This is a genomic window from Streptomyces sp. NPDC054883, assembly GCF_053610645.1.
Genome location: NZ_JBSGYT010000037.1, coordinates 1 through 56,272 on the forward strand (window position 1 = coordinate 1; position 56,272 = coordinate 56,272).

57 protein-coding genes are annotated in these 56,272 nt (G+C 68.3%); 50 read left to right on the forward strand and 7 right to left on the reverse strand.

Annotated features, from left to right (window positions below; genetic code table 11):
* Positions 1–105: 105 nt before the first annotated feature.
* From ACWGH1_RS24505 to ACWGH1_RS24525, 5 genes are all read left to right on the forward strand, one after another.
* The gene (locus ACWGH1_RS24505; RefSeq protein ID WP_453357868.1) at positions 106–987 is read left to right on the forward strand and encodes an LppX_LprAFG lipoprotein; all 882 of its coding nucleotides are present in this window, start codon (positions 106–108) and stop codon (positions 985–987) included.
* Positions 988–1,260: 273 nt separating this feature from the next.
* Entirely contained in the window at positions 1,261–1,791 is a 531-nt protein-coding gene (gene rplJ, locus ACWGH1_RS24510) for a 50S ribosomal protein L10 (protein WP_030710304.1), read from the forward strand.
* Between the two features lie 110 nt (positions 1,792–1,901).
* Complete coding sequence (rplL, locus tag ACWGH1_RS24515; protein ID WP_453355804.1) at positions 1,902–2,285, forward strand: 50S ribosomal protein L7/L12; 384 nt, start codon at positions 1,902–1,904, stop codon at positions 2,283–2,285.
* 608 nt (positions 2,286–2,893) lie between these two features.
* Positions 2,894–6,376 carry a DNA-directed RNA polymerase subunit beta gene (gene rpoB, locus ACWGH1_RS24520; protein WP_453355803.1) on the forward strand — a complete coding sequence of 1,161 codons (3,483 nt, stop codon included), beginning with the start codon at positions 2,894–2,896 and terminating at the stop codon, positions 6,374–6,376.
* A gap of 97 nt (positions 6,377–6,473) precedes the next feature.
* The gene (locus ACWGH1_RS24525) at positions 6,474–10,373 is read left to right on the forward strand and encodes a DNA-directed RNA polymerase subunit beta' (RefSeq protein WP_453408998.1); all 3,900 of its coding nucleotides are present in this window, start codon (positions 6,474–6,476) and stop codon (positions 10,371–10,373) included.
* A gap of 101 nt (positions 10,374–10,474) precedes the next feature.
* Here the strand turns inward: ACWGH1_RS24525 and ACWGH1_RS24530 are convergent, their stop codons facing one another.
* Positions 10,475–12,928, reverse strand: a complete 2,454-nt coding sequence (locus ACWGH1_RS24530; protein WP_453354964.1) for a YfhO family protein — start codon at positions 12,926–12,928, stop codon at positions 10,475–10,477.
* A 445-nt stretch (positions 12,929–13,373) separates the two neighbouring features.
* Between ACWGH1_RS24530 and rpsL the strand changes: the two genes are divergently transcribed.
* The 4 genes from rpsL to tuf all read left to right on the forward strand — a co-directional run bounded on the left by rpsL (position 13,374) and on the right by tuf (position 17,727).
* Positions 13,374–13,745, forward strand: a complete 372-nt coding sequence (gene rpsL / locus ACWGH1_RS24535; protein WP_007265893.1) for a 30S ribosomal protein S12 — start codon at positions 13,374–13,376, stop codon at positions 13,743–13,745.
* A 2-nt stretch (positions 13,746–13,747) separates the two neighbouring features.
* Positions 13,748–14,218: a 30S ribosomal protein S7 gene (gene rpsG / locus ACWGH1_RS24540; RefSeq protein ID WP_326588520.1), complete on the forward strand. Its 471-nt coding sequence runs from the start codon at positions 13,748–13,750 to the stop codon at positions 14,216–14,218.
* 39 nt (positions 14,219–14,257) lie between these two features.
* The gene (gene fusA, locus ACWGH1_RS24545) at positions 14,258–16,384 is read left to right on the forward strand and encodes an elongation factor G (protein ID WP_453354962.1); all 2,127 of its coding nucleotides are present in this window, start codon (positions 14,258–14,260) and stop codon (positions 16,382–16,384) included.
* Positions 16,385–16,533: 149 nt separating this feature from the next.
* Complete coding sequence (tuf, locus tag ACWGH1_RS24550) at positions 16,534–17,727, forward strand: elongation factor Tu (protein ID WP_453354963.1); 1,194 nt, start codon at positions 16,534–16,536, stop codon at positions 17,725–17,727.
* 114 nt (positions 17,728–17,841) lie between these two features.
* On the opposite strand, the gene ACWGH1_RS24555 is transcribed toward tuf, so the two are convergent.
* From ACWGH1_RS24555 to ACWGH1_RS24570, 4 genes are all read right to left on the reverse strand, one after another.
* Positions 17,842–18,711, reverse strand: coding sequence for a helix-turn-helix domain-containing protein (locus ACWGH1_RS24555; protein ID WP_453354886.1), 870 nt, complete (start codon positions 18,709–18,711; stop codon positions 17,842–17,844).
* 542 nt (positions 18,712–19,253) lie between these two features.
* Positions 19,254–19,565, reverse strand: a complete 312-nt coding sequence (locus ACWGH1_RS24560; RefSeq protein ID WP_453354885.1) for a hypothetical protein — start codon at positions 19,563–19,565, stop codon at positions 19,254–19,256.
* Positions 19,562–24,130: a putative T7SS-secreted protein gene (locus ACWGH1_RS24565; RefSeq protein WP_453354884.1), complete on the reverse strand. Its 4,569-nt coding sequence runs from the start codon at positions 24,128–24,130 to the stop codon at positions 19,562–19,564. Before ACWGH1_RS24565 ends, ACWGH1_RS24560 begins: the two co-directional genes overlap by 4 nt.
* Positions 24,130–24,753, reverse strand: coding sequence for a hypothetical protein (locus ACWGH1_RS24570; RefSeq protein WP_453354883.1), 624 nt, complete (start codon positions 24,751–24,753; stop codon positions 24,130–24,132). Before ACWGH1_RS24570 ends, ACWGH1_RS24565 begins: the two co-directional genes overlap by 1 nt.
* 149 nt (positions 24,754–24,902) lie before the next feature.
* Between ACWGH1_RS24570 and ACWGH1_RS24575 the strand changes: the two genes are divergently transcribed.
* The 37 genes from ACWGH1_RS24575 (at position 24,903) to glmM (ending at position 49,361) form a co-directional block, all read left to right on the forward strand.
* A complete protein-coding gene (locus tag ACWGH1_RS24575) occupies positions 24,903–26,102 on the forward strand; it encodes a hypothetical protein (RefSeq protein WP_453408999.1) in 1,200 nt (399 codons plus the stop codon).
* Between the two features lie 456 nt (positions 26,103–26,558).
* Positions 26,559–26,867, forward strand: coding sequence for a 30S ribosomal protein S10 (gene rpsJ / locus ACWGH1_RS24580; protein WP_003948644.1), 309 nt, complete (start codon positions 26,559–26,561; stop codon positions 26,865–26,867).
* Positions 26,868–26,881: 14 nt separating this feature from the next.
* Positions 26,882–27,526 carry a 50S ribosomal protein L3 gene (gene rplC, locus ACWGH1_RS24585; protein ID WP_215015311.1) on the forward strand — a complete coding sequence of 215 codons (645 nt, stop codon included), beginning with the start codon at positions 26,882–26,884 and terminating at the stop codon, positions 27,524–27,526.
* A 4-nt stretch (positions 27,527–27,530) separates the two neighbouring features.
* Complete coding sequence (gene rplD, locus ACWGH1_RS24590) at positions 27,531–28,181, forward strand: 50S ribosomal protein L4 (RefSeq protein ID WP_453353060.1); 651 nt, start codon at positions 27,531–27,533, stop codon at positions 28,179–28,181.
* Positions 28,181–28,504: a 50S ribosomal protein L23 gene (gene rplW / locus ACWGH1_RS24595; RefSeq protein WP_037792012.1), complete on the forward strand. Its 324-nt coding sequence runs from the start codon at positions 28,181–28,183 to the stop codon at positions 28,502–28,504. The genes rplD and rplW overlap by 1 nt, the downstream gene beginning before the upstream one ends.
* 39 nt (positions 28,505–28,543) lie before the next feature.
* Positions 28,544–29,380 carry a 50S ribosomal protein L2 gene (gene rplB, locus ACWGH1_RS24600; protein WP_008739715.1) on the forward strand — a complete coding sequence of 279 codons (837 nt, stop codon included), beginning with the start codon at positions 28,544–28,546 and terminating at the stop codon, positions 29,378–29,380.
* Between the two features lie 12 nt (positions 29,381–29,392).
* Positions 29,393–29,674 carry a 30S ribosomal protein S19 gene (gene rpsS / locus ACWGH1_RS24605; RefSeq protein WP_008739713.1) on the forward strand — a complete coding sequence of 94 codons (282 nt, stop codon included), beginning with the start codon at positions 29,393–29,395 and terminating at the stop codon, positions 29,672–29,674.
* 43 nt (positions 29,675–29,717) lie between these two features.
* Positions 29,718–30,065, forward strand: coding sequence for a 50S ribosomal protein L22 (rplV, locus tag ACWGH1_RS24610; RefSeq protein ID WP_037792011.1), 348 nt, complete (start codon positions 29,718–29,720; stop codon positions 30,063–30,065).
* Positions 30,065–30,907: a 30S ribosomal protein S3 gene (rpsC, locus tag ACWGH1_RS24615; protein WP_008739710.1), complete on the forward strand. Its 843-nt coding sequence runs from the start codon at positions 30,065–30,067 to the stop codon at positions 30,905–30,907. The genes rplV and rpsC overlap by 1 nt, the downstream gene beginning before the upstream one ends.
* Before the next feature lie 5 nt (positions 30,908–30,912).
* On the forward strand, positions 30,913–31,332 hold the full coding sequence (gene rplP, locus ACWGH1_RS24620; protein WP_030026326.1) for a 50S ribosomal protein L16: 420 nt from the start codon (positions 30,913–30,915) through the stop codon (positions 31,330–31,332).
* Positions 31,332–31,556 carry a 50S ribosomal protein L29 gene (gene rpmC / locus ACWGH1_RS24625; protein WP_008739703.1) on the forward strand — a complete coding sequence of 75 codons (225 nt, stop codon included), beginning with the start codon at positions 31,332–31,334 and terminating at the stop codon, positions 31,554–31,556. Before rplP ends, rpmC begins: the two co-directional genes overlap by 1 nt.
* Complete coding sequence (gene rpsQ, locus ACWGH1_RS24630; RefSeq protein ID WP_030026328.1) at positions 31,556–31,837, forward strand: 30S ribosomal protein S17; 282 nt, start codon at positions 31,556–31,558, stop codon at positions 31,835–31,837. Before rpmC ends, rpsQ begins: the two co-directional genes overlap by 1 nt.
* 131 nt (positions 31,838–31,968) lie before the next feature.
* Positions 31,969–32,337, forward strand: a complete 369-nt coding sequence (gene rplN / locus ACWGH1_RS24635; RefSeq protein ID WP_008739701.1) for a 50S ribosomal protein L14 — start codon at positions 31,969–31,971, stop codon at positions 32,335–32,337.
* Between the two features lie 2 nt (positions 32,338–32,339).
* Positions 32,340–32,663: a 50S ribosomal protein L24 gene (gene rplX, locus ACWGH1_RS24640; protein WP_266626434.1), complete on the forward strand. Its 324-nt coding sequence runs from the start codon at positions 32,340–32,342 to the stop codon at positions 32,661–32,663.
* Positions 32,663–33,214, forward strand: a complete 552-nt coding sequence (gene rplE, locus ACWGH1_RS24645) for a 50S ribosomal protein L5 (RefSeq protein ID WP_030154702.1) — start codon at positions 32,663–32,665, stop codon at positions 33,212–33,214. Before rplX ends, rplE begins: the two co-directional genes overlap by 1 nt.
* A 5-nt stretch (positions 33,215–33,219) precedes the next feature.
* Positions 33,220–33,405: a type Z 30S ribosomal protein S14 gene (locus ACWGH1_RS24650; RefSeq protein ID WP_003956452.1), complete on the forward strand. Its 186-nt coding sequence runs from the start codon at positions 33,220–33,222 to the stop codon at positions 33,403–33,405.
* Between the two features lie 222 nt (positions 33,406–33,627).
* Entirely contained in the window at positions 33,628–34,026 is a 399-nt protein-coding gene (gene rpsH, locus ACWGH1_RS24655) for a 30S ribosomal protein S8 (protein WP_007265911.1), read from the forward strand.
* Between the two features lie 20 nt (positions 34,027–34,046).
* Positions 34,047–34,586 (forward strand): 50S ribosomal protein L6, encoded by a 540-nt coding sequence (gene rplF, locus ACWGH1_RS24660; RefSeq protein WP_453353059.1) that lies wholly within the window; start codon positions 34,047–34,049, stop codon positions 34,584–34,586.
* Positions 34,587–34,588: 2 nt separating this feature from the next.
* Positions 34,589–34,972, forward strand: coding sequence for a 50S ribosomal protein L18 (rplR, locus tag ACWGH1_RS24665; RefSeq protein WP_030026334.1), 384 nt, complete (start codon positions 34,589–34,591; stop codon positions 34,970–34,972).
* Between the two features lie 45 nt (positions 34,973–35,017).
* A complete protein-coding gene (rpsE, locus tag ACWGH1_RS24670; RefSeq protein ID WP_267033226.1) occupies positions 35,018–35,620 on the forward strand; it encodes a 30S ribosomal protein S5 in 603 nt (200 codons plus the stop codon).
* Positions 35,620–35,802, forward strand: coding sequence for a 50S ribosomal protein L30 (rpmD, locus tag ACWGH1_RS24675; RefSeq protein ID WP_053682614.1), 183 nt, complete (start codon positions 35,620–35,622; stop codon positions 35,800–35,802). The genes rpsE and rpmD overlap by 1 nt, the downstream gene beginning before the upstream one ends.
* Before the next feature lie 2 nt (positions 35,803–35,804).
* Entirely contained in the window at positions 35,805–36,260 is a 456-nt protein-coding gene (gene rplO, locus ACWGH1_RS24680; RefSeq protein WP_030154704.1) for a 50S ribosomal protein L15, read from the forward strand.
* Between the two features lie 186 nt (positions 36,261–36,446).
* Positions 36,447–37,760, forward strand: a complete 1,314-nt coding sequence (gene secY, locus ACWGH1_RS24685) for a preprotein translocase subunit SecY (protein ID WP_453353058.1) — start codon at positions 36,447–36,449, stop codon at positions 37,758–37,760.
* A complete protein-coding gene (locus tag ACWGH1_RS24690) occupies positions 37,760–38,407 on the forward strand; it encodes an adenylate kinase (protein WP_453353057.1) in 648 nt (215 codons plus the stop codon). Before secY ends, ACWGH1_RS24690 begins: the two co-directional genes overlap by 1 nt.
* A gap of 92 nt (positions 38,408–38,499) precedes the next feature.
* Positions 38,500–39,336 carry a type I methionyl aminopeptidase gene (gene map / locus ACWGH1_RS24695; RefSeq protein ID WP_453409000.1) on the forward strand — a complete coding sequence of 279 codons (837 nt, stop codon included), beginning with the start codon at positions 38,500–38,502 and terminating at the stop codon, positions 39,334–39,336.
* Between the two features lie 138 nt (positions 39,337–39,474).
* Complete coding sequence (gene infA / locus ACWGH1_RS24700) at positions 39,475–39,696, forward strand: translation initiation factor IF-1 (RefSeq protein ID WP_003956442.1); 222 nt, start codon at positions 39,475–39,477, stop codon at positions 39,694–39,696.
* Between the two features lie 73 nt (positions 39,697–39,769).
* Complete coding sequence (gene rpmJ, locus ACWGH1_RS24705; RefSeq protein ID WP_003956441.1) at positions 39,770–39,883, forward strand: 50S ribosomal protein L36; 114 nt, start codon at positions 39,770–39,772, stop codon at positions 39,881–39,883.
* A 197-nt stretch (positions 39,884–40,080) separates the two neighbouring features.
* The gene (rpsM, locus tag ACWGH1_RS24710; RefSeq protein ID WP_007265919.1) at positions 40,081–40,461 is read left to right on the forward strand and encodes a 30S ribosomal protein S13; all 381 of its coding nucleotides are present in this window, start codon (positions 40,081–40,083) and stop codon (positions 40,459–40,461) included.
* 54 nt (positions 40,462–40,515) lie between these two features.
* Entirely contained in the window at positions 40,516–40,920 is a 405-nt protein-coding gene (rpsK, locus tag ACWGH1_RS24715; protein ID WP_003956432.1) for a 30S ribosomal protein S11, read from the forward strand.
* Between the two features lie 130 nt (positions 40,921–41,050).
* Complete coding sequence (locus ACWGH1_RS24720; protein WP_008739666.1) at positions 41,051–42,073, forward strand: DNA-directed RNA polymerase subunit alpha; 1,023 nt, start codon at positions 41,051–41,053, stop codon at positions 42,071–42,073.
* Between the two features lie 89 nt (positions 42,074–42,162).
* Positions 42,163–42,636, forward strand: coding sequence for a 50S ribosomal protein L17 (gene rplQ, locus ACWGH1_RS24725; protein ID WP_453356544.1), 474 nt, complete (start codon positions 42,163–42,165; stop codon positions 42,634–42,636).
* Positions 42,637–42,749: 113 nt separating this feature from the next.
* Positions 42,750–43,601, forward strand: a complete 852-nt coding sequence (gene truA, locus ACWGH1_RS24730) for a tRNA pseudouridine(38-40) synthase TruA (RefSeq protein WP_453355838.1) — start codon at positions 42,750–42,752, stop codon at positions 43,599–43,601.
* A 67-nt stretch (positions 43,602–43,668) separates the two neighbouring features.
* A complete protein-coding gene (locus ACWGH1_RS24735) occupies positions 43,669–45,288 on the forward strand; it encodes an ABC-F family ATP-binding cassette domain-containing protein (protein WP_453355839.1) in 1,620 nt (539 codons plus the stop codon).
* A 57-nt stretch (positions 45,289–45,345) separates the two neighbouring features.
* Positions 45,346–46,623, forward strand: coding sequence for a glycosyltransferase family 87 protein (locus tag ACWGH1_RS24740; protein WP_453355840.1), 1,278 nt, complete (start codon positions 45,346–45,348; stop codon positions 46,621–46,623).
* Between the two features lie 235 nt (positions 46,624–46,858).
* Positions 46,859–47,302: a 50S ribosomal protein L13 gene (gene rplM / locus ACWGH1_RS24745; RefSeq protein WP_136213237.1), complete on the forward strand. Its 444-nt coding sequence runs from the start codon at positions 46,859–46,861 to the stop codon at positions 47,300–47,302.
* Positions 47,303–47,344: 42 nt separating this feature from the next.
* The gene (gene rpsI / locus ACWGH1_RS24750) at positions 47,345–47,866 is read left to right on the forward strand and encodes a 30S ribosomal protein S9 (protein WP_361312420.1); all 522 of its coding nucleotides are present in this window, start codon (positions 47,345–47,347) and stop codon (positions 47,864–47,866) included.
* Between the two features lie 136 nt (positions 47,867–48,002).
* Positions 48,003–49,361, forward strand: coding sequence for a phosphoglucosamine mutase (glmM, locus tag ACWGH1_RS24755; protein WP_453409001.1), 1,359 nt, complete (start codon positions 48,003–48,005; stop codon positions 49,359–49,361).
* Positions 49,362–49,410: 49 nt separating this feature from the next.
* On the opposite strand, the gene ACWGH1_RS24760 is transcribed toward glmM, so the two are convergent.
* Complete coding sequence (locus ACWGH1_RS24760; RefSeq protein ID WP_453409002.1) at positions 49,411–50,364, reverse strand: DUF389 domain-containing protein; 954 nt, start codon at positions 50,362–50,364, stop codon at positions 49,411–49,413.
* 16 nt (positions 50,365–50,380) lie between these two features.
* Positions 50,381–51,400, reverse strand: a complete 1,020-nt coding sequence (gene coaA, locus ACWGH1_RS24765; protein ID WP_453352454.1) for a type I pantothenate kinase — start codon at positions 51,398–51,400, stop codon at positions 50,381–50,383.
* A 272-nt stretch (positions 51,401–51,672) separates the two neighbouring features.
* On the opposite strand from coaA, the gene ACWGH1_RS24770 reads away from it, so the two are divergent.
* The 4 genes from ACWGH1_RS24770 (at position 51,673) to ACWGH1_RS24785 (ending at position 56,257) form a co-directional block, all read left to right on the forward strand.
* Positions 51,673–52,458 (forward strand): hypothetical protein, encoded by a 786-nt coding sequence (locus ACWGH1_RS24770; RefSeq protein WP_453352453.1) that lies wholly within the window; start codon positions 51,673–51,675, stop codon positions 52,456–52,458.
* Positions 52,459–52,574: 116 nt separating this feature from the next.
* Positions 52,575–54,425 (forward strand): glutamine--fructose-6-phosphate transaminase (isomerizing), encoded by a 1,851-nt coding sequence (gene glmS / locus ACWGH1_RS24775; RefSeq protein ID WP_453352452.1) that lies wholly within the window; start codon positions 52,575–52,577, stop codon positions 54,423–54,425.
* Between the two features lie 12 nt (positions 54,426–54,437).
* On the forward strand, positions 54,438–54,806 hold the full coding sequence (locus tag ACWGH1_RS24780) for a holo-ACP synthase (protein WP_453352451.1): 369 nt from the start codon (positions 54,438–54,440) through the stop codon (positions 54,804–54,806).
* 62 nt (positions 54,807–54,868) lie between these two features.
* On the forward strand, positions 54,869–56,257 hold the full coding sequence (locus ACWGH1_RS24785; protein WP_453352450.1) for an NAD(P)H-hydrate dehydratase: 1,389 nt from the start codon (positions 54,869–54,871) through the stop codon (positions 56,255–56,257).
* Positions 56,258–56,272: the final 15 nt, after the last annotated feature.

The window sequence follows — 56,272 nt, forward strand, 5'->3', positions numbered from 1 at the left end:
CCCTCCCGGGAGCGGGGGGCCCGTTTCCGTATATCCGTACGACTGACGTCGCTACCACCCAGTAAGGTCCCTACTGTTGAACAGTGAACAGGGGTGGGGATTTCCATGAACGCGAACCAGAAGAAGACCCTCGTCGCCGTCGCGGCGGCCGTACTGCTCGCCGGCGGGGCCACGGCGTGCGAGGGCGGTAAGAAGGACGGCGCCGCCGCTCCCGCGACGAGCGCGTCGAGCGCAGCGGGCGTACCCGGCGGCCAGAAGCCGGTGCAGGCGGAGCCGGCCGCCGCCTTCCTGGAGCAGGTGAAGAAGGGCGCCGAGGAGATCACCTCGCTGCGCTACACCATGTCCGGGAGCGTGGCCGGCCAGCAGGTTTCCGGCGACGTGGCCATGCGCCTCAAGCCCGAGGTGGCCATGTCGATGAAGATGGCCTCCCCGGCGGCGGAGGGCGGCACCGTCGACCTGCGCCTCATCGGCAACGTGATGTACATGGGCAGCGAGGGCAAGTACCTCAAGTTCGACCTCAAGAGCGCGAGCCCGGACGCGGCGGCCCAGCTGGACGCGCTCGGCAAGGCCGGCCAGAGCGGTGAGAACCCGGGCGACCGGGCGACCCAGCTGAGGGGGGCCAAGGACCTGAAGTCGCTCGGCGAGGAGACCATCGACGGGCAGAAGACCACGCACCTGACCGGCACGCTCAGCCTGGAGCAGCTGAAGGCCACCGCGGCCGCGGGTTCCCCGGAGGCCAAGGAGCGCCAGGAGAAGACCGTCAAGCAGCTCCAGGACCAGGGCGTCGAGAGCATGGTGATGGACATGTGGATCGATGCCGCGAACCACACCAAGCAGGTGCGCACCCAGGCTCGGACCGCCAAGGGCCCGATGGACGTCACGATCAAGTTCCTCGACTACAACCAGCCGGTCGAGATCGCGGCGCCCCCGGCCGACCAGGTCGTGGACCTCGCGCAGATGATGAAGGACGGCGGCGCCCAGGGCTGAGTCCCGCCCCTGCGGGGCCGGCCGGGGCGATTTGCCTCGGGTCGCGTGCTTCACGTACAGTTCCGGAGAAGCCAAAGACCGCTGGTCGTTGTCGTGCCCGTAAGGGTGCGGCGGCCGAAGGATCCGCTGGATGCGGACGACCCGCGTAGGTGACTGAGGAAAGTTCCCGAGTTTCACGATTCGGTTGAGCTACGCCCTGGCGCCTGCGCCGGGGCGTTTTGTATGTAGCCCCTTCTGAGCGGTCCTCATCACCCGGAAGGAGGCCGACGCTCTATGGCAAGGCCCGACAAGGCTGCCGCGGTAGCCGAGCTCACGGACCAGTTCCAGAGCTCGAACGCCGCCGTGCTGACCGAGTACCGGGGTCTCACCGTCGCGCAGCTCAAGACGCTGCGTCGTTCGCTCGGTGAGAACGCCCAGTACGCCGTGGTGAAGAACACGCTGACCAAGATTGCGGCCAACCAGGCCGGGATCACCGCGCTGGACGAGCACTTCGCTGGTCCGACCGCGGTCGCCTTCATCACCGGTGACCCGGTGGAGTCGGCGAAGAGCCTGCGTGACTTCGCCAAGGACAACCCGAACCTCATCATCAAGGCGGGTGTCCTTGATGGTAAGGCGCTCACCGCCGATGAGATCAAGAAGCTTGCGGACCTCGAGTCCCGCGAGGTTCTGCTCAGCAAGCTGGCCGGCGCGTTCAAGGGCAAGCAGTCTCAGGCTGCCTCGCTCTTCCAGGCGCTGCCGTCGAAGTTCGTCCGCACTGCGGAAGCGCTTCGCGTCAAGCTCGCCGAGCAGGGCGGTGCCGAGTAATTCGGCTCGCGCACTGATCCACGCCGCCTAGTGCGTGGGTCGTAGCGGGCCGTTACGCCCGCCTCTCAATACATCCGGCACCTGCCGAATTAGTGGAAGGATCGCCCATCATGGCGAAGCTCTCTCAGGACGACCTCCTCGCCCAGTTCGAGGAGATGACCCTCATCGAGCTCTCCGAGTTCGTGAAGGCCTTCGAGGAGAAGTTCGACGTCACCGCCGCCGCGGCCGTCGCCGTTGCCGGTCCCGCCGGCCCGGGTGCCCCGGCCGAGGCCGCCGAGGAGCAGGACGAGTTCGACGTCATCCTCACCGGCGCCGGTGACAAGAAGATCCAGGTCATCAAGGTCGTGCGCGAGCTGACCTCCCTGGGTCTGAAGGAGGCCAAGGACCTCGTGGACGGCGCTCCGAAGCCGGTCCTCGAGAAGGTCGCCAAGGAGGCCGCTGACAAGGCCGCCGAGTCCCTCAAGGCTGCCGGCGCGGCTGTCGAGGTCAAGTAACACCTCTGAGGCCCTTTGGGGCCTCTTCAAAGGGCGGTCACCCGTAAGGGTGGTCGCCCTTTGGCGTACCCGGAGTGCCTGATTTGCCCTGCTCTCGTTGGGGAGTAGGGTGATCTTCGTTGTCTCGGAGCGGGGTCGGGAGGTGATCCGCTCGGAGCAGGGGGCCTTGACGAACGGGCGGCGGCGCGCAATTCTCAGACCGTCGTGGGAGACCCGCCCGCACCGCTCCGAGCCCCGAGGGTACGGATCGGCGGTCCGAGGCATGGAACGACTACGAAGAGGGCAGTACTGATACGCGCTCTGTGTACGAGCGCGGCAGAGTTGGACGCAGTGTTGGTTGAACACGGTGTTGGTTGATCGAGTAGGGAAGGCCTGTTGCCGGTTTCCGGAAACGCGGTCTGGACATCAGTGAGCCAAGTGGCTACACTGACCCTTTGCGCTGCCTGTTAGCTGCCCCCTGCCCGTCGCCAGGGGCATGCCCACGCTCGAGCACACCTGACTGATCCGCCCTGACCTGGTCTTTCGCACCAGATTGAAAGCGTCTGTCGTCTGTGTCGGCTGGGACCGGTACGCGCGTAGTGAGTCCGAGCCCTCGGAAGGACCCCCTCTTGGCCGCCTCGCGCAACGCCTCGACCAATACGAACAACGGTGCCAGCACCGCCCCGCTGCGCATCTCCTTTGCAAAGATCAAGGAGCCCCTCGAGGTTCCGAACCTCCTGGCGCTGCAGACCGAGAGCTTTGACTGGCTGCTCGGCAATGCCGCCTGGAAGGCTCGCGTCGAGTCGGCTCTCGAGAGTGGACAGGACGTCCCCACCAAGTCCGGTCTTGAAGAGATCTTCGAGGAGATCTCGCCGATCGAGGACTTCTCCGGGTCGATGTCGCTGACTTTCCGCGACCACCGTTTCGAGCCGGCGAAGAACTCGGTCGACGAGTGCAAGGACCGCGACTTCACGTACGCGGCGCCGCTGTTCGTCACCGCCGAGTTCACGAACAACGAGACCGGAGAGATCAAGTCTCAGACGGTCTTCATGGGCGACTTCCCGCTCATGACCAACAAGGGCACCTTCGTGATCAACGGCACCGAGCGTGTCGTTGTATCGCAGCTGGTGCGCTCCCCCGGTGTCTACTTCGACTCCTCCATCGACAAGACGTCCGACAAGGACATCTTCTCCGCCAAGATCATCCCGTCCCGGGGTGCCTGGCTGGAGATGGAGATCGACAAGCGCGACATGGTCGGTGTCCGCATCGACCGCAAGCGCAAGCAGTCCGTCACCGTCCTCCTGAAGGCCCTCGGCTGGACCACCGAGCAGATCCTCGAGGAGTTCGGCGAGTACGAGTCCATGCGCGCCACCCTGGAGAAGGACCACACCCAGGGCCAGGACGACGCGCTGCTCGACATCTACCGCAAGCTGCGCCCGGGCGAACCGCCGACTCGCGAGGCTGCTCAGACGCTGCTCGAGAACCTCTACTTCAACCCGAAGCGCTACGACCTCGCCAAGGTCGGCCGCTACAAGGTGAACAAGAAGCTCGGCGCCGACGAGCCGCTGGACGCCGGTGTGCTCACCACCGACGACATCATCGCGACGATCAAGTACCTCGTGAAGCTCCACGCGGGCGAGACCGAGACCACCGGTGAGTCGGGCCGTTCGATCGTCGTCGAGACCGACGACATCGACCACTTCGGCAACCGTCGTCTGCGCAACGTCGGCGAGCTCATCCAGAACCAGGTCCGCACGGGTCTGGCGCGGATGGAGCGCGTCGTGCGCGAGCGGATGACGACCCAGGACGTCGAGGCGATCACGCCGCAGACCCTGATCAACATCCGGCCGGTCGTCGCCTCCATCAAGGAGTTCTTCGGCACCAGCCAGCTGTCGCAGTTCATGGACCAGAACAACCCGCTTTCGGGTCTCACCCACAAGCGCCGTCTGTCTGCGCTTGGCCCGGGTGGTCTGTCCCGCGAGCGGGCCGGCTTCGAGGTCCGTGACGTTCACCCGTCGCACTACGGCCGCATGTGCCCGATCGAGACCCCTGAAGGCCCGAACATCGGTCTGATCGGCTCGCTCGCCTCCTACGGCCGCGTCAACGCGTTCGGTTTCGTCGAGACCCCGTACCGCAAGGTCGTCGACGGCGTCGTCACCGACGAGGTCGACTACCTGACCGCGGACGAGGAAGACCGCTTCGTCATCGCCCAGGCCAACGCCGGCCTGAACGATGAGATGCGCTTCACCGAGAACCGCGTACTGGTTCGCCGTCGTGGTGGCGAGATCGACTACATCGCCGGCGACGACGTCGACTACATGGACGTCTCCCCGCGCCAGATGGTGTCCGTCGCGACCGCGATGATCCCCTTCCTGGAGCACGACGACGCCAACCGCGCCCTCATGGGCGCGAACATGATGCGCCAGGCCGTTCCGCTCATCAAGGCGGAGGCGCCGCTCGTCGGCACCGGCATGGAGTACCGCTGCGCCGTCGACGCCGGTGACTCGATCAAGGCGGAGAAGGACGGTGTCGTCCAGGAGGTCTCGGCCGACTACGTCACCGTCGCCAACGACGACGGCACGTACACCACGTACCGCGTCGCCAAGTTCTCCCGCTCGAACCAGGGCACCTCGGTCAACCAGAAGGTCATCGTCAACGAGGGCGACCGGATCGTCGAGGCCCAGGTCCTCGCCGACGGCCCGGCCACCGAAGAGGGCGAAATGGCCCTCGGCAAGAACCTGCTCGTCGCGTTCATGCCGTGGGAAGGCCACAACTACGAGGACGCGATCATCCTGTCGCAGCGCCTCGTGCAGGACGACGTCCTCTCCTCGATCCACATCGAGGAGCACGAGGTCGACGCCCGTGACACCAAGCTGGGCCCCGAGGAGATCACCCGGGACATCCCGAACGTCTCCGAAGAGGTCCTCGCCGACCTCGACGAGCGCGGCATCATCCGCATCGGTGCCGACGTGGTCGCCGGCGACATCCTGGTCGGCAAGGTCACGCCCAAGGGTGAGACCGAGCTGACCCCGGAGGAGCGCCTGCTCCGCGCGATCTTCGGTGAGAAGGCCCGCGAGGTGCGTGACACCTCGCTCAAGGTCCCGCACGGTGAGATCGGCAAGGTCATCGGTGTCCGCGTCTTCGACCGCGAGGAGGGGGACGAGCTTCCCCCGGGCGTGAACCAGCTGGTCCGCGTCTACGTCGCCCAGAAGCGCAAGATCACCGACGGTGACAAGCTCGCCGGCCGCCACGGCAACAAGGGTGTCATCTCCAAGATCCTTCCGATCGAGGACATGCCCTTCCTTGAGGACGGCACGCCGGTCGACATCATCCTGAACCCGCTGGGTGTCCCGTCCCGAATGAACCCGGGACAGGTCCTGGAGATCCACCTCGGCTGGCTCGCCAGCCGCGGCTGGGACGTCTCCGGGCTCGGCGAGGAATGGGCCGAGCGGCTGAAGGTCATCGGCGCCGACCGCGTCGAGCCCGGCACCAACGTCGCCACCCCGGTGTTCGACGGCGCCCGTGAGGATGAGCTCGCCGGCCTGTTCGAGCACACCATCCCGAACCGCGACGGCGACCGGCTGGTCCTCCCGTCCGGCAAGGCGCGTCTGTTCGACGGCCGCTCCGGTGAGCCGTTCCCGGACCCGATCTCGATCGGGTACATGTACATCCTCAAGCTCCACCACCTGGTCGACGACAAGCTCCACGCCCGGTCGACCGGTCCGTACTCGATGATCACGCAGCAGCCGCTGGGTGGTAAGGCGCAGTTCGGTGGCCAGCGCTTCGGTGAGATGGAGGTGTGGGCGCTCGAGGCTTATGGCGCCGCTTACGCCCTCCAGGAGCTGCTGACCATCAAGTCCGACGACGTCACCGGCCGCGTGAAGGTCTACGAGGCCATCGTCAAGGGCGAGAACATCCCCGAGCCGGGCATTCCCGAGTCCTTCAAGGTGCTCATCAAGGAAATGCAGTCGCTCTGCCTCAACGTGGAGGTGCTGTCCTCGGACGGCATGTCCATCGAGATGCGCGACACCGACGAGGACGTCTTCCGCGCGGCGGAGGAGCTCGGTATCGACCTGTCCCGGCGTGAGCCGAGCAGCGTCGAAGAGGTCTGACGGGCCTGACGGGGGGCTCGCTCAAGAGCCCCCCGTCATCCCCGGGACCGTTCAGACCATGATTGAGACTCGACCCCGAAAGAGGGATTGACGCACAGTGCTCGACGTCAACTTCTTCGACGAGCTGCGGATCGGCCTTGCCACCGCGGACGACATCCGAACCTGGTCCCACGGCGAGGTCAAGAAGCCGGAGACCATCAACTACCGCACCCTCAAGCCCGAGAAGGACGGACTCTTCTGCGAGAAGATCTTCGGTCCGACCCGGGACTGGGAGTGCTACTGCGGCAAGTACAAGCGTGTCCGTTTCAAGGGCATCATCTGTGAGCGCTGTGGCGTCGAGGTCACGCGCGCCAAGGTGCGTCGTGAGCGGATGGGCCACATCGAGCTTGCCGCTCCCGTCACCCACATCTGGTACTTCAAGGGCGTCCCGTCGCGCCTGGGCTACCTGCTGGACCTCGCGCCGAAGGACCTCGAGAAGGTCATCTACTTCGCCGCGTACATGATCACGTTCGTGGACGACGAGCGCCGCACCCGCGACCTCCCGTCGCTGGAGGCCCACGTCTCCGTCGAGCGCCAGCAGATCGAGAACCGCCGTGACGCGGACCTCGAAGGCCGTGCCAAGAAGCTCGAGACCGACCTGGCCGAGCTCGAGGCCGAGGGCGCGAAGGCCGACGTGCGCCGCAAGGTGCGCGAAGGTGCCGAGCGCGAGATGAAGCAGCTGCGCGACCGTGCGCAGCGCGAGATCGACCGTCTGGACGAGGTCTGGGCGCGCTTCAAGAACCTCAAGGTCCAGGACCTCGAGGGCGACGAGCTCCTCTACCGCGAGCTGCGTGACCGCTTCGGCACGTACTTCGACGGTTCGATGGGTGCCGCGGCGCTGCAGAAGCGCCTGGAGTCCTTCGACCTGGAGGAGGAGGCCGAGCGCCTCCGCGAGATCATCCGTACCGGCAAGGGCCAGAAGAAGACCCGTGCGCTCAAGCGCCTCAAGGTCGTCTCCGCGTTCCTGCAGACCAGCAACAGCCCCAAGGGCATGGTGCTCGACTGCGTGCCGGTCATCCCGCCGGACCTGCGTCCGATGGTGCAGCTGGACGGTGGCCGCTTCGCGACCTCCGACCTGAACGACCTGTACCGCCGCGTGATCAACCGCAACAACCGTCTGAAGCGTCTGCTCGACCTCGGTGCCCCCGAGATCATCGTGAACAACGAGAAGCGGATGCTCCAGGAGGCGGTCGACGCCCTCTTCGACAACGGCCGTCGCGGTCGCCCGGTCACGGGCCCCGGCAACCGTCCGCTGAAGTCCCTGAGCGACATGCTCAAGGGCAAGCAGGGCCGATTCCGTCAGAACCTCCTCGGCAAGCGCGTGGACTACTCCGCGCGTTCCGTGATCGTCGTCGGTCCGCAGCTGAAGCTGCACCAGTGCGGCCTGCCCAAGGCCATGGCGCTGGAGCTCTTCAAGCCGTTCGTGATGAAGCGCCTGGTGGACCTGAACCACGCGCAGAACATCAAGTCGGCGAAGCGCATGGTCGAACGCGGCCGCACGGTCGTCTACGACGTGCTCGAAGAGGTCATCGCCGAGCACCCGGTGCTGCTGAACCGTGCGCCCACGCTGCACCGTCTCGGCATCCAGGCCTTCGAGCCCCAGCTGGTCGAAGGCAAGGCCATCCAGATCCACCCGCTCGTCTGCACCGCGTTCAACGCGGACTTCGATGGTGACCAGATGGCCGTGCACCTGCCGCTCTCCGCGGAGGCGCAGGCCGAGGCCCGCATCCTGATGCTGTCCTCGAACAACATCCTCAAGCCGGCCGACGGCCGTCCGGTCACGATGCCGACCCAGGACATGGTCCTCGGTCTGTTCTTCCTGACCACCGACGGTGAGCTCCGTGACACCAAGGGCGAGGGCCGTGCGTTCGGCTCCACGGCCGAGGCGACCATGGCGTTCGACAACGGCGAGCTCGCGCTGCAGTCGCAGGTCGACATCCGCTTCCCGGTGGGCACCATCCCGCCGCGCGGCTGGGTGCCGCCGGTGGCCGAGGAGGGCGAGCAGGAGTTCCAGCCGGGCGACAGCTTCCGTCTGCGCACCACCCTGGGCCGCGCGCTCTTCAACGAGCTGCTGCCCGAGGACTACCCGTTCGTCGACTACTCGGTGGGCAAGAAGCAGCTCTCCGAGATCGTCAACGACCTGGCGGAGCGCTACCCCAAGGTCATCGTGGCGGCGACGCTCGACAACCTGAAGGCGGCCGGCTTCCACTGGGCGACCCGTTCGGGCGTCACCGTGGCCATCTCCGACGTCGTCGTGCCTGAGGCCAAGAAGGCCATCGTCAAGGGCTACGAGGAGCTGGACGAGAAGGTCCAGAAGCAGTACGAGCGCGGTCTGATCACCAAGGACGAGCGCACGCAGGAGCTCATCGCGATCTGGACCAAGGCGACCAACGAGGTTGCCGAGGCGATGAACGCGAACTTCCCCAAGACGAACCCCATCTTCATGATGGTTGACTCGGGTGCCCGAGGAAACATGATGCAGATGCGACAGATCGCCGGTATGCGTGGTCTGGTGTCGAACGCGAAGAACGAGACCATCCCGCGTCCGATCAAGGCGTCCTTCCGTGAGGGCCTCACCGTTCTGGAGTACTTCATCTCCACGCACGGTGCCCGTAAGGGTCTGGCGGACACCGCCCTGCGTACCGCCGACTCGGGTTACCTCACCCGTCGTCTGGTGGACGTCTCGCAGGACGTCATCATCCGCGAGGAGGACTGCGGCACCGAGCGCGGCCTCAAGCTCAAGATCGGTGTCAAGGACGAGACCGGCGTTCTGCGCAAGGCCGACGACGTCGAGACCTCCGTGTACGCCCGCATGCTGGCCGAGGACGTCGTCATCGACGGCAAGGTCATCGCGCCGGCGAACGTGGACCTCGGTGACGTGCTCATCGACGCCCTCATCGCGAACGGCGTCGAGGAGGTCAAGACCCGCTCGGTCCTGACCTGCGAGTCCGCGGTCGGCACCTGTGCCTTCTGCTACGGCCGCTCGCTGGCCACCGGCAAGCTGGTCGACATCGGTGAGGCGGTCGGCATCATCGCCGCCCAGTCCATCGGTGAGCCCGGTACCCAGCTGACGATGCGTACCTTCCACACCGGTGGTGTGGCCGGTGACGACATCACGCAGGGTCTGCCGCGTGTCGTCGAGCTCTTCGAGGCCCGTACCCCGAAGGGTGTCGCCCCGATCTCCGAGGCCGCCGGCCGCGTGCGGATCGAGGAGACCGAGAAGACGAAGAAGATCGTCATCACGCCCGACGACGGCAGCGAGGAGACGGCGTTCCCGATCTCCAAGCGCGCCAAGGTCATCGTGCACGAGGGCGACCACGTCGAGGTGGGCCAGAAGCTCACCATGGGTGCCACCAACCCGCACGACGTGCTGCGCATCCTCGGCCAGCGTGCCGTCCAGGTCCACCTGGTCGGCGAAGTCCAGAAGGTCTACAACTCGCAGGGCGTGTCGATCCACGACAAGCACATCGAGATCATCATCCGGCAGATGCTGCGCCGCGTGACGATCATCGAGTCCGGCGACGCGGAGCTCCTGCCGGGCGAGCTGGTCGAGCGGTCGAAGTTCGAGACCGAGAACCGTCGTGTGGTCACCGAGGGCGGTCACCCCGCCTCCGGCCGTCCGCAGCTGATGGGTATCACCAAGGCCTCGCTGGCGACGGAGTCCTGGCTGTCGGCCGCCTCCTTCCAGGAGACGACCCGAGTCCTGACGGATGCGGCGATCAACGCCAAGTCCGACAGCCTCATCGGCCTCAAGGAGAACGTCATCATCGGTAAGCTCATCCCGGCCGGTACGGGTCTGTCCCGCTACCGCAACATCCGGGTCGAGCCGACCGAGGAAGCCAAGGCCGCGATGTACTCGGCCGTCGGCTACGACGACATCGACTACTCGCCCTTCGGCACCGGCTCCGGCCAGGCCGTCCCGCTGGAGGACTACGACTACGGCCCGTACAACGGCTAAAGGTCCGGTACGTCGAAGCCCCCCGCTGCTCCGAGAGGAGCGGCGGGGGGCTTCTTCGTGTTCCGGGTCCCGGGGGTTCCCCCGGAGCCCGGGAGCGGGCCTCAGGCGCGGCGGCGGCGGGTGGCGACCGTGACCGAGATCAGGGCCAGGAGGGCGAGGGTGGCGGCGGCGAGGCCGGGGGTGAGGCCCTTGGGGGCGAAGGTGCAGGAGACCTTCGTGGTGCCGGGGGCCACGGGGAGGGAGACCAGGCCGTGGAAGGGGCGGAGCGGGGCGGAGCACTGCCAGCCCGGGACGGCGGTCATCGCGAAGACGGCGGTGCCGGTGGAGCCCTGGGGGAGGGTGGCCTCGATGGTGTGCCCGTCCGCGGTGACCTTCGTGGCGCCGGTGGCGGTGAGGCGGCGCACCGCCGTGTCGAGCGCGGCGCGGTCCAGGCAGCCGATGGGGTGCGGGCCGGCGGTGGCGTTCGCGGTGCGGGTGGCGACCGTGACGTCCAGTCGGCCCGAGGCGGGCACCGTGCCGAGCGGGACGACCCCGCTCATCCGGTCCTCCAGGGGGCGGGAGCCGGAGGAGCCCTGCGAGAGGGTGCCGTAGAGCTCGGGGGAGTACCAGTACGCCTCGGAGCCCGGGGCGCACTGGGCCGCGTACGTCTGGGCGGTGGCGCTGCCGCCCCGGGTGACCTGCGGGACCTGGTAGACGCTCCCGCCCAGGACGTTCTCCTGGCGGGCGTAGACGCTGTCGGCCGGGTTGGGCGAGGTGTACGTGCCGCTGCGCAGCGTGACGAGGGGCGGGGCCGGGAACTTCGTCGCGGTCCAGCTGTTCTTCGCGGCGCCCGGCCGTACCCGCGCCCCGATGGAGAAGATCGCGTCGAGCACCGGGTTGTCGGCGCCGAAGAAGGTCCGGCCGTCGTTCTTGAAGCCGTATCCCAGGGGCTGCAGCGCCTCGTAGGTGGCCGCGGGGAGGTAGCTGCTGTAGTACTGCGGCCCCTCCGCGCGCAGCGCCAGGGCGTCGTTGTACGAGGTCTGCGGCGCGCCGGAGTCGGTCCGGTACGCGGGCCAGCCGTCGACCGCCCGGACGGCGTCGAAGTGGCGGCTGATCGACTCGTTGGAGGTGGCGGCCGGCGCCGCCCAGCGTTCGCGGGCCCGCCGGGTGTCCGCGTTGAGCGCGGCGGCGGCGGATTCGGCGAAGACGACGCCGACCATGAGCACGGCCGCGACCGGGATCAGGTAGCGGCGCCTCTGACCCAGGGCCAGCAGGACCAGCGCGAGCAGCGACAGGGCCCCGCCGCCGAGCACGGCCGGCCACGTCCAGCCGCCGAAGTCGTCGGTGTGGCGCAGTACGAAGGTGGCGAGCACCAGCAGGGCGGCCGACAGCGCGAGGTGCAGCGGGCGCGGGCGGTGGGCGAGCGCCAGCCAGGCGGCGATCACCACCATGCCGCTGAACACGAACGCCTCGCGGTACGGGTTGCCGTTCGGGACCGCCAGGCCGTGCCAGACGTACTGGGTCGGCGGGAACTGGAACGAAGCCAGCACCAGCAGCGTCGCCGCCGCCCACACCAGGCGGGTCCGGCGCGCGATCGCGGTGTTGAACAGGAACGCGCCCGCCAGGATCAGCCCCAGCGAGGCCACGTACAGCCGCGGCCGGCCGCCCCACAGGTGCGTGGCGGGGAGCATCCCGGCGAGCAGGATCTCGATCCGGACCGGTTCGAAGGAGCCGGCCCGGGTGGGCTGCGCGGCGCCGCTGGACAGGAAGGACGGCAGGAGCAGCGGCAGCGTGAGGAGGATGCCCGTCACGGTGGCCGTAGCCGCCCGCCACACGGCGCGCAGCCGCTCGGCGCCGGTCATCTCCCGGGTGGCCAGCCGGACGGCCAGGAGCACGCAGGCGGCCATCGTGGCCATCATCGCGGTGTAGAAGTTCCCGAACCAGGCGAGCCCGACGAGCAGCGCGACGCCGGGCCAGCGGCGCTGCTCCAGGCACCATTCGACGGCGATGCCGAGCATCGGCAGCGCGACCAGCCCCCACAGCCACATCGGGATGTACGAGGCGTCGCTGAGCGCCCACCCGCACAGCCCGTACGTCGCTCCGAGCACGCCGCGCTGCCACCAGGGGCCGGGGTGCAGCTTGCCGAGGTACACCGTCATCACGGCGGCCGCGGTGCCCATCGTCAGGGGGGTGACGACGAAGACGGCGAGGTCGACGTGGGCCCGGGGCACGAGGACTGCGAGCCAGGAGAACGGGTTGCCGAGGTAGGTGTAGTAGTCGGACAGGAACTGCTGTCCGAAGCCGCCGCGCCAGCTGAACAGCAGGTCGCCGGCGGCCTGCCCGTGCACCAGGTCCCACAGGGCGCGGTGGAAGGGCACGTACTGGTTGGCCTGGTCGTTGAGGGCGCGGCCGGTGTTCCCGAAGGGGAAGGTGCCGCGGGCCACCCAGGCGGTGCAGATCGCGCCCGAGGTGACGAGGAAGGCGAGCAGGGGGCCGCGGAGGCGGGCGAGCCGACGGCGGGCCGTGGTCGGCCGCCGCCGGGCGGGAGCTTCCTGCGTGGTGGGCTCCGAGGCCACGGTTCCCAATGCGCTGCTCCCTGCTGATCGACTTCGCCGGGTGGCGGTTTGTCCGGCTCGTCAGTCTAGGGCGGTGCGGGGAGCGCGGAGCCACTTACCACATGTGCTCGGGTTCCGCACGTCCGCACCAGTGCGGGAGGGCCGCCCGGGCCCGGATCCCGTGCCGCGTCTGGCCTGCGGGTCTGTGCGGAAGGGGGGCCCGCGGCGGCTGCCGGGCTTTTGTTTTGACCGGAGTGGATGGGATGGGTACGCTCAGACCTTGTGCCTGGGGTGTGCCTGGGCTCCCGTGCGTGTCCATCACCCGCATAAGAGCCCGTACAAAGCCACCGCGATCCACGTGATCTCCGTTTGCGCGGAGTTCCACCGGATCCGACACACCCGACCGCGTGGGTCGGCAACGTTCCAGGTTAGCTTCACTACACGGCACACAGAAACCGGAGAAGTAGTGCCTACGATCCAGCAGCTGGTCCGTAAGGGCCGGCAGGACAAGGTCGAGAAGACAAAGACCCCCGCGCTTGAGGCTTCGCCCCAGCGTCGCGGCGTCTGCACGCGTGTGTTCACGACCACCCCGAAGAAGCCGAACTCGGCGCTCCGTAAGGTCGCGCGTGTGCGTCTGACCTCCGGCATCGAGGTCACCGCTTACATTCCGGGTGAGGGACACAACCTGCAGGAGCACTCGATCGTGCTCGTGCGTGGTGGCCGTGTGAAGGACCTGCCGGGTGTTCGTTACAAGATCATCCGCGGTGCGCTTGACACCCAGGCTGTCAAGAACCGCAAGCAGGCCCGCAGCCGCTACGGCGCCAAGAAGGAGAAGTAAGAATGCCTCGTAAGGGCCCCGCCCCGAAGCGCCCGGTCATCATCGACCCGGTCTACGCATCTCCTCTGGTGACGTCGCTCATCAACAAGATCCTCCTGAACGGCAAGCGCTCCACCGCCGAGCGCATCGTCTACGGCGCCATGGAAGGCCTCCGCGAGAAGACCGGCGCTGACCCGGTCATCACGCTGAAGCGCGCGCTGGAGAACGTCAAGCCGTCGCTCGAGGTCAAGTCCCGCCGTGTCGGTGGCGCCACCTACCAGGTGCCGATCGAGGTCAAGCCCGGTCGTGCCTCCACCCTCGCGCTGCGCTGGGTCGTGGGTTACTCCCGCGCCCGCCGCGAGAAGACCATGACCGAGCGCCTCATGAACGAGCTGCTCGACGCTTCCAACGGCCTCGGTGCTGCCGTCAAGAAGCGCGAGGACACGCACAAGATGGCCGAGTCCAACAAGGCCTTCGCGCACTACCGCTGGTAGTCCCACCCCACATCGAGACCGAGAGAAGACCGAAGCCTTATGGCTACCACTTCGCTTGACCTGGCCAAGGTCCGCAATATCGGGATCATGGCCCACATCGACGCGGGCAAGACGACCACCACCGAGCGCATCCTGTTCTACACCGGTGTGTCGTACAAGATCGGTGAGGTCCACGACGGCGCTGCCACGATGGACTGGATGGAGCAGGAGCAGGAGCGTGGTATCACCATCACGTCTGCCGCGACGACCTGCCACTGGCCTCTCGACGAGGTCGACCACACCATCAACATCATCGACACCCCGGGTCACGTCGACTTCACCGTAGAGGTGGAGCGTTCGCTCCGCGTCCTCGACGGTGCCGTCACCGTCTTCGACGGTGTCGCCGGTGTGGAGCCGCAGTCCGAGACGGTCTGGCGTCAGGCCGACCGTTACGGCGTGCCGCGCATCTGCTTCGTGAACAAGCTGGACCGTACCGGCGCCGAGTTCTTCCGCTGTGTCGACATGATCGTGGACCGCCTCGGCGCGACCCCGATCGTCATGCAGCTGCCCATCGGCTCCGAGATGGACTTCCAGGGCGTTGTCGACCTGGTCCGCATGAAGGCCCTTGTCTGGTCCGCCGAGGCCTCCAAGGGCGAGATGTACGACGTCGTCGACATCCCCGCTTCGCACGTCGAGCTCGCCGATGAATGGCGCGGCAAGCTCGTCGAGGCCGTCGCGGAGAACGACGAGGAGATGATGGAGCTGTTCCTGGAGGGCACCGAGCCCACCGAGGAGCAGATCTACGCCGCCGTGCGTCGCATCACCATCGCGTCCGGCAAGGGCGGCGACACCACGGTCACCCCCGTGTTCTGCGGCACCGCGTTCAAGAACAAGGGCGTTCAGCCCCTGCTCGACGCCGTCGTGCGCTACCTGCCTTCCCCCCTGGACGTCGAGGCCATCGAAGGCCACGACGTCAAGGACGCGGAGGTCGTCGTCAAGCGCAAGCCGGCGGACTCCGAGCCGCTGTCGGCCCTCGCGTTCAAGATCGCGAGCGACCCGCACCTCGGCAAGCTCACCTTCGTCCGGATCTACTCCGGTCGCCTGGAGGCCGGCACCGCGGTGCTGAACTCCGTCAAGGGCAAGAAGGAGCGCATCGGCAAGATCTACCGCATGCACGCGAACAAGCGTGAGGAGATCGAGTCGGTGGGCGCCGGTGACATCGTCGCCGTCATGGGCCTGAAGCAGACCACCACCGGTGAGACGCTGTGCGACGAGAAGGCCCCGGTCATCCTGGAGTCCATGGACTTCCCGGCCCCGGTCATCCAGGTCGCCATCGAGCCCAAGTCCAAGGGTGACCAGGAGAAGCTGGGTGTTGCCATCCAGCGTCTCGCGGAGGAGGACCCCTCCTTCCAGGTTCACTCGGACGAGGAGACCGGCCAGACCATCATCGGTGGTATGGGCGAGCTTCACCTCGACATCCTCGTCGACCGCATGCGTCGCGAGTTCAAGGTCGAGGCGAACGTCGGCAAGCCGCAGGTGGCCTACCGCGAGACGATCCGCAAGTCCGTCGAGCGTCACGACTACACCCACAAGAAGCAGACCGGTGGTACCGGTCAGTTCGCCAAGGTGCAGATCGCGATCGAGCCCATCGAGGGCGGCGAGGCGGCTTACGAGTTCGTCAACAAGGTCACCGGTGGACGCATCCCGCGCGAGTACATCCCGTCGGTGGACGCCGGTGCGCAGGAAGCCATGAAGTTCGGCATCCTCGCCGGCTACGAGATGACTGGCGTCCGCGTCATTCTTCTCGACGGTGGCTACCACGAGGTCGACTCCTCCGAACTCGCGTTCAAGATCGCCGGTTCGCAGGCCTTCAAGGAGGCCGCGCGCAAGGCTTCTCCCGTGCTCCTTGAGCCGATGATGGCCGTTGAGGTCACCACGCCCGAGGACTACATGGGTGAGGTCATCGGCGACATCAACTCTCGTCGTGGCCAGATCCAGGCCATGGACGAGCGTCACGGTGCTCGCATCGTGAAGGGCCTCGTGCCGCTTTCGGAGATGTTCGGCTACGTCGGAGACCTCCGCAGCAAGACCTCGGGTCGCGCCAGCTACTCGATGCAGTTCGACTCCTACGCCGAGGTTCCCCGGAACGTCGCTGAGGAGATCATCGCGAAGGCCAAGGGCGAGTAACTCTTCGGAGTCCACGCTTTAGGCTTGTCACCGGTACCTCTGGGGCAACAGGAGCAACCCGCTCCCGTCGCCCCGGGGACCGGCATCCCAGCAAAGATCACCTGGCGCCGATCTGTAAGGCGTACAGAACCACTCTCAGGAGGACCCCCGTGGCGAAGGCGAAGTTCGAGCGGACTAAGCCGCACGTCAACATCGGCACCATCGGTCACATTGACCACGGTAAGACGACCCTCACGGCCGCCATTACCAAGGTGCTGCACGACAAGTACCCGGACCTGAACGCGGCTTCGGCCTTCGATCAGATCGACAAGGCTCCTGAGGAGCGCCAGCGCGGTATCACCATCTCGATCGCGCACGTCGAGTACCAGACCGAGGCGCGTCACTACGCCCACGTCGACTGCCCGGGTCACGCGGACTACATCAAGAACATGATCACCGGTGCCGCGCAGATGGACGGTGCCATCCTCGTGGTCGCCGCCACCGACGGCCCGATGCCGCAGACCAAGGAGCACGTGCTCCTGGCCCGCCAGGTCGGCGTTCCCTACATCGTCGTCGCCCTGAACAAGGCCGACATGGTGGACGACGAGGAGATCCTGGAGCTCGTCGAGCTCGAGGTCCGTGAGCTGCTCTCCGAGTACGACTTCCCGGGCGACGACCTGCCGGTCGTCCAGGTCTCCGCGCTGAAGGCGCTCGAGGGCGACAAGGAGTGGGGTGACAAGCTCCTCGGCCTGATGGACGCCGTGGACGAGGCCATCCCGACCCCGCCGCGCGACACCGACAAGCCCTTCCTGATGCCGGTCGAGGACGTCTTCACGATCACCGGTCGCGGTACGGTCGTCACCGGCCGTATCGAGCGTGGTGTCCTGAAGGTCAACGAGACCGTCGACATCATCGGTATCAAGGAAGAGAAGACCACCACCACGGTCACCGGTATCGAGATGTTCCGCAAGCTCCTCGACGAGGGCCAGGCCGGTGAGAACGTCGGTCTGCTCCTCCGTGGCATCAAGCGCGAGGACGTCGAGCGCGGTCAGGTCATCATCAAGCCCGGTTCGGTCACGCCGCACACCGAGTTCGAGGCCGCCGCGTACATCCTGTCGAAGGACGAGGGTGGCCGTCACACCCCGTTCTTCAACAACTACCGCCCGCAGTTCTACTTCCGTACCACGGACGTGACGGGCGTTGTGACCCTGCCTGAGGGCACCGAGATGGTCATGCCCGGTGACAACACCGACATGACGGTCAACCTCATCCAGCCGGTCGCGATGGAAGAGGGCCTGAAGTTCGCCATCCGTGAGGGTGGTCGTACGGTGGGCGCCGGCCAGGTCACCAAGATCACGAAGTAATTCGTGCTCTGACCTGGTAGCTCGCGCGAGCGGGCACCACGTTTGACAGAGGGGCCCCTTCCCCGACGCTCCGGCGTCGGGGAAGGGGCCCTTCGTCGTACCCGACGGCCGGGCCTAGGCGACCGCGGCTTCGGCGCGGCACTCTCCGCACAGACCCGGTTCCGGGGCCCGGAACGCCAGGCCGCAGGTGTCGTCCGTGCAGGTCTGGAAGGGGTCCGGCGGTACGAAGGCGGGTGCGCGGGGCGTCTCGGCCAGGGCCGGAGGCAGCTGGACGGTGAGCCGCCGGGCGACCAGTCCGCCGGGGTTGCGGAGCTGCGCGGGCAGATTGGCCGTGAGCGCGGCGGTGATGCCGACGGGCCGGGCAGCGCGCTCCAGCCAGGCCTCGACGGCGGGGGCGAGCCGCTCGATGTCCTGCCGGCCGAGCAGGAGGCGGGAGTCGACACGGCGCAGGTCCGTGAGGATGGCGACGGCCGCGTCGCGCCGCCAGGGGTTGTCGGGGTTCACCGGCCGGGGGAGGGGCTCGGAGGCGGCTGCCTGCGGGGCGGGGGCGGGCGGGGGAGGCGGGCCCGCCACGGGCGCCGGTGCGGGCGGCGGGGCGTGGTTCTCGTCGGCCTCCAGGCACCCGGGGCGGTTGTAGGACACGGTCCGGGTGATCACCTGGCCGCCGGGCAGCCGTACGCGGGTCCGCTCCAGGTAGCCGTACACCTCCAGCTCGCGCAGGGCCCGGGCGATGCGGTGCTCGCTCTCGGGGAAGCGGGCGGCGAGGTCCTTGATGCCGATGCGGGCGCCGGCCGGCAGCGACTGGATGTGCAGCGCGAGGCCGATCGCGACGAGGGACATCTCGGCGTGCTGGGCGAGGTGGTTGCCGACCACGGTGAAGCGGCGGGTGTGCCGCACGTTGACGTGGACGACACCTGATCGGGGGGCATCGCCGCGATTGCGCCCGGAGGCGAGCACGACGGGGTTAGGCTTCTGGGTATCCATCGGGAAGGGTTGTCTTCCTGGTAGGCCAGGCCCCCGCCGGGATTGCGAGTCCCGTCGGGGGCCGACGTATGTCTGGAGTTGTCGGGCCGAGCATATGCCCGACAACCCCTGTGAAAGCCAGCCAAGTTGGCCCGGTTCACCCATCCGAGCGACGAGCCCCCGGCGGGAGGCTGGAGGGGTCTGGCGGGGTTCTTTCGCTTCCCGAGTACTTTCCCCACACCTCTAAGCCCCCCGCCCCCCGGCCCCCCGCATCGCGGCCCCCGCGACCCGGTCGCTACCGCGCACCGGTGTCGGAGCGAGTGCCCGCGAATACCTCGCCGGACACGACCTTGTCAGCCCCGCGACCAACGAAAGTGAGCTTTGCGGCGGACACCTGATCGAGTACTTGAGGCCGGCGGCGTGTCAGAGGGTCTGGATTGGGTGCAGGTCGGCCTACGGGTTGGCGGAGCGGAACTGCATTCCGACATGTGCTTCCCCACCGACATAACGAACGGCGCGCAACGGTTCTGTCGCCAATGCGAACCCCAACGGTCGCCACTTGCTCACTCGTCGTGCCGGGTCGTTTCGTTGACTTCCCACGGTGGCTGTCCGACCCTGATACGAATCTGCTGGTCGCGGTCCACGTGGTCTACGACCACGCCCTCCACGATCGAGCCGACCGGGGGTAGCGGCACGACGTCGCCGGGATTTGTATCCGGTGCGTACGAGGCGACATCCATGAAAACTTTCACAGCCGGGTCCTGTTCAATTTCCAGGAATACGCCAAATGGAAACCTGGCCCGGACCCTTCCGCGTCGCTGCGCGCCCAAAGGGTGCGCCTGCTTGATATTTTCCCAGCTTGGTTCGTCGGTCATTGATGCCTCTTCCGCCAATATCCGTTGAGGTGCTCAACGATGCTGTTGGGGATCTCGAGCTCTGTCAGGGGGCCACCCTCGTAGGCGCGCTCGAATTTCGCGAACTTCTCCAGGTATTCCGTTGTCGGGATTTTTATCTCGATAACTCCTTCTCCGTAGTGCTTGGCGTACACTTCTGCAAGTTGCCGTTCCTTGGCGAAGTATGCAAGTCCATTCATGTAGGGATCGTGGGGGCCGCCGGGAAAATGCTCCTCCAGGAATCCTAGGGCCTCTTGCACCTGCCCCATTCCTCTCTGTGGCGCTTTGTAAATGGGAGTTACATCGAGTTCCTCGGGGCAGCCGTCGGGAGCGAGACCCAGGGGGTCGGACCAGGTGTGGGGGTTGGGGACGTAGGTGGAGGGGTTGGGGGCGGGGGAGAGGCCCAGGGGGTCCGGGGTGAGGTAGCGGGCCGTTTCGGGGTCGTAGGTGCGGAAGAGGTTGTGGTGGAGGCCGGATTCGGGGTCGAAGTACTGGCCCGGGAAGCGGAGCGGGGTGTAGGCCGTCGCGTCGCGGTTCCACGTCGTCGTGCCCCAGAGGGTGGCGCGGGTGCGCCAGGCCGTGGCGCCGTCCTCGGTGAGGAGCTCGGTCGGGGTGCCGACCAGGTCGGTGACGATGGCGAAGAAGCGGTCGTCCACCGTGTCGTCGTCGATGCGCTCCGACTGGGTGACCGGATGCAAGCCCTGGTGGGTCCAGGTGAGGGTGACCGGGCCGGTGGACTGTTCGCAGAGCGTGGCGCCGTCCCAGGTGAACGTGACCTCTTCCGAGATCGCGCCCGTCTCCGTGAGGCGTTGTTTCGCCGTGCGGCGGCCCAGGGGGTCGTACGTGTACCGCCAGCGGGTGCCGTCCGGGGTGGTGACCGCCGATAGCTGGTCGTCGGCGTTCCACTCGTAGCGCCAGGTCTCCGGCTTGCGGGAGAGCCGGGTCTTCTGTCGCAGGGTGACCCGGCCGAGTGCGTCGTGCTCGTAGCGGACCGCCCCCGCGCGGGTGATGCGGGTGCCCGTGTACGAGCGGCCGCCCTGCGCGTCGGCGCCCGGGTGGCCGTCCGGCCAGGTGGCGTGGGTCTGGTTGCCGGCCTCGTCGTAGGCGTACCGCTCCGACCACGAGCCGGCGTCCACCGTCGTCACGCGGGCGGCCGCGTCGAGGGTGAACGTCCGCGGACCGGTCAGGGAGTCGTCTATCCCGGTGAGGTAGCCGTCCGCACGGTAGCCGTAGCCGCGCCGCTGGAGGGTCCGGCCGTCCCGGCCGATGACCGACTGGGCGGTGCGGCGGCCCAGTGGGTCGTAAGCGTGGGTGAGGGAGAGGGCCGGGCCCAGGGTGCGGGTGAGTTCCTGCCCGGCCGCGTCGCGCTCGAAGGTGATCGTGCGGCCCGCTGTGGTCAGGGCGATGCGGTGGCCCGCCGCGTCGTAGGTCCAGTGCGACTGTGCCCCCGTGGGCGTGGTGCGGGTCGTGCGGCGGCCCAGGGCGTCGTAGGCGTACGTGAGCGTGCGGCCGTCGACCGTTTCCGCCAGGACCCGGCCGGCCCCGTCGCGGAGCCAGGTGATCGTGGAGTCCGGCGAGATCAGCGAGGTCAGGCGGTCGGAGTCGTCGTAGCCGTACACCGTCCGGCCCGAGGCGGTGGTCTTGCGGGTGATCTGCCCGAGCGCGTTGCGGGTGTAGGTGACCGCCTCGCCCAGCGCGTTGACTCGGCTGACCAGGGCGCCCGCCGCGTCGTAGGCGTACGTGAGGGTGCGGGCGTCGAAGTCGGTCTCCGATGACAGGTGTCCCGCGGGGGAGTAGGCGTAACTCCACTTCAACCCCTGCGGGTTGGTGACCGAGGTGAGGCGCAGTTCCGTGTCGTGGTCGAACGTGTGGCGTGCGCCGTCGGGGCCGGTGCGGGCGGTGAGGAGGTCGAAGTCGCCGTACTCGTTGACGGTCACCCGGCCCGCGGCGTCGGTGTGCGTCAGACAGTTGCCCTCCCCGTCGTACGTCCAGGATTCCGCCGTGCCGTCCGGGTGCACTCGGCGGAGCAGGCGGCCCTCGGTGCTCCAGGTCAGGCGGGTCGTGCGGCCCAGCGGGTCGGTCACCGTGACCGGTCGGCCGAAGGCGTCGCGGGAATACGTCGTCGTCGCGCCCAGCGGATCCCCCACCGAGACGAGCAGGCCGGCCCGGTCGAAGACGAAAACGCTGGTGTGTCCGAGGGCGTCCGTCATCGAGGACAGGTGGCCGCGCGCATCGTAGGTGAAGTGCGTGGTCGCGCCGGAGGGGTCGGTCGTGGAGGTGCGGTTGCCCTGGGCGTCGTACGTGTGGACGGTCGTCGTCCCGTCCGTGGCGATCAGCCGTTCCGGGAGGCCGAGGGAGTCGTACTCGGCCCGTGAAGTCTTGCCGTCCAGCCGCGCGACGGCGGTCAGGCGGCCGGCACCGTCGTACGTCAGGCGGACCGTGCGGCCCAGCGGATCGGTACGGGAGACCAGGCGGTTGCAGCGGTCGTACTCGAACCGCGTCGTCGCCCCCGCCGCGTCGATCTCGGCGGTGACCTGGGCGCGCTCGTTGATCAGGAACCGCTTGCGGTGTCCGAGCGAGTCCGTGAGGGTCGTGATTCCGGCCTCGTAGGCGAACCGGATGTTCAGGTGGCCGTTGGTACCGGACTGGGCTATGCAGCGGTGCTGCTCGTCGTAGACGTAGTCGAAGCGGCGGTCGTTGGTGTCCGTCCACGAGGTGATCCGGCCCAGTACGTCGTACCCGAAGCGCAGGGGGAGACCGGAGGAGTTGGTGACCTCGGTGAGGTGGCCGTCGGTGTAGCCGTAGCGCAGGACCTCGGTGCCGTCCGCGAGGGCCAGGCCGGTTATTCGGCCTTCGCGGGAGGTCAGGCGCAGCTCGTAGCCGCCGCTGTGGCTGATCGCGAGGGGGGCGCCGGTGGCGTCGTCGTACTCGATGGCGATCCACGCGCCGTTGCGGTCGTCCAGCTGGGTGAGGACGCCGTCCTCCGCGAAATGGCGTACGTGTCCCGACTCGGGATCGGTGACCGTGTAGCCGCCGTCCGCGTCGCGCGTCAGCGGCCAGCGCCGGCCGTGCGAGGGCAGGACGGGAGGACCGGCCTGCTCCGGGTGGGGGTAGGCCAGCAGGCTGCCGTCCTCGCCGACGAAGATGACGCCCTGCGCGTCGGTCTCCAGGCGCTGGTCGACCGTCGACGCCCAGGTGGGGCCGAACCAGCGGCCGGAGCGGTACGAGGACTCGAAGGTACGGCTGAACACGAGGGGGAACGAGCCCGGCAGGACGAGGTCCGTCTGGGGCAGGAGCATCCGGCCCGTCGCCACGTCGACCGGGTCCCCCTCGCAAGGGACGTCCTTCTTCTGGTGGGAACTCCGCTCCTCGTTGCCGGTGAGCTGCTCGCGGGTCGAGGTCGGACTGTCCGGCCCTTTCGGGAGCTTGGGCGGCTCGGGCAGTTTGCCGTTCGCCAGTCGGCTCAGCACGGATGACTTGCGGAGCGCGCCGGTGACCGAGCTCGCCCCCTTCGATCCGGCGAACTCGCCGTACATCTTGCCGACGCCCTCGTCGGGGTCCTTCATGAACTGCTCGTACATCAGGGAACCGGCGCCGACGGGGTCGTTGGCCATCGTCAACATGCCGACACCCAAGCCGCTGAGCCGCATCTTGTACTCGGTCGGATGCATGCGGTTGTACGGATCCAGGGGGTCGACCGCACGGAAGAAATCGACCGTGCCCGCCAGCCCCTTGATGAACCCGCCGCCCTGGTGTTCCAGCCCGAGTCCCCGAATGGCCCCCTCGTAGACCAGTTGCTTGGCCAAGGACGGCAGGGGCGGGGCGGCATCCCGTGCCTTCGTCAGCGCTTGGACGGCCGTTCGGGCTGCCTCGTCGCGCTGGTGGCGCGCCTCCGTCAGCTTTTCCCGGGCTGCGTTGATGCCGTTCGTGCCGGGATCGGTGAAGCCCGTCGGGCGGGCCGGCAGCGGGTCCTGCTTGCTGCGGATCGCCGCGTTGTACGTGTCGACCCGCTTGTTGTACGCGTCGCGGGCCGCCTCGGACGCCTTGACGGCGGTCGTGTACTCGTCCAACGCCTCCTTGGCGCGGCCCTGGGCCCATTCCACCGTGTCCGCGAAGTGGTTCAAGGCCTCCGCGGCGGTCTCGAAGGCGTCCGCGGCCGCGAACCATTTCGGCGGCTGCTTCTGGGCGAGCACCCGGAATCCTTCGGCGGCGGCGCCCTTGATGCCGTCTTCGTCGAGCCCTTTGAGGCCTTCGCCGGTCTTGTCGAAGGCTGCCCGGAAGTCCGCCAGGTGCGAGGCGGTCGCCCGGAGCTTGGACGGGCTGCCGTGGATCAGCTTCGTCGGGTCGTCGGTGTGGCCCAGTTCGGCCTCTTCGACCTCCGCGCCGAGCCGGTTCGCGACCTTGTCGGTGCCCTCCCGTAAGACATCGGCGGCCTGGTGGAGTCCCACCTCGTCGAGCCCGGCCCCCGCTTTGTGCCCCACCCATTCGACGCCGTCGCCGATGGTCCTCTTGCCGGCGTCCAGCCACCCCTGGAGGTCGCGGCCCATCAGCGCTCACCCTGCTGGGCGGTGTCGTGCTCCGCTCGTCGTGCGCGTTCGCGCGCGAGGGCGAGGGCGGCGGGGTCCAGCTGGCCGAGATCGGCCGCCCCGTCCAGCAGCCGGGCGCCGTGGCCCTTCGTCACTGCGTCCCGCTTGGCCTGTTCCCACTGCTGCCGGAACTCGTCGCGGGCCTTCTGCGCCTCTTCCGGGGTCTCCTGGCGGAACGGTGCCTTGATGTCGTCCCACGACGTCTTCTCGACCGTGTCCTCGTCGGCGTGCGGATCGCCGATCACGGAGTTGGCCGCGACCTTGAACGTGCCCCTGCGGTACTGGTCCTCCTCCCAGATCATCCCCGCCGAGATGTTCAGCGCGGCCGTGAGGCCACTGACCTCCTCGACGAGGGCCCGTACTCCCCAGTCCCAGCGCGTGCAGAGGTCGTGGAAGACGCCGGTGACGTCCGGGTGGCCGGCCTCCATGCCGGTCAACGTGAGCTTTTCGAGCCCCGCGCCCACGGTCGCGCCGGCGTCCGGGGCGAACTCGCGCAGTTCGGCGATCGCCCCGCGCAGCCCGTCCGTGATGTTCTTGACGGCGACCGGATCCATCTCCAGGTCTTCGCCGTTGTCGGTGTTCAAGATCCACCCCCATGGTCCGGGCAAGGGTAAGCGGCGCCTCGGACAGGGGGGTGTCCGGCGGTGCGGATTTGGTCAGGGGCGGAAAACAGCTGGTCCAGGGGGTGTGAGAGGCTCCGCAGCGCATGGTGTGAACATCTCAAGGGGGAGTCATGGGGGACAGCGACGACGCGGGCAGGGGCGGCGTTTCCGACGAGGAGTGGGCGCGCTTCGTCCGGGACGCCGAGAGCGGGGCGGGGCGGGCCCCGGTGGAGCCGTCGGCGCGGGCGCGGATGGTGACCGAGCGGCTGCGGCGCGAGGACGCGGAGCGGGCCGCGCGGGAGACGGGCCGGAAGGGCCGCAAGGGGCGCAAGGCCCGGCAGGCGGCCGAGCCCGCCGGGTGGCGGACCGGGCCGGCCTGGCAGGAGCTGGAGGGCCGCGGGAAGGGCAAGCGGCGGCTCAAGGCCACTGCCGCGGTCGTCTTCATCGCCGCCCTCGCGCTGATCGCCGTACGGCCGGAGCTGGTCATAGACCGGCTCACCGGCAAGACGGCGGCCCGGGAGGCGGCCGCGAACGCCGCCCCGGCGGCCGCGGAGACGGCGCGGCCGTCGGCCGCGCCCGCGCAGCAGTACCCGGACCGGCCGACCCTCCAGGACCCCTTCCGCGGCTCCCCGGCCCGGCAGTGGGCGGACGGGGCCTCGGGCATCGAGCTGCCCGAGGCGAAGGCCGTGGGCGGGATGACCCGGGAGCAGGTGGCGGACGCGCTCGCGAAGACCGGCCGGCTGTTGGTGGCGGCGAACCTGGAGCCGGCCACCCTGCGCGGCGAGCGCCCGCAGGCGGCCCTGGACCTGCTGGACCCGGCGCAGGACGGCGGCCGGGGGCTGATGGAACGGGCCCTCATCCGGCCGACCAAGGACGCCGACCCGTTGGCGCTGTTCAGCCGCTTCGACCCGGCGCAGGTGCGGGTGCACGGTGACGTGGTCAAGACGCGCGGGCGCATGTGGTTCGACAGCACCCGCTCCGGTGAGGTGCTGGTGCACTCCGACTACACCTTCGTCTACCCGCTGGTGCAGGCCCGGGCGGGCGCGGACGAGGTGGCGCGCACCATCGTGCGGCGCGAGCTCACCGTGGCGCTGGCCGATCCCGAGCGGATAGCGGCCACGCCCGGCAGGCTGCAGATCGTGAGCTGGTCCGAAACGGCGGGGAACGACGACTGCTCGCGGGACGGCGAAGGCTATCTGCACCCGATGTTCGCGTCCGAGCAGCGGACGCGGCCCTCATCGGGGGCGCCGGGCCCGGTCACCGATCCGTACGACCGCAGTACGGACGTGGCTGCGCTGCCGAAGGAGTGCGGGACGGTCTCCCGGTCCTGACCCGCCACCGCACGGGTCCCCGTCGCGCGGCGGGTTTGACGTGTCCGCGCGGCGGGGTATTGTTCTGCGCCCGATTGGCGCAGTACGTGTCTCATGTGGCAGACTACTCAAGTTGCTCGGTTGAGTGCCGATGCTGCGCGCCTCCCGCCGGGAGGACCGGAAGCGAGTCCCACAGTACTCGTCGTCCTTATCTGCCCCTCGGGGCAGCAATGGGGACGGACGTACGGGAATCTTCTGGGAAGCGTCAGCACGGTGCCTGCCAGGAACTCGGTGGGTGTTTTCCCCCGCACCGCGGTCTTGGGCCGCACCCCCTTGGACAGGGAATTTCCGTATGGGAATTTTCTGTAGAGGGAGTGCGACACGCCCGACCGCGTGGGTCGGAGGAAAGCGGCGGAGCGATCCGCAGCCGGCCGAGGACCAGAGCGTTTCCACAACAGACAGGACTACGGAGTAGCCATGGCGGGACAGAAGATCCGCATCCGGCTCAAGGCCTACGACCACGAGGTCATCGATTCGTCGGCGAAGAAGATCGTCGAGACGGTGACGCGCACTGGTGCGTCGGTCGCGGGCCCGGTGCCGCTGCCCACTGAGAAGAACGTGTACTGCGTCATCAAGTCGCCGCACAAGTACAAGGACTCGCGCGAGCACTTCGAGATGCGCACGCACAAGCGCCTGATCGACATCCTCGACCCGACTCCCAAGACCGTTGACTCGCTGATGCGCCTGGACCTTCCGGCCGGCGTTGACATCGAGATCAAGCTCTGAGAGGCGTCGAGAAGATGGCAAAGCAGATCAAGGGCGTCCTGGGCGAGAAGCTCGGCATGACCCAGGTCTGGGACGAGAACAACCGTGTCGTCCCGGTGACCGTCGTCAAGGCCGGGCCCTGCGTCGTTACCCAGGTCCGTAAGAACGACATCGATGGCTACGAGTCGGTCCAGATCGCCTTCGGCGAGATTGACCCGCGCAAGGTGAACAAGCCCCTCAAGGGTCACTTCGCCAAGGCCGATGTAACCCCGCGCCGCCACCTGGTGGAGCTCCGCACCTCCGACGCCAGCGAGTACACGCTCGGCCAGGAGATCACCGCTGCTGTGTTCGAGTCCGGCGTCAAGGTCGACGTCACGGGCAACAGCAAGGGCAAGGGCTTCGCCGGTGTCATGAAGCGTCACAACTTCAAGGGCCTCGGTGCCGGTCACGGCGTCCAGCGCAAGCACCGCTCCCCCGGTTCGATCGGTGGCTGCGCCACCCCTGGGCGTGTCTTCAAGGGCATGCGCATGGCCGGTCGTATGGGTAACGAGCGCGTCACCACCCAGAACCTGACCATCCACGCGGTTGACGCGGAGAAGGGTCTGCTCCTCATCAAGGGTGCGGTCCCCGGTCCGAACGGCGGCCTCGTCCTGGTCCGTACCGCGGCCAAGGGGGCTTGAGGTAATGAGCACCATTGACATCCTTTCGCCGGCAGGCGACAAGGCCGGTACCGTCGATCTCCCCGCGGAGATCTTCGACGCCAAGACCAGCGTTCCGCTGATCCACCAGGTCGTTGTCGCTCAGCTGGCTGCTGCCCGTCAGGGCACGCACAAGACCAAGCGTCGTGGCGAAGTCCGTGGTGGTGGCCGCAAGCCGTACCGCCAGAAGGGCACCGGCCGCGCTCGCCAGGGTTCGACCCGCGCTCCGCAGTTCGTCGGCGGTGGCGTCGTCCACGGCCCGCAGCCGCGTGACTACTCGCAGCGGACCCCGAAGAAGATGAAGGCCGCCGCCCTCCGCGGTGCCCTCTCGGACCGTGCGCGTCACTCCCGCATCCACGTCGTCACCGGCGTGGTCGAGGGTGCCGCCTCCACGAAGGCCGCCAAGACGCTGTTCGGCAAGATCTCGGAGCGCAAGAACCTGCTCCTGGTCGTCGAGCGCGCCGACGAGGCCGCGTGGCTGTCCGCCCGCAACCTGCCCCAGGTTCACATCCTGGAGCCGGGCCAGCTGAACACGTACGACGTGATCGTCTCTGACGACGTGGTCTTCACTCAGGCCGCTTTCGAGTCCTTCGTGTCTGGCCCCAAGGCCGATGAGACCGAAGGGAGCGACGCCTGATGTCTGAGGCGACCGTTACCAGCAAGACCTTCACTGACCCGCGCGACCTGCTGATCAAGCCGGTTGTCTCGGAGAAGAGCTACGCGCTGCTGGACGAGAACAAGTACACGTTCATCGTCGCGCCCGGCGCCAACAAGACCCAGATCAAGCAGGCCGTCGAGGCGGTCTTCTCGGTCAAGGTCACCGGGGTCAACACGATCAACCGTCAGGGTAAGCGCAAGCGCACCAAGACCGGTTTCGGCAAGCGTGCGAACACCAAGCGCGCCATCGTGACCCTCGCTGAGGGCGACCGAATCGACATCTTCGGCGGCCAGGCCTCCTAACGGAGGTCTAGTCGTCCGGAATCGGACGAGGACTGAGAAATGGGTATCCGCAAGTACAAGCCGACGACCCCGGGCCGTCGTGGCTCCAGCGTCGCCGACTTTGTCGAGATCACGCGGTCCACGCCGGAGAAGTCGCTGGTTCGCCCGCTGCACAGCAAGGGCGGCCGTAACAACACCGGTCGGATCACCGTTCGCCACCAGGGTGGTGGACACAAGCGCGCCTACCGCGTGATCGACTTCCGTCGTCACGACAAGGACGGCGTGCCGGCCAAGGTCGCGCACATCGAGTACGACCCCAACCGCACTGCGCGCATCGCGCTCCTGCACTACGCCGACGGCGAGAAGCGCTACATCATCGCGCCGAAGGCTCTGAAGCAGGGCGACCGGATTGAGAACGGCCCCACGGCCGACATCAAGCCCGGTAACAACCTCGCGCTCCGCAACATCCCGGTCGGTACCACGATCCACGCGATCGAGCTCCGTCCCGGTGGTGGCGCCAAGTTCGCCCGTTCCGCGGGTGCCTCCGTGCAGCTGCTGGCGAAGGAGGGCACCATGGCCCACCTCCGCATGCCGTCCGGTGAGATCCGTCTCGTCGACGCGCGCTGCCGCGCCACGGTCGGCGAGGTCGGCAACGCCGAGCAGTCGAACATCAACTGGGGCAAGGCCGGCCGCATGCGCTGGAAGGGCGTTCGCCCGTCCGTCCGCGGTGTCGCGATGAACCCGGTTGACCACCCGCACGGTGGTGGTGAGGGCAAGACCAGTGGTGGTCGCCACCCGGTCTCCCCGTGGGGTCAGAAGGAGGGTCGTACTCGCTCGCCGAAGAAGGCTTCGAGCAAGTACATCGTCCGCCGCCGCAAGACGAACAAGAAGCGCTAGGAGCGGGTTTAGATGCCGCGCAGTCTCAAGAAGGGGCCCTTCGTCGACGACCACCTCGTAAAGAAGGTGGACGTCCAGAACGAAGCCGGCACCAAGAACGTCATCAAGACCTGGTCCCGTCGCTCGATGATCATCCCCAGCATGCTGGGTCACACCATCGCGGTGCACAACGGCAAGACCCACGTCCCGGTGTTCGTCACCGAGTCGATGGTCGGCCACAAGCTCGGCGAGTTCTCGCCGACTCGCACCTTCCGCGGCCACGTCAAGGACGACCGGAAGTCGAAGCGCCGCTAAAGGCGGGGTGGTTACGACTATGACTTACACCGAAGGGACAACCATGGAAGCCAGGGCCCAGGCGCGGTACATCCGCGTCACGCCCATGAAGGCCCGCCGAGTGGTGGACCTTATCCGTGGCATGGATGCCACGGAGGCTCAGGCGGTCCTGCGTTTCGCCCCGCAGGCCGCGAGCGTGCCGGTCGGCAAGGTGCTGGACAGCGCCATTGCCAACGCCGCACACAACTACAACCACCCGGACGCCTCCACGCTGGTCATCAGCGAGGCGTTCGTGGACGAGGGTCCGACCCTGAAGCGGTTCCGTCCGCGTGCCCAGGGCCGCGCCTACCGGATCCGCAAGCGGACCAGCCACATCACCGTGGTCGTCAGCAGCAAGGAAGGTTCCCGGTAATGGGCCAGAAGGTAAACCCGCACGGGTTCCGGCTCGGCATCACCACCGACTTCAAGTCGCGTTGGTACGCCGACAAGCTGTACAAGGACTACGTCAAGGAAGACGTCGCCATCCGTCGGATGATGACGTCCGGCATGGAGCGCGCGGGCATCTCGAAGGTTGAGATCGAGCGCACCCGTGACCGCGTGCGTGTGGACATCCACACCGCTCGTCCGGGCATCGTCATCGGCCGCCGTGGCGCCGAGGCCGACCGCATCCGCGGTGACCTCGAGAAGCTCACGGGCAAGCAGGTCCAGCTGAACATCCTCGAGGTCAAGAACCCCGAGCTCGACGCTCAGCTGGTTGCCCAGGCCGTTGCCGAGCAGCTCTCCTCCCGCGTCTCCTTCCGTCGCGCCATGCGTAAGAGCATGCAGGGCACGATGAAGGCCGGCGCCAAGGGCATCAAGATCCAGTGTGGCGGCCGTCTCGGCGGCGCCGAGATGTCCCGCTCCGAGTTCTACCGCGAGGGTCGTGTGCCGCTGCACACGCTGCGCGCGAACGTGGACTACGGCTTCTTCGAGGCCAAGACCACCTTCGGCCGTATCGGTGTGAAGGTCTGGATCTACAAGGGCGACGTCAAGAACATCGCCGAGGTTCGCGCCGAGAACGCTGCGGCCCGTGCGGGTAACCGCCCGGCCCGTGGCGCGCAGGGCGCTGGCGACCGTCCCGCCGGCCGTGGTGGCCGTGGTGGCGAGCGCGGCGGCCGTGGTGGCCGCAAGCCGCAGCAGGCTGCTGGTGCCGAGGCCCCCAAGGCCGACGCTCCCGCCGCCGCTCCGGCCGAGAGCACCGGAACGGAGGCCTGACCGACATGCTGATCCCTCGTAGGGTCAAGCACCGCAAGCAGCACCACCCGAAGCGCCGCGGTATGGCCAAGGGCGGTACTGAGGTCTCGTTCGGCGAGTACGGCATCCAGGCGCTGACCCCGGCGTACGTGACGAACCGCCAGATCGAGGCGGCTCGTATCGCGATGACCCGCCACATCAAGCGTGGCGGCAAGGTCTGGATCAACATCTACCCGGACCGTCCGCTGACGAAGAAGCCCGCCGAGACCCGCATGGGTTCCGGTAAGGGTTCTCCCGAGTGGTGGATCGCGAACGTGCACCCGGGCCGGGTCATGTTCGAGCTGTCCTACCCGAACGAGAAGATTGCTCGTGAGGCGCTCACCCGCGCTGCTCACAAGCTTCCGATGAAGTGCCGGATTGTTCGGCGCGAGGCAGGTGAGTCGTGATGGCGACGGGAACCAAGGCGTCCGAGCTGCGTGAGCTCGGCAACGAGGAGCTCGTTGGCAAGCTGCGCGAGGCCAAGGAAGAGCTGTTCAAGCTGCGCTTCCAGGCGGCCACGGGTCAGCTGGAGAACAACGGCCGGCTCAAGTCCGTCCGTAAGGACATCGCTCGCATCTACACCCTGATGCACGAGCGTGAGCTCGGTATCGAGACGGTGGAGAGCGCCTGATGAGCGAGAAGAACGTGACTGAGACGAACGAGCGCGGTTTCCGCAAGACCCGTGAGGGTCTCGTCGTCAGCGACAAGATGGACAAGACCGTCGTCGTCGCCGTCGAGGACCGCGTGAAGCACGCGCTGTACGGCAAGGTCATCCGCCGTACGAACAAGCTCAAGGCTCACGACGAGCAGAACGCTGCCGGCGTCGGCGACCGCGTCCTCATCATGGAGACGCGTCCGCTGTCGGCGAGCAAGCGCTGGCGCATCGTCGAGATCCTCGAGAAGGCCAAGTAAGGAACCTCGCGCAAGCGAGTTCCGCCAGACATAGCCTGGGGGGTTTCCCTCAGGTCAGTTCCGCCAGGCTCGGTGAGGGGCTCCGGTAACGGGCCCCTCGCCGGGAACCGGCAGACAATCAGGAGATACACGTGATCCAGCAGGAGTCGCGACTGCGTATCGCCGACAACACTGGTGCCAAGGAAATCCTTTGCATCCGTGTTCTCGGTGGTTCCGGTCGCCGCTACGCGGGCATCGGTGACGTCATCGTCGCCACCGTCAAGGACGCGATCCCCGGTGGCAACGTGAAGAAGGGTGACGTCGTCAAGGCGGTCATCGTTCGCACCGTCAAGGAACGCCGCCGCCAGGACGGCTCGTACATCCGCTTCGACGAGAACGCCGCTGTCATTCTCAAGAACGACGGCGACCCTCGTGGCACCCGTATCTTCGGCCCCGTGGGCCGTGAGCTGCGCGAGAAGAAGTTCATGAAGATCATCTCGCTCGCGCCGGAGGTGCTGTAAGCATGAAGATCAAGAAGGGCGACCTGGTTCAGGTCATCACCGGTAAGGACAAGGGCAAGCAGGGCAAGGTCATTCAGGCCATCCCTACTGAGAACCGTGTCCTCGTCGAGGGTGTCAACCGGGTCAAGAAGCACACCAAGGCCGGCCAGACCGCTGGTGGCTCGCAGACCGGTGGCATCGTGATCACCGAGGCGCCGATCCACGTCAGCAACGTTCAGCTGGTTGTGGAGAAGGACGGCCAGAAGGTCGTTACCCGCGTCGGTTTCCGCTTCGATGACGAGGGCAACAAGATCCGCGTTGCCAAGCGGACGGGTGAGGACATCTGATGGCTACCACTCCGCGTCTCAAGACGAAGTACCGCGAGGACATCGCGGGCAAGCTGCGTGAAGAGTTCTCGTACGAGAACGTCATGCAGATCCCCGGCCTCGTGAAGATCGTGGTCAACATGGGTGTGGGCGACGCCGCCCGCGACTCCAAGCTGATCGACGGCGCCATCCGCGACCTGACGACGATCACCGGTCAGAAGCCGGCCGTCACGAAGGCCCGCAAGTCCATCGCGCAGTTCAAGCTGCGTGAGGGTCAGCCGATCGGCTGCCACGTCACCCTCCGTGGTGACCGCATGTGGGAGTTCCTGGACCGTACGCTGTCGCTCGCGCTGCCGCGTATCCGTGACTTCCGTGGTCTGTCGCCGAAGCAGTTCGACGGCCGTGGCAACTACACCTTCGGTCTCACGGAGCAGGTCATGTTCCACGAGATCGACCAGGACAAGATCGACCGTACCCGGGGTATGGACATCACCGTGGTCACCACGGCGACCAACGACGCTGAGGGCCGCGCGCTCCTTCGTCACCTCGGCTTCCCCTTCAAGGAGGCGTAAGCGAGATGGCGAAGAAGGCTCTCATCGCGAAGGCTGCCCGCAAGCCCAAGTTCGGTGTGCGCGCGTACACCCGCTGCCAGCGCTGCGGTCGTCCCCACTCCGTGTACCGCAAGTTCGGCCTGTGCCGCGTCTGCCTCCGTGAGATGGCTCACCGTGGCGAGCTGCCGGGCGTGACCAAGAGCTCCTGGTAATTCCCGCCGTCCGCAAGGACTTGGGAAGTTCCAGGCACTCTCGGTAAGCATCTGGTCGGAGGATGCCCAGCCGCGCATGCCTTAGGCTTGTGTGGTTGGGCGTCCGCCGCCCATAACGACTTACTACGCCGTAGGTCCCCGCACCGCACCCGTCCCGCCACTGAGTGGGGAGAGGGATGGCGCATACAGGAAACCCCGGCGAGAGAGGCCGAAGGCCACTTCATGACCATGACTGACCCGATCGCAGACATGCTGACCCGTCTGCGTAACGCTAACTCGGCGTACCACGACACCGTCGTGATGCCGCACAGCAAGATCAAGTCGCACATCGCAGAGATCCTCAAGCAGGAGGGTTTCATCACCGGCTGGAAGGTCGAGGACGCCGAGGTCGGCAAGAACCTCGTCCTCGAGCTGAAGTTCGGGCCGAACCGTGAGCGCTCCATCGCGGGCATCAAGCGGATCTCGAAGCCCGGTCTGCGTGTGTACGCGAAGTCCACCAATCTGCCGAAGGTGCTCGGCGGCCTGGGCGTGGCGATCATCTCCACGTCCCACGGTCTCCTCACCGGCCAGCAGGCAGGCAAGAAGGGCGTAGGTGGGGAAGTCCTCGCCTACGTCTGGTAGTCGGGAACGGAGGAAAAGCAATGTCGCGAATCGGCAAGCTCCCCATCCAGGTTCCCGCCGGTGTGGACGTCACCATCGATGGCCGCACGGTCGCGGTGAAGGGCCCCAAGGGTTCCCTCTCGCACACCGTCGCTGCGCCCATCGCCGTCGTCAAGGGTGAGGACGGCGTTCTGAACGTCGTCCGTCCGAACGACGAGCGTCAGAACAAGGCCCTGCACGGCCTGTCCCGCACGCTGGTGGCGAACATGATCACCGGTGTGACCACGGGATACGTCAAGGCTCTCGAAATCAGCGGTGTTGGTTACCGCGTCGCCGCGAAGGGCTCCGACCTGGAGTTCCAGCTTGGCTACAGCCACCCGATCCTGATCGAGGCGCCCGAGGGCATCTCCTTCAAGGTCGAGTCGCCCACCAAGTTCTCGGTCGAGGGCATCGACAAGCAGAAGGTCGGCGAGGTCGCCGCCAACATCCGCAAGCTGCGGAAGCCCGACCCGTACAAGGCCAAGGGTGTCAAGTACGCCGGCGAAGTCATCCGCCGCAAGGTCGGAAAGGCTGGTAAGTAGCCATGGCATACGGTGTAAAGATCGCCAAGGGCGACGCGTACAAGCGCGCGGCCAAGGCTCGCCGCCACATCCGCATCCGCAAGAACGTCTCGGGTACGGCGGAGCGTCCGCGCCTCGTCGTGACGCGTTCCAACCGCAACATCGTTGCTCAGGTCATCGACGACCTCCAGGGTCACACCCTGGCGTCCGCGTCGACCCTGGACGCTTCGATCCGCGGTGGCGAAGGCGACAAGAGCGCCCAGGCCCAGGCTGTCGGCGCGCTCGTCGCCGAGCGTGCCAAGGCCGCGGGTGTCGAGACCGTCGTGTTCGACCGCGGTGGCAACCGATACGCCGGGCGCATTGCCGCTCTGGCTGACGCCGCCCGCGAAGCCGGGCTGAAGTTCTAAGCCCCGGTTCCGGGACTCACGGACGTAACAGAGAGAGGTAATCCAATGGCTGGACCCCAGCGCCGCGGAAGCGGTGCCGGTGGCGGCGAGCGGCGGGACCGGAAGGGTCGCGACGGTGGCCCTGCCGCCGAGAAGACCGCTTACGTTGAGCGCGTTGTCGCGATCAACCGCGTCGCCAAGGTTGTCAAGGGTGGTCGCCGCTTCAGCTTCACCGCGCTGGTCGTGGTGGGCGACGGTGACGGCACTGTAGGTGTCGGTTACGGCAAGGCCAAGGAAGTTCCCGCGGCCATTGCCAAGGGTGTCGAGGAAGCCAAGAAGAACTTCTTCAAGGTTCCGCGCATCCAGGGCACCATCCCTCACCCGATCACGGGCGAGCGTGCTGCGGGCGTCGTGCTGCTCAAGCCGGCGTCCCCTGGTACCGGTGTTATCGCCGGTGGCCCGGTGCGCGCCGTTCTGGAGTGCGCCGGCGTTCACGACATCCTGTCGAAGTCGCTCGGCTCTTCCAACGCGATCAACATCGTGCACGCGACCGTGGCGGCCCTCAAGGGCCTGCAGCGTCCCGAGGAGATCGCGGCTCGCCGTGGTCTGCCCCTCGAGGACGTCGCCCCCGCGGCCCTGCTTCGTGCGCGTGCTGGGGCGGGTGTCTGATGGCCCGCCTCAAGATCACGCAGACGAAGTCGTACATCGGCAGCAAGCAGAACCACCGCGACACTCTGCGTTCGCTCGGGCTCAAGCGCCTGAACGACGTGGTCGTCAAGGAGGACCGCCCCGAGTTCCGCGGAATGGTGCAGACCGTCCGCCACCTCGTGACGGTTGAGGAGGTTGACTAATCATGGCTGAGAACAGCCCGCTGAAGGCCCACAACCTCCGTCCCGCCCCCGGCGCCAAGACCGCGAAGACCCGTGTCGGTCGTGGTGAGGCGTCGAAGGGTAAGACGGCCGGTCGTGGTACGAAGGGCCAGAAGGCCCGTTACCAGATCCCGCAGCGCTTCGAGGGCGGGCAGATGCCCCTCCACATGCGTCTGCCGAAGCTCAAGGGCTTCAAGAACCCGTTCCGCACCGAGTTCCAGGTCGTCAACCTGGACAAGCTCGGCGCTCTCTACCCCGAGGGTGGAGAGGTCACGGTGGCCGACCTGGTCGCCAAGGGCGCGGTGCGCAAGAACAGCCTCGTCAAGGTCCTGGGCCAGGGCGAGATCTCCGTGGCGCTGACGGTTTCGGTTGACGCCGTCTCCGCTTCCGCCAAGGAGAAGATTGCCGCTGCCGGCGGCACTGTCACCGAGCTCGTCTAAGACGAACGCACGTGACAAATAGCTAAAACCCGACCGGGGATGCCTCACATATGGGGCATCCCCGGTTGGTCGTTCCACGGGGGGCGCAGTCGCCGGTAAGGTGGCCTGCACCTTTGCTTGTACGTATTCGTCGATCCCTCAGACCGTCACCTCTGACGCAGTAGCGCGGGGGTCGCAGGAGGCACCGTGCTCACCGCGTTCGCCCGGGCGTTCAAGACGCCCGACCTGCGCAAGAAGCTGCTCTTCACGCTCGCCATCATCGTGCTGTTCCGCCTCGGGTCCCACATCCCGGTCCCCGGCGTGAACTACAAGAACGTTCAGTTCTGTGTGGACCAGGCAGGGACCGGCAACAGCCTGTTCGGCCTCGTCAACATGTTCAGCGGTGGCGCACTGCTGCAGATCACGATCTTCGCGCTCGGAATCATGCCGTACATCACGGCGAGCATCATCCTGCAGCTGCTGACCGTGGTCATCCCGAAGCTGGAGAACCTCAAAAAAGAGGGTCAGTCCGGCACGGCGAAGATCACCCAGTACACGCGTTACCTGACGGTCGCGCTCGCGATCCTCCAGGGCACGGGTCTGGTGGCCACCGCCAAGACGGGTGCGCTCTTCGGTTCCTGCCAGCTCCGCACCGAGATCGTCTCGGACCGCTCGATCTTCACCATGGTCACGATGGTGCTCACCATGACCGCCGGCACCTGTGTCGTCATGTGGCTCGGTGAGCTGATCACCGACCGCGGCATCGGCAACGGCATGTCGATCCTCATGTTCATCTCGATCGCGGCCGGCTTCATCGGCGCCATGTGGCAGATCAAGCTCCAGGGCAAGATCGCTGATGGCTGGGTCGAGTTCGGTGTGGTGATCCTCGTCGGCCTGGCGATGGTGGCCCTGGTGGTCTTCGTCGAACAGGCGCAGCGCCGGATCCCGGTCCAGTACGCGAAGCGCATGATCGGGCGCCGCGCGTACGGCGGCACCTCGACCTACATCCCGCTCAAGGTGAACCAGGCCGGTGTCATCCCGGTCATCTTCGCCTCGTCGCTGCTGTACATCCCGGCCCTGGTCGTGCAGTTCAGCGGCTCGACGGCGGCCTGGGCGACCTGGATCCAGAAGCACTTCGTCAAGGGCGACCACCCTTACTACATCGCGGCCTACTTCCTCCTGATCGTGTTCTTCGCGTTCTTCTACGTGGCGATCTCGTTCAACCCCGAGGAAGTTGCAGACAACATGAAGAAGTATGGTGGGTTCATCCCGGGCATCCGCGCCGGCCGGCCTACCGCCGAGTACCTGAGCTACGTACTCAACCGGATCACCTGGCCGGGGTCGCTGTACCTGGGTCTGATCGCTCTCGTGCCGACAATGGCGTTGGCGGGCTTCGGAGCGAACCAGAACTTCCCGTTCGGCGGGACGAGCATCCTCATCATCGTGGGTGTGGGTCTGGAAACCGTGAAGCAGATCGAGAGCCAGCTCCAGCAGCGTAATTACGAAGGGTTCCTCCGCTGATGCGTATCGTCCTCGTCGGGCCCCCCGGCGCCGGCAAGGGAACACAGGCCGCGTTCCTTGCCAAGAACCTGTCGATCCCGCACATCTCCACGGGTGACCTGTTCCGCGCCAACATCAGCCAGGGCACCGAGCTCGGCAAGAGCGCGAAGTCGTACATGGACGCCGGTGAGCTCGTCCCGGACTCGGTCACCATCGGGATGGCCAAGGACCGGATGGAGCAGCCCGACGCCGAGAACGGCTTCCTGCTCGACGGGTTCCCGCGCAACCTCACCCAGGCCGAGGCGCTCGACGAGATCCTCAAGGCCGCCGGGCTCCACCTCGACGCCGTCCTCGACCTGGAGGTCGAGGAGGACGAGGTCGTCAAGCGCATCGCGGGCCGCCGGACCTGCCGCAAGGACTCCGCGCACGTCTTCCACGTCACGTACGCACCGCCGCAGACCGACGGCGTGTGCGACCACTGCGGCGGCGAGCTGTACCAGCGCGGGGACGACTCCGAGGACACGGTCCGCAACCGGCTGGCCGTCTACCACGCGGAGACCGAGCCGATCATCGACTACTACAAGGCCCAGGGCCTCGTGTCGACCATCCCCGCCCTCGGTGAGGTCGCGGACGTCACGCGACGCGCGATGGACGCCCTGAAGAAGTAGTCCCCACGTTGTGCAGGAACGGCCGCGGTGTCCCAGGGACACCGCGGCCGTACTGTTGAGAAGTCCGATTTCAGAAGGTGGAAGGCCGTTCCATGGTGCAGCTCAAGACGCCCGAGCAGATCGCGAAGATGCGCGAGGCGGGGCTGGTCGTCGCCGCGATCCACGCGGCGACCCGTGAGGCGGCCGTGCCGGGCGCCACGACCCGGGACCTGGACATGGTGGCCCGCAAGGTCATCGCGGACGCCGGCGCGAAGTCGAACTTCCTCGGTTACGGCGGCTTCCCCGCGACGATCTGCACGTCGGTGAACGAGGTCGTCGTCCACGGCATCCCGGACGACAAGACGGTCCTCAAGGACGGCGACATCATCTCGATCGACGCGGGCGCGATCGTGGACGGCTGGCACGGGGACGCGGCCTACACGGCGTTCGTGGGCACCGGCCACGCTCCGGAGCTGGTCGAGCTGTCCCGGGTGACCGAGGAATCGATGTGGGCGGGCATCGCGGCGATGAAGCTCGGCAACCGCCTGGTGGACATCTCCAAGGCGATCGAGAGCTACATCCGCCGCCAGCCGCGTCCGGCCACCGGCAAGTACGGGATCATCGAGGACTACGGCGGCCACGGCATCGGCTCCGAGATGCACATGGACCCCCACCTGCTGAACTACGTGTCCCGCAAGCGGGGCAAGGGCATCAAGCTGGTCCCGGGCGTGTGCCTGGCGATCGAGCCGATGGTCTCGCTGGGCACCGCCCAGACGGAGGTCCTGGCGGACGACTGGACGGTCATCACCACGGACGGCACCTGGTCCTCGCACTGGGAGCACTCCATCGCCCTGACCGAGGCCGGTCCGATCGTGCTGACCAGCCCGGACTGCGGCAAGGCGAAGCTGGCGGAGTACGGCGTGACCACCGCGCCGGACCCGCTCGGTTAATGATCTAGGCTATGGGGCAAACTTTCCGGATTCGTCTTTCTGGGTGCCCTGACGTAGACTGACTCGTCGGCTCTCGTGCATTTCCATGCCCTGCATGGGCGCGGAGCTGATCAAGGTAGCCGATTCGAAAGGCGAAGCGTGGCCAAGAAGCAAGGTGCCATCGAGATCGAGGGCACCGTGATCGAGTCCCTCCCGAACGCGATGTTCAAGGTGGAACTCCAGAACGGTCACAAAGTCCTCGCGCACATCAGTGGCAAGATGCGCATGCACTACATCCGCATCCTGCCTGATGACCGGGTTGTCGTGGAGCTCTCCCCGTACGACCTGACGCGTGGCCGGATCGTCTACCGATACAAGTAGATCTTGTCTTCACTCCCGCCTGGGCATCCGTCCCGGCGCGGGTGGTGGCACTGACCCGGAGAACCTCACCAACATGAAGGTCAAGCCGAGCGTCAAGAAGATCTGCGACAAGTGCAAGGTGATCCGCCGTCACGGCCGGGTCATGGTCATCTGCGACAACCTGCGCCACAAGCAGCGCCAGGGCTGACGCACGCCGACCGACCTGCCTTCCGCAGTTCTTCGCGCGACGTAAGAAAACGTACATACGCAGAACCCGCCCAGCCCTACGGGGCCGGCGGCACCTCCGGCGGGGGCCGGGGACCCGGGCGTACCACCACCCATCAGGGGTGGTCGGCGGTCGGGAACGGTTCTGCGGAAGACCCCCGAACACACAGGAGCCATTGAATGGCACGCGTTTCCGGTGTTGACATCCCGCGCGAAAAGCGCGTGGAGATCGCACTCACCTACGTCTTCGGTATCGGGCGCACCCGGTCCAAGGAGATCCTCGCCTCCACCGGCGTGAACCCGAACACCCGCGTTCGTGACCTGGCCGAAGAGGACCTCGTCAAGATCCGCGAGTACGTGGACGCCAACCTCCGTACCGAGGGTGACCTCCGCCGCGAGATCCAGGGCGACATCCGTCGCAAGATCGAGATCCAGTGCTACCAGGGCATCCGCCACCGTCGTGGCCTGCCGGTGCACGGTCAGCGCACCAGCACGAACGCGCGTACCCGCAAGGGCCCGCGTCGCGCGATCGCCGGTAAGAAGAAGCCGGGCAAGAAGTAGTCCTGTTCAGCGGTCTTGCGCTGTAGGACCGACCACCTCCCGTAGGAGATTTAGATGCCCCCCAAGGGTCGTCAGGGCGCTGCCAAGAAGGTGCGCCGCAAGGAAAAGAAGAACGTCGCTCACGGGCACGCCCACATCAAGAGCACGTTCAACAACACCATCGTCTCGATCACGGACCCCTCGGGCAACGTGATCTCCTGGGCCTCCGCCGGCCACGTCGGCTTCAAGGGCTCGCGCAAGTCCACCCCCTTCGCCGCGCAGATGGCCGCCGAGTCGGCCGCCCGTCGCGCGCAGGAGCACGGCATGCGCAAGGTTGACGTCTTCGTCAAGGGTCCGGGCTCCGGCCGCGAGACCGCGATCCGCTCCCTGCAGGCCACCGGCCTGGAGGTCGGCTCCATTCAGGACGTCACCCCCACCCCGCACAACGGCTGCCGTCCGCCGAAGCGCCGCCGCGTCTGACGCGACGGACGCGCCTGTGCGTCTTTGAGTGTCCGGGCGGTACGACTCCTTCGGGGGCCGTGCCGCCCGTACCCTTGCAGTACATGTCGGGCGTCAAATAGTGGGCGTCCACGACTGAAGGAACACAGACATGCTTATCGCTCAGCGTCCCTCGCTGACCGAAGAGGTCGTCGACGAGTACCGCTCGCGGTTCGTGATCGAGCCGCTGGAGCCGGGCTTCGGCTACACCCTCGGCAACTCCCTGCGCCGCACGCTCCTGTCCTCGATCCCGGGTGCCGCCGTCACCAGCATCCGCGTGGACGGCGTCCTGCACGAGTTCACCACCGTGCCGGGTGTCAAGGAAGACGTCACCGACATCATCCTCAACATCAAGCAGCTGGTCGTCTCCTCGGAGCACGACGAGCCGGTCGTGATGTACCTGCGCAAGCAGGGTCCCGGCCTGGTCACCGCTGCCGACATCGCGCCCCCGGCCGGTGTCGAGGTGCACAACCCGGACCTGGTCCTCGCCACGCTCAACGGCAAGGGCAAGCTGGAGATGGAGCTGACCGTCGAGCGCGGTCGCGGCTACGTCTCCGCCGTCCAGAACAAGCAGCTGGGCCAGGAGATCGGTCGCATCCCGATCGACTCCATCTACAGCCCGGTCCTCAAGGTCACCTACAAGGTCGAGGCGACCCGAGTCGAGCAGCGCACCGACTTCGACAAGCTGATCGTCGACGTCGAGACCAAGCAGGCCATGCGCCCGCGCGACGCCATGGCGTCCGCCGGCAAGACCCTGGTCGAGCTGTTCGGTCTGGCCCGCGAGCTCAACATCGACGCCGAGGGCATCGACATGGGCCCCTCGCCGACGGACGCGGCCCTGGCCGCCGATCTGGCGCTGCCGATCGAGGAGCTCGAGCTCACGGTCCGCTCGTACAACTGCCTCAAGCGCGAGGGCATCCACTCCGTGGGTGAGCTCGTGGCGCGTTCCGAGGCCGACCTGCTCGACATCCGCAACTTCGGTGCGAAGTCGATCGACGAGGTCAAGGCGAAGCTGGCCGGCATGGGCCTGGCCCTCAAGGACAGCCCGCCCGGATTCGACCCGACCGCCGCCGCCGACGCCTTCGGCGCCGACGACGACGCGGACGCCGGTTTCGTCGAGACCGAGCAGTACTAAGCACCACCAGAACTTTCCCGCGGCGTCCGCCTCGGGGGAACTGACACCGGTACCTGACACGGCCGGTGCAGATATGAAGGAGTAACACCATGCCGCGTCCCGCAAAGGGTGCCCGCCTGGGCGGCAGCGCCGCGCACGAGAAGCACCTCCTCGCGAACCTCGCGAAGGCGCTCTTCGAGCACGGCCGCATCACCACCACCGAGGCCAAGGCCCGTCGCCTGCGTCCCTACGCCGAGCGTCTGGTCACCAAGGCCAAGAAGGGCGACATCCACAACCGTCGCCTGGTGCTGCAGACGATCACGGACAAGAGCATCGTGCACACGCTGTTCACCGAGATCGCCCCGCGCTACGAGAACCGCCCCGGTGGTTACACGCGCATCACCAAGATCGGCAACCGTCGTGGCGACAACGCCCCGATGGCGGTCATCGAGCTGGTCGAGGCCCTGACCGTCGCCCAGCAGGCCACCGGTGAGGCCGAGGCCGCCACCAAGCGTGCCGCGAAGGACGCCGAGGCCGTGGCCGAGGCTCCCGCCGCCGAGGCCGAGGAGACCAAGGAGGCCTGATCCCGCTACGGGATCGAGCTTGCTTGATCGGCTCTGAACGGGCCCGCCCCCTGCCGGGGCGGGCCCGTTCTGCGTTTTTTTCGCGGTTCTGCGCTTCTGAGAGGATCGGTCACGTGAGTGACGAGGTGGAGCCCGGGCACGTCCGGGTACGGCTGGACCTGAGCTACGACGGCAAGGACTTCTCCGGCTGGGCGAAGCAGCGCACGCTGCGGACCGTGCAGGGAGAGCTGGAGAGCGCCCTGCGGACCGTGCTGCGGCTCAAGGAGCCGGTCGAGCTGACCGTCGCCGGGCGGACGGACGCCGGGGTGCACGCCCGTGGTCAGGTCGCCCAATTCGATCTGGCCGAGGAAGTGTGGGCCGAGCACCAGGACAAGCTGCTGCGCCGCCTCGCGGGGCGGCTGCCGCACGACGTACGGGTGTGGAAGGCCGAGCGGGCCCCGGAGGGCTTCAACGCGAGGTTCTCGGCCATCTGGCGCCGCTACGCCTACCGGGTGGGCGACCACCAGGCCGGGGTGGACCCGCTGCGCCGCGGGCACGTCCTGTGGCACCAGTGGCCGCTGGACGTGGACGCCATGAACGAGGCCTCCGCCGCGCTGCTCGGCGAGCACGACTTCGCCGCGTACTGCAAGAAGCGCGAGGGCGCCACGACCATCCGTACGCTCCAGCAGCTCGGCTGGGAGCGCGCCGAAGACGGCATCGTCACCGCGACGGTGCGCGCCGACGCCTTCTGCCACAACATGGTCCGCTCGCTGGTGGGCGCGCTGCTGCACGTCGGCGACGGGCACCGGCCGGTCGACTGGCCCGCGGCGGTCCTCAAGGCCGGCGTACGGGACTCCTCGGTGCACGTCGTCAAGCCGCACGGGCTGACGCTGGAGGAGGTCGGCTACCCGGCCGACGAACTGCTGGCGGCCCGCAGCAAGGAGGCGCGCAACCTGCGCACCCTGCCGGGCGCCGGCTGCTGCTGAGCCGTACCGGACGCCCGTCGGCTAATCCGTTTGGGCGGATCGGCGCCCGGCCTGGACAATGCGCGGCATGGGACATCTAGAAGCCAGCCACCTGGAGTACTACCTTCCCGACGGGCGGGTGCTGCTCCCCGACGTCTCCTTCCGGGTGGGGGAGGGGTCGGTCGTCGCCCTGGTCGGGGCGAACGGGGCCGGCAAGACCACCTTGCTGAAGCTGATCTCGGGCGACCTCCAGCCGCACGGCGGCGCGGTCACCGTCAGCGGCGGCCTCGGCGTGATGTCCCAGTTCGTGGGCTCGGTGCGGGACGAGACGACCGTACGGGACCTGCTGGTATCGGTGGCGCAGCCGCGGATCCGGGAGGCGGCGAAGGCCGTCGACCGGGCCGAGCAGCTGATCCTGACCGTGGACGACGAAGCCGCCCAGATGGCCTACGCGCAGGCGCTGAGCGACTGGGCGGACGTCCAGGGGTACGAGGCGGAGACCCTGTGGGACGTCTGTACGACGGCCGCGCTGGGGGTCCCGTACGACAAGGCGCAGTTCCGCGAGGTGCGCACGCTGTCCGGCGGTGAGCAGAAGCGGCTGGTGCTGGAGGCACTGCTGCGCGGGCCGGACGAGGTGCTGCTGCTCGACGAGCCGGACAACTACCTCGACGTCCCCGGCAAGCGGTGGCTGGAGGAGCAGCTGCGGGCCACCCGCAAGACGGTCCTCTTCGTCAGCCACGACCGGGAGCTGCTCACCCAGGCGGCCGGGAAGATCATCAGCCTGGAGGCGAGCCCGACCGGCTCGGACGTCTGGGTGCACGGCGCCGGGTTCGGCACCTACCACGAGGCCCGCAAGGAGCGCTTCGCGCGCTTCGAGGAGCTCAAGCGGCGGTGGGACGAGGAGCACGCCCGGCTGAAGGCGCTGGTGCTGCGGCTGCGCAACCAGGCCGCTTCCAGCCCCGACATGGCCTCCCGCTACCGGGCGATGCAGACCCGCTTCCAGAAGTTCGAGGAGGCCGGCCCGCCGCCGGAGCCGCCGCGCGAGCAGGACATCCGGATGCGCCTCAAGGGCGGCCGGACCGGCGTGCGCGCGCTGACCGTGGAGAACCTGGAGCTGACCGGGCTGATGAAGCCGTTCTCCCTGGAGGTGTTCTACGGGGAGCGGGTCGCGGTGCTCGGCTCGAACGGTTCCGGCAAGTCGCACTTCCTGCGGTTGCTGGCGGGCGAGGACGTCGAGCACACCGGTACCTGGAAGCTGGGCGCGCGGGTGCTCCCGGGACACTTCGCGCAGACCCACGCGCACCCGGAGCTGTTCGGCCGCACCCTCGTCGACATCCTGTGGACGGAGGCGGCCAAGCCGCTCGGCGCGGCGATGGGCGCCCTGCGCCGCTACGAGCTGGAGCGCCAGGGCGACCAGCCGTTCGAGAAGCTGTCGGGCGGCCAACAGGCGCGGTTCCAGATCCTGCTGCTGGAGCTGGCCGGCACCACGGCGCTGCTGCTGGACGAGCCGACGGACAACCTCGACCTGGAGTCGGCGGAGGCCCTCCAGGACGGCCTGGAGGCGTACGACGGCACTGTGCTCTGCGTCACGCACGACCGCTGGTTCGCGCGCACATTTGACCGTTACTTGGTCTTCGGTTCGGACGGTGTTGTACGAGAGACTCGGGAACCTGTCTGGGACGAACGTAGGGTCGAGCGCGAGCGCTAGGGGGAGACCGCCCCCGAGCGGTGATCGGGAGGCGTTGTGCGGCTGCGGCCTGGCACCTTGCTCAGGGGATGGGAAACCGTACGGGATCCCGCGTTCGGGCACCGGCTGGTGGTCTGGCTGCTGCGGCCGGCGTCGGGGCCCTGGCACGCGGTGGCGCTGGCCGTGGTGCTCGGCATCGCGGTGTCCACCAGCCTGCGGGAGAACTGGGGCTCGGACAACGCCTTCGTGGTCAAGGCGGCCGAGACGCTGCTGGCGGGCGGGTCCCCGTACGAGGACAAGCGGTTCCTCTACCTCCCGAGCGCCGTGATCATGGCCGTCCCCGAGGCGCTGTTGCCGCAGCCGGTGCTGCGCTGGGTGCTCCCGCCCGCGATGTCCGTCCTGCTGGCGGTCGGCTGGTGGGCCGCGCTGCGGCTGTTCTCGGTGCCGCCGCGCTCCCGCTTCGCGGTCGGCGGGTTCGCCGCGCTGGCCCTGGCCTACAAGCCGTACGTGAACCTCGTGCTGATCGGCAACTGGACCGCCATCTCGGCGGCCGCGCTGCCCGTGGCGCTGCTGCTCGCGCGGCGTCGGTCCTGGCCGGCGGCGGGGCTGGTGGTGGGGCTGGCCATCGCCTGCAAGCCCATGCTGGTGCCGATCGGGCTGCTCTTCGTGCTGGCCCGGCAGTGGCGGGGGCTGGCCGTTGCCGTGCTGGTGCCGCTCGGCGTCTCGCTGCTCGGGGCGCTGATGATGCCGAGCCCGACGCTGTTCGTCACCAAGACGCTGCCGTTCCTGCTCCACGGGCAGGACGCGTACGCGCTGCCCTGGGACGCCTCGCCGATCGCGGTGCTGCCGCGGCTGGGGTTGCCGGAGCCGGTCGCGGTGCTGCTGACGGGGGCAGGGGCGCTGGGCGGGCTGGTCGCGGCGTGGCGGCGGTGGCGGCGTACGGACGGTCCGGGGGACGCGGACGGGGGAGAGCTGCGGCTCGCGGAGACGGCCTGCATGGTGATGCTCGCCGCATTCCTGGTGTCGCGGCCGTCCTTCGACCACTACCTGCTGGTGGTGCTTCCGCTGCTGCTGGCCTCGGCGGTGCGGCCGGGCTCGATGCCCCGCTCGCCCTGGTTCTGGCTGGCCCTGACGCCCCAGGTGGCGCTGGTGCCGTGGCCCACCGAGCTGGCCCACAAGCGGCGCGCGTTCAAGGACTGCGTCACCCTGTGCGGGCTCGCGATCATGCTGGCGGGTCGAGCGCTGCGCTCCGTACGGGTTACTCTGGATCCAGTAACAACTGCGGGGTCCCTACCCAGGACCGAACCGGAGTGCGCCGCGACGCCAGCAGAATCGGCATCGCGGACCGCGTTTTGACCCGTACGGGTCCTCTTGGGTACTCTGCTGGTTTGTTATGCGTATTGGCTTGCTCATTCTCACGTGAAAGGGCCTTACGCCGGTCCACCGGGCCGATGACCAGCGGTTCACACGGGTTGCGTCCCCGTAGTGGACCAGGGCTGTCGTGATCGTCCGTGGTGACCCTTGTCAGGACCCTTCCCCGTGGGCTCACGCCCTGGGGATGACCCACCACTGAAGAAGCGAAGGCATACGCGTGCGTACGTTCAGCCCCAAGCCCGGCGACATCTCGCGCCAGTGGCTCGTCATTGACGCCCAGGACGTTGTCCTCGGCCGTCTGGCGACCCAGGCCGCTGCCCTCCTGCGGGGCAAGCACAAGCCGACTTACGCCCCCCACATGGACATGGGCGACTTCGTCATCATCGTCAACGCCGACAAGGTTCACCTGTCCGGCAACAAGGCGTCCCAGAAGATGGCGTACCGCCACTCCGGCTTCCCGGGTGGTCTGCGTTCCGTCCGTTACGACGACCTCCTGGCGAACAACCCGGAGAAGGCCGTCGAGAAGGCCGTCAAGGGCATGCTCCCCAAGAACACCCTGGGCCGTCAGATGCTCTCGAAGCTGAAGGTCTACTCGGGCGACCAGCACCCCCACGCTGCCCAGCAGCCGGTGCCGTTCGAGATCACCCAGGTCGCGCAGTAGTTCCGGCCACCCCCTAAGACGTAGAAAATTCTGAGGAGCATCGTGGCCGAGACCACCGCCGAGACGACCCCCGTCGAAGAGTTCGAGGGCAACGTCGAGGAGTACACCAGCGAGTCCGAGGTCGTCGTCGAGGGCGACTACACCTCCGAGTCCCTTGCCGGTCGCTTCGGCGACCCCCAGCCGGCCGCCGGTCTGGGTCGTCGCAAGAACGCCATCGCCCGCGTCCGGATCGTTCCGGGCACCGGCAAGTGGAAGATCAACGGTCGCACCCTTGAGGACTACTTCCCCAACAAGGTGCACCAGCAGGAAGTCAACGAGCCGTTCAAGCTCCTTGAGCTCGACAACCGCTACGACGTCATCGCCCGCATCGCGGGTGGCGGCGTCTCCGGCCAGGCCGGCGCCCTGCGCCTCGGTGTGGCCCGTGCGCTGAACGAGGCGGACGTCGACAACAACCGCCCGGCGCTGAAGAAGGCCGGCTTCCTCTCCCGCGACGACCGTGCGGTCGAGCGCAAGAAGGCCGGTCTCAAGAAGGCCCGTAAGGCTCCGCAGTACAGCAAGCGTTAATCTGCGCCTGCTGTTCTGCAACGAAACCGCCCCGGCAGCACTCTCTGTGCTGCCGGGGCGGTTCGTTTACCGCCACAAGCGGCACATACCTGTCACACAGCGGCACTAAACGAAGCGTGAACTCGGGAGGACAACAGTGGGACGACTCTTCGGGACGGACGGTGTACGAGGCGTTGCCAACGCGGATCTGACGGCCGAGCTCGCGCTCGGTCTCTCCGTGGCGGCCGCGCACGTACTGGCCGAGGCGGGCACCTTCGCCGGTCACCGGGCCACCGCCGTGGTCGGCCGTGATCCCCGCGCGTCCGGCGAGTTCCTGGAGGCCGCGGTCGTCGCGGGCCTCGCGAGCGCGGGCGTGGACGTCCTGCGCGTCGGTGTGCTGCCCACCCCGGCGGTGGCGTATCTCACCGGTGCGCTGGGCGCCGACCTCGGCGTGATGCTCTCCGCCAGCCACAACGCGATGCCCGACAACGGCATCAAGTTCTTCGCGCGCGGCGGCCACAAGCTCGCCGACGAGCTGGAGGACCGGATCGAGTCCGTCTACGAGGAGCACCGCACCGGCGCCCCCTGGGACCGTCCCACCGGCGCCGGCGTCGGCCGGATCTCGGACTACACCGAGGGCTTCGAGAAGTACGTCGCCCACCTGATCGGGGTGCTCCCCAACCGCCTCGAAGGCCTCAAGGTCGTCCTGGACGAGGCCCACGGCGCGGCCGCGTACGTCTCCCCGGAGGCCTTCGCCCGGGCCGGCGCGGAGATCATCACGATCGGTGCCGAGCCCGACGGCCTGAACATCAACGACGGCTGCGGCTCCACCCACCTCGGTCTGCTGAAGCGGGCCGTGGTCGAGCACGGGGCCGACTTCGGCATCGCGCACGACGGTGACGCCGACCGCTGCCTGGCCGTGGACGCCTCGGGCGCGGAGGTCGACGGGGACCAGATCCTCGCGGTGCTGGCGCTGGCCATGCGCGAGGCCGGGCAGCTGCGCGAGAACACCGTGGTCGGCACCGTCATGTCGAACCTGGGCTTCAAGCTGGCCATGGAGGCCGAGGGCATCCAGGTCGTGCAGACCGGCGTCGGCGACCGCTACGTGCTGGAGTCGATGAAGGAGCACGGCTACGCGCTGGGCGGCGAGCAGTCCGGCCACGTGATCATCCTCGACCACGCGACGACCGGTGACGGCACCCTGACCGGGCTGTTGCTGGCGGCCCGGATCGCGGCCACCGGGCGGTCGCTGGCGGAGCTGGCGGGCGTGATGCAGCGGCTGCCGCAGGTGCTGATCAACGTGCCCGACGTGGACAGGTCCCGCGTCGGGACCTCCGGCGAGCTGGCCGCGGCGGTGGGCGAGGCCGAGCGCGAGCTGGGCGCCACCGGACGGGTGCTGCTGCGTCCCTCCGGTACGGAGCCGCTCGTACGGGTGATGGTGGAGGCCGCCGACATCGAGCAGGCCCGCGCGGTCGCGGGACGCCTGGCGGACGTCGTGAAGTCGGCGCTCGGATAGGTCCTCGGCGCCGCCGGAGCCCCGTCGCCCCCGCCCGGGGCGGCGGGGCTCAGGCCGTTCCGGGCGGGGTGCGGCTCCAGCGGCCGCGCGCGGTGCGCCACAGCAGCTTCTGCGCGTACAGGGTCAGGGTGCCGGCCAGCATGATCCCGCCCAGGTTCAGCAGCAGCTGCTCCGCCGAGCCCCACATCTGGCCCACCTCGCCGTAGCTGAGGGCCACGGCGGCGTTGGCGGCCGCCGGGACGGTGGTCACCGAGATCGCCACGCCGACCAGCGCGCCCGACTTCGCGGAGGTCAGGGACAGCACGCCGGCCACCCCGGCGAGCAGGGCGACCGTGAAGGAGAACGAGTCCGGCTGCCAGATGAAGCTGGTGTTCGGGCGCGGGTTCTCCAGCATCGAGCGCTGGAACAGGCCCAGCGCGTTCATCGCCAGGCTGAACAGGGTCGTCGCCGCCATCGCGGCGGCGAAACCCGCCAGCAGGGCCACCAGGGAGCGCGCGGCGGCCTTGGGGGCCCACCGGACCAGGCTGGTGCAGACACCGGCGAGCGGGCCGAACTCGGGGCCGACGGCCATCGCGCCCACGATCAGGATGGCGTTGTCCAGGACCACGCCGCAGGCGGCGATCAGCGTCGCGACGATCATGAACGCGGTGTAGGTGACGGTGAGGGTCGACTCCTCCTGGGTCGCCTCCGTTAGCTGCTCCCACAGCACCGCGTCGGCGGCCTCGCCGGGCGCCTCCTCCTCGGCTTCGGCGGCGCTCTCGGACAGGGTGAGGTCGATGTTCTCGACGGCGATCGAGCCGTCCTTGTCGATGCCCAGTCGCCGCAGCCCGTGCAGCAGCTCGTCGCCCGCCTCGCGGGCGACGTCACACATCACGACGTCACCCGCTGGGACCAGGGCCGCGCCGGTCAGCACCACCAGATGGGTGGTGCCGACGGTCCCTTCGACGAGGCGGAGCACGGCGTGCGTCCGGTCGGGCGGGGTGATCATCCGCAGGTGCAGCATGCCCGAACAGTAGCTTTCAAAGTTTGCGCAGGCTGAGCTTCTGCACCTTGTGGTCCGGGCCCTTGCGCACGACGAGGGTGGCCCGGCCGCGGGTCGGGGCCACGTTCTCGATCAGGTTGGGCCTGTTGATGGTCCGCCACATCGTCTGCGCGTACTCCAGGGCCTCCTCCTCGGAGACCTGCGTGTACTTGCGGAAGTAGGAGAAAGGATTCTGGAAGGCGGTCTCGCGCAGCTTCCGGAACCGGTTCAGGTACCAGCGCTCGATGTCCTCGGGGCGCGCGTCCACGTAGACGCTGAAGTCGAAGTAGTCGGCCAGGCCCACCCTGGTCCGGCCGTCCTTGCCGGGCAGGGCCGGCTGGAGGACGTTGAGCCCCTCGACGATGAGGATGTCCGGGCGGCGGACGACGAGCTGCTCGCCGGGGACGATGTCGTAGATCAAGTGGGAGTAGACCGGGGCCGTGACCTCGTCCTTGCCCGCCTTGATGTCGGCGACGAAGCGGGTGAGCGCGCGGCGGTCGTACGACTCCGGGAAGCCCTTGCGGGCGGTCAGGCCGCGGCGCTGGAGTTCCTTCATCGGGTACAGGAACCCGTCCGTGGTGACCCGCTCGACGCGCGGGTGCTCCGGCCAGCGGGCGAGCAGGGCCTGGAGCAGCCGGGCCACGGTGGACTTGCCGACGGCGACGGAGCCGGCGACCCCTATGACGAAGGGGGTCCCCTGCTGGGCGCCGTGGCCGTTGCCGGCATCGCCGAGGAAGGTGTTGAGGGTGCCGCGGAGGTTGCTGGTGGCGCCGACGTAGAGGTTCAGCAGGCGGGACAGCGGGAGGTAGACGTCGCGGACCTCGTCGAGGTCGATGACGTCGCCCAGGCCGCGGAGCCGTTCGACCTCCTCGGCGGTGAGCGGGAGCGGAGTGCGCTCGCGCAGGGCGCTCCACTCGGCCCGGGTGAGGTCGACGTAGGGAGAGGGCTCGGGGGGCCGGCGGTGGCCGGCGCGCTCCGTTGCGCGGCCCGGCGTGCTTCGTGGCGGCGAAGTGATCACAGAGCCATTGTCGGGGCTCGCGCTCGCTTATGGGTGGTGTGGTCGGTCACGTGGCGGAGCGGGCCGGGCAGGGCCGTGGCATGGCCGGATATCGATTGGAGTGTCGTGTCGGTCTCGCGCCGATCACGATTGGCGACGGTGTGTGAAAACCGGATCGTCCGAGCGGGCTCCTCCCCGTACATTGCTGATCGCCGCAGCTCCGGCGCGCGCCCCCGACCGAGGGCGCTGCGCGGGGCTGCCTTGGGTGTTTCTTGTTCCGGGGGAGATCTTTCGTGCGTACCGCGTTCGTCCGTCGTGCCGTCCTGACCGCTTCGGCGGTGTCCTTGGGCCTGTTGGTCACCGCCTGCGGGTCGGGCGGGGCGGGCGCCGCGAAGGCCGACTTCAAGGCCGGGTCCCAGCCGTCGGCCACCGCTTCGGGCGAGGCCCCGGCGGGCCCCAGGGGGAAGACCGCGGCCGAGCTGGGCACGCTGCTGGTCACCCAGGCGGACCTGCCGGACCACCGGCTGGAGCCGGTGCAGGACGGCGCGGTGCAGAACGACCCGATCGAGACCGACAAGGCGCCCTGCAAGCCGCTGGCCCAGGCCGAGAGCATGCAGCCGATCGGCACCTCCGCCGGAGTCGCCCGGGTCGTCGCCAGCGGCAAGCCCCGGCCGGCGGGCGAGGGCGCCGGCGTGGCGGAGAAGCTGGACGCGGCCATGGGCGCCCTCAAGGTGACGGCGGCCACGTCGGTCGCGCTGGTGTCCTACGACGGCAAGGGCGCCGAGGGGGCCTTCGCCGCCGTCAACGACGGGGTCCGGGCCTGCGCGGGCGGCTACTCGGTGTCGCAGGCGGGGGAGAAGACGGACATCGAGAGCGTCAGGGCCGACACGGCGCTCTCCGGCGGCGACGAGGTGGTCTCCTTCGTCACCGTGATGGACCTGGGGGACGGCGACAAGAACGTGACGCGCGTGGTCGTCCTGCGCAAGGGCAACACCCTCGCGATGTTCACCGCGCTGAGCCTGAGCGGCGAGGCCGAGCAGCCCAAGGCCGTGGTGGACGCGCAGACGAAGAAGCTCTGACCGGCTGACTCGCCCTCAGGCCGGCGTCAACCCCGCTCCGGCGCATTCGCCGGGGCGGGGTCTTCGTCCGGTTCACGTACCGGGCAGGAGGCCGGCCACGGCGTACCCTGCGCCCTATGTGCGGAATTGTGGGTTACGTGGGAGCGCAGTCGGCGCTCGATGTGGTCATCGCCGGACTCAAGCGGCTGGAGTACCGCGGCTACGACTCGGCCGGTGTGGCCGTGCTCGCGGACGGGGGACTGGAGGCGGTCAAGAAGGCCGGCAAGCTGGTCAACCTGGAGAAGGAACTGGTCGGGCATCCGCTGCCGGCCGGGTCCACGGGCCTGGGGCACACCCGGTGGGCGACCCACGGCGGGCCCACCGACGTCAACGCCCATCCGCACCTCGACAATTCGGGGCGCGTGGCGGTCGTGCACAACGGGATCATCGAGAACTTCGCCGCGCTGCGGACCGAGCTGGCCGAGCGCGGGCACAAGCTGGAGTCCGAGACGGACACCGAGGTCGTGGCGCACCTGCTCGCCGAGCAGTTCGACGCCGGGTCAGGCGACCTGGCGGAGGCCATGCGACGGGTCTGCCGGCGGCTGGAGGGCGCTTTCACGCTGGTCGCGGTGCACGCCGACGCGCCGGACGTGGTGGTCGGGGCGCGCCGGAACTCCCCCCTGGTGGTGGGCGTTGGAGAGGGTGAGAACTTCCTCGCCTCGGACGTGGCCGCGTTCATCGCCCACACCCGGTCCGCGATCGAGCTGGGGCAGGACCAGGTCGTCGAGCTCCGCCGCGAAGGGGTCTCGGTGACCAACTTCGACGGTTCGGCCGCGACGGTGCGGGCGTACCACGTGGACTGGGACGCCTCGGCGGCCGAGAAGGGGGGGTATGACTACTTCATGCTCAAGGAGATCGCCGAGCAGCCGAAGGCTGTCGCCGACACCCTCCTGGGCAGGATCGACGCGAGCGGCCTGCTGACCCTGGACGAGGTGCGCATCCCGGCCTCCGTGCTCCGCGAGGTCGACAAGGTCGTGATCGTGGCGTGCGGTACGGCGTACCACGCGGGCATGATCGCGAAGCTGGCCATCGAGCACTGGACCCGCATCCCGTGCGAGACGGAATTGGCCAGCGAGTTCCGCTACCGCGACCCGATCCTGGACCAGCGGACGCTGGTGATCGCGATCTCGCAGTCCGGCGAGACCATGGACACCCTGATGGCGCTGCGGCACGCGCGCGAGCAGGGCGCCAAGGTGCTGGCCGTCTGCAATACGAACGGGTCGACGATCCCCCGCGAATCGGACGCCGTGCTGTACACGCACGCCGGTCCGGAGGTGGCCGTCGCCTCCACCAAGGCGTTCCTGACGCAGCTGGTGGCCTGCTATCTGGTCGCGCTGTACCTCGGGCAGGTGCGGGGTACGAAGTGGGGTGACGAGATCCGCGCGGTGATCCGGGAGCTGTCGGACATCGCCGCGGCCGTGGACCGGGTGCTGGAGACGATGGAACCGGTACGGGCGCTGGCGCGTTCGCTGGCCGACAAGAACACCGTGCTGTTCCTCGGCCGCCACGTCGGGTACCCGGTGGCGCTGGAGGGCGCGCTCAAGCTCAAGGAGCTGGCGTACATGCACGCCGAGGGCTTCGCGGCGGGCGAGCTCAAGCACGGGCCGATCGCGCTGATCGAGGAGGACCTGCCGGTGGTGGTCGTGGTGCCGTCGCCGCGCGGGCGTTCGGTGCTGCACGACAAGATCGTGTCGAACATCCAGGAGATCCGGGCCCGCGGGGCGCGCACGATCGTGATCGCGGAGGAGGGCGACGAGGCGGTGGTCCCATACGCGGACCACCTGATCCGCATCCCCGCCACGCCGACGCTCTTGCAGCCGCTGGTGGCGGCGGTGCCGTTGCAGGTGTTCGCGTGCGAGCTGGCGACCGCGCGGGGGAACGAGGTGGACCAGCCGCGTAACCTCGCCAAATCGGTCACGGTGGAATAGGGGCATGGTGTTGTGATTATCGGTGTGGGCATTGACGTTGCCGAGATCGAGCGGTTCGGCGCCGCCCTGGAGCGGACGCCGCACCTGGCGCAACGGCTCTTCGTCGACGCCGAGTTGACCCTGCCGAGCGGCGAGCGGCGCGGGACCGCCTCGCTCGCCGCCCGGTTCGCGGCCAAGGAGGCGCTCGCCAAGGCGCTCGGCGCGCCCGGCGGGATGCTGTGGACCGACGCCGAGGTGTACGTCGAGGAGACCGGGCAGCCGCGGGTGCGGGTGTCCGGGACAGTGGAGGCGCGGGCGCTGGCGCTCGGGGTCAAGTCGTGGCACGTCTCGCTGAGCCACGACGCGGGCGTGGCCTCCGCCGTGGTCATCGCCGAGGGATAGACCGCGCCGGTCGGTCCGGTGGACCCGGTGGTCCGGGCGGCCTTTTCGGGCAGGGTGGTGGAATGCGTACTGCTTACAGCGTGGAGACCGTACGGGCCGCCGAGCGCGAGCTGATGGCGCGGCTGCCGGAGGGCACCTTGATGCGGCGGGCGGCGGCCGGGCTGGCCGCCGTGTGCGCCGGGCTGCTGGGAAGGGTGTACGGCGCCCGGATCGTGCTGCTGGTCGGCCCGGGGGACAACGGCGGCGACGCCCTGTACGCGGGCGCGCGGCTGGCCCGGCGCGGCGCGGGGGTGACGGCCGTACCGATGGACCCGGAGCGGATGCACCCGGGCGGGCTGGCCGCCCTGCTGGCCGCGGGCGGCCGGGTGGCCCCGGCCGTGCCCGGGCGCGCGGACCTGGTGGTGGACGGACTGCTCGGCATCGGCGGCCGCGGCGGACTGCGCCCGGCGGCCGCGGGGCTGGTGGAGCGGATCCCGCCGGGCGCGGTGGTGGTGGCCGCGGACCTGCCGAGCGGGGTGGCCGCGGACACGGGCGAGGTGGCGGGAGCGGCGGTACGGGCCGACGTCACGGTGACGTTCGGGGCGTACAAGCCGGGGCTGCTGATCGACCCGGGGGCCTCGCGGGCCGGTGCGGTGCGGCTGGTGGACATCGGCCTCGCCCTCCCGGCGCCGGACGCGCAGGCGTTGCAGCACGCCGACGTGGCGGAACTGCTGCCGGAGCCGGGCGCGGCCAGCGACAAGTACCGCCGGGGCGTGGTCGGCATCGTCGCCGGGTCGGCCCGCTACCTGGGAGCGGCGGTGCTGGCCGTCGCGGGCGCACTGCGCGGCGGCGCGGGCGCGGTGCGGTACGTGGGCCCGGCGGCGGTCGGGGAGGCGGTGCTGGCCAGGTACCCGGAGACGCTGATCGGGCGGGGCCGGGTACAGGCCTGGGTGGTCGGGCCGGGGCTGGGCGACGAGCGGGGCGCGGAGGTACTGGCGGACCCGGTGCCGGTGCTGGTGGACGCCGACGGGCTGCGCGGGCTGGACCCGGCGGCGCTGCGGGCCCGGACGGCGCCGACGTTGCTGACCCCGCACGCGGGCGAGGCGGCGGCGCTGCTGGGCGTCCGGCGGGAGGAAGTGGAGGCGGGCCGGCTGGCCGCGGTACGGGCGCTGGCCGAGCGGTACGGGGCGACGGTGCTGCTCAAGGGCTCGACGACGCTGGTCTGCGACGGCGGGGTGGTCCGGGTCAACCCGACCGGGACCCCGTGGCTGGCCACCGCGGGCAGCGGTGACGTGTTGTCCGGGCTGGCGGGCTCCCTGCTGGCGGCGGGACTGTCCGCGCCGGACGCCGCTTCGGTGGCGGCGTACCTGCACGGCCTGGCGGCGCGCCGCGCCGCCTCGGGCGCCCCGCTGCTGGCCCACGAGGTCGCCGAGGCCCTCCCGGGCGCCTGGCGCGACGTCCGCGTTCCCTGACCGGCCGGCCCCCCG

What these genes read in the sequence shown, in the direction of transcription:
- ACWGH1_RS24505 (WP_453357868.1), top strand. Translation starts at nt 106, where the DNA reads ATGAACGCGAACCAGAAGAAGACCCTCGTCGCCGTCGCGGCGGCCGTA.
- rplJ (WP_030710304.1), top strand. Translation starts at nt 1,261, where the DNA reads ATGGCAAGGCCCGACAAGGCTGCCGCGGTAGCCGAGCTCACGGACCAG.
- rplL (WP_453355804.1), top strand. Translation starts at nt 1,902, where the DNA reads ATGGCGAAGCTCTCTCAGGACGACCTCCTCGCCCAGTTCGAGGAGATG.
- rpsG (WP_326588520.1), top strand. Translation starts at nt 13,748, where the DNA reads ATGCCTCGTAAGGGCCCCGCCCCGAAGCGCCCGGTCATCATCGACCCG.
- fusA (WP_453354962.1), top strand. Translation starts at nt 14,258, where the DNA reads ATGGCTACCACTTCGCTTGACCTGGCCAAGGTCCGCAATATCGGGATC.
- ACWGH1_RS24555 (WP_453354886.1), bottom strand. Translation starts at nt 18,711, where the DNA reads ATGGATACCCAGAAGCCTAACCCCGTCGTGCTCGCCTCCGGGCGCAAT.
- ACWGH1_RS24560 (WP_453354885.1), bottom strand. Translation starts at nt 19,565, where the DNA reads ATGACCGACGAACCAAGCTGGGAAAATATCAAGCAGGCGCACCCTTTG.
- ACWGH1_RS24565 (WP_453354884.1), bottom strand. Translation starts at nt 24,130, where the DNA reads ATGGGCCGCGACCTCCAGGGGTGGCTGGACGCCGGCAAGAGGACCATC.
- ACWGH1_RS24575 (WP_453408999.1), top strand. Translation starts at nt 24,903, where the DNA reads ATGGGGGACAGCGACGACGCGGGCAGGGGCGGCGTTTCCGACGAGGAG.
- rpsJ (WP_003948644.1), top strand. Translation starts at nt 26,559, where the DNA reads ATGGCGGGACAGAAGATCCGCATCCGGCTCAAGGCCTACGACCACGAG.
- rplC (WP_215015311.1), top strand. Translation starts at nt 26,882, where the DNA reads ATGGCAAAGCAGATCAAGGGCGTCCTGGGCGAGAAGCTCGGCATGACC.
- rplD (WP_453353060.1), top strand. Translation starts at nt 27,531, where the DNA reads ATGAGCACCATTGACATCCTTTCGCCGGCAGGCGACAAGGCCGGTACC.
- rplW (WP_037792012.1), top strand. Translation starts at nt 28,181, where the DNA reads ATGTCTGAGGCGACCGTTACCAGCAAGACCTTCACTGACCCGCGCGAC.
- rplB (WP_008739715.1), top strand. Translation starts at nt 28,544, where the DNA reads ATGGGTATCCGCAAGTACAAGCCGACGACCCCGGGCCGTCGTGGCTCC.
- rpsS (WP_008739713.1), top strand. Translation starts at nt 29,393, where the DNA reads ATGCCGCGCAGTCTCAAGAAGGGGCCCTTCGTCGACGACCACCTCGTA.
- rplV (WP_037792011.1), top strand. Translation starts at nt 29,718, where the DNA reads ATGGAAGCCAGGGCCCAGGCGCGGTACATCCGCGTCACGCCCATGAAG.
- rpsC (WP_008739710.1), top strand. Translation starts at nt 30,065, where the DNA reads ATGGGCCAGAAGGTAAACCCGCACGGGTTCCGGCTCGGCATCACCACC.
- rplP (WP_030026326.1), top strand. Translation starts at nt 30,913, where the DNA reads ATGCTGATCCCTCGTAGGGTCAAGCACCGCAAGCAGCACCACCCGAAG.
- rpmC (WP_008739703.1), top strand. Translation starts at nt 31,332, where the DNA reads ATGGCGACGGGAACCAAGGCGTCCGAGCTGCGTGAGCTCGGCAACGAG.
- rpsQ (WP_030026328.1), top strand. Translation starts at nt 31,556, where the DNA reads ATGAGCGAGAAGAACGTGACTGAGACGAACGAGCGCGGTTTCCGCAAG.
- rplX (WP_266626434.1), top strand. Translation starts at nt 32,340, where the DNA reads ATGAAGATCAAGAAGGGCGACCTGGTTCAGGTCATCACCGGTAAGGAC.
- rplE (WP_030154702.1), top strand. Translation starts at nt 32,663, where the DNA reads ATGGCTACCACTCCGCGTCTCAAGACGAAGTACCGCGAGGACATCGCG.
- ACWGH1_RS24650 (WP_003956452.1), top strand. Translation starts at nt 33,220, where the DNA reads ATGGCGAAGAAGGCTCTCATCGCGAAGGCTGCCCGCAAGCCCAAGTTC.
- rpsH (WP_007265911.1), top strand. Translation starts at nt 33,628, where the DNA reads ATGACCATGACTGACCCGATCGCAGACATGCTGACCCGTCTGCGTAAC.
- rplF (WP_453353059.1), top strand. Translation starts at nt 34,047, where the DNA reads ATGTCGCGAATCGGCAAGCTCCCCATCCAGGTTCCCGCCGGTGTGGAC.
- rplR (WP_030026334.1), top strand. Translation starts at nt 34,589, where the DNA reads ATGGCATACGGTGTAAAGATCGCCAAGGGCGACGCGTACAAGCGCGCG.
- rpsE (WP_267033226.1), top strand. Translation starts at nt 35,018, where the DNA reads ATGGCTGGACCCCAGCGCCGCGGAAGCGGTGCCGGTGGCGGCGAGCGG.
- rpmD (WP_053682614.1), top strand. Translation starts at nt 35,620, where the DNA reads ATGGCCCGCCTCAAGATCACGCAGACGAAGTCGTACATCGGCAGCAAG.
- rplO (WP_030154704.1), top strand. Translation starts at nt 35,805, where the DNA reads ATGGCTGAGAACAGCCCGCTGAAGGCCCACAACCTCCGTCCCGCCCCC.
- ACWGH1_RS24690 (WP_453353057.1), top strand. Translation starts at nt 37,760, where the DNA reads ATGCGTATCGTCCTCGTCGGGCCCCCCGGCGCCGGCAAGGGAACACAG.
- map (WP_453409000.1), top strand. Translation starts at nt 38,500, where the DNA reads ATGGTGCAGCTCAAGACGCCCGAGCAGATCGCGAAGATGCGCGAGGCG.
- rpmJ (WP_003956441.1), top strand. Translation starts at nt 39,770, where the DNA reads ATGAAGGTCAAGCCGAGCGTCAAGAAGATCTGCGACAAGTGCAAGGTG.
- rpsM (WP_007265919.1), top strand. Translation starts at nt 40,081, where the DNA reads ATGGCACGCGTTTCCGGTGTTGACATCCCGCGCGAAAAGCGCGTGGAG.
- rpsK (WP_003956432.1), top strand. Translation starts at nt 40,516, where the DNA reads ATGCCCCCCAAGGGTCGTCAGGGCGCTGCCAAGAAGGTGCGCCGCAAG.
- ACWGH1_RS24720 (WP_008739666.1), top strand. Translation starts at nt 41,051, where the DNA reads ATGCTTATCGCTCAGCGTCCCTCGCTGACCGAAGAGGTCGTCGACGAG.
- rplQ (WP_453356544.1), top strand. Translation starts at nt 42,163, where the DNA reads ATGCCGCGTCCCGCAAAGGGTGCCCGCCTGGGCGGCAGCGCCGCGCAC.
- ACWGH1_RS24735 (WP_453355839.1), top strand. Translation starts at nt 43,669, where the DNA reads ATGGGACATCTAGAAGCCAGCCACCTGGAGTACTACCTTCCCGACGGG.
- ACWGH1_RS24760 (WP_453409002.1), bottom strand. Translation starts at nt 50,364, where the DNA reads ATGCTGCACCTGCGGATGATCACCCCGCCCGACCGGACGCACGCCGTG.
- glmS (WP_453352452.1), top strand. Translation starts at nt 52,575, where the DNA reads ATGTGCGGAATTGTGGGTTACGTGGGAGCGCAGTCGGCGCTCGATGTG.
- ACWGH1_RS24785 (WP_453352450.1), top strand. Translation starts at nt 54,869, where the DNA reads ATGCGTACTGCTTACAGCGTGGAGACCGTACGGGCCGCCGAGCGCGAG.